Origin of the sequence: Roseovarius confluentis (genome assembly GCF_002917925.1) — a bacterium.
In the GTDB taxonomy this organism is placed as follows: Bacteria; Pseudomonadota; Alphaproteobacteria; order Rhodobacterales; family Rhodobacteraceae; genus Roseovarius; species Roseovarius confluentis.
Map to the genome: position 1 here is coordinate 169198 of NZ_PPFE01000002.1, position 56583 is coordinate 225780.

Annotated in this window: 52 protein-coding genes and 1 tRNA gene (2 of these 53 cut by a window edge); 37 read left to right on the top strand and 16 right to left on the bottom strand. The window is 63.7% G+C overall.

All coding sequences use genetic code 11. The annotated features are described in order from the left end of the window. Window positions 1-491: the 3' portion of a phosphonate metabolism protein/1,5-bisphosphokinase (PRPP-forming) PhnN gene (gene phnN / locus C2I35_RS05660; protein WP_342749717.1), read on the top strand. Its footprint begins 49 nt before the window's first position; the window shows 491 of its 540 coding nt (coding positions 50-540); its start codon lies beyond the left edge, outside the window; it ends in the stop codon at window positions 489-491. Here phnN and C2I35_RS05665 read toward each other — a convergent pair. Then, a complete protein-coding gene (locus tag C2I35_RS05665) occupies window positions 467-1150 on the bottom strand; it encodes a DUF1045 domain-containing protein (RefSeq protein WP_103762070.1) in 684 nt (227 codons plus the stop codon). The genes phnN and C2I35_RS05665 overlap by 25 nt on opposite strands. A 47-nt stretch (window positions 1151-1197) precedes the next feature. Between C2I35_RS05665 and C2I35_RS05670 the strand changes: the two genes are divergently transcribed. After that, window positions 1198-2340, top strand: coding sequence for an alpha-D-ribose 1-methylphosphonate 5-triphosphate diphosphatase (locus C2I35_RS05670; protein WP_103762071.1), 1143 nt, complete (start codon window positions 1198-1200; stop codon window positions 2338-2340). A gap of 254 nt (window positions 2341-2594) precedes the next feature. Here the strand turns inward: C2I35_RS05670 and C2I35_RS05675 are convergent, their stop codons facing one another. Beyond that, window positions 2595-4283, bottom strand: a complete 1689-nt coding sequence (locus C2I35_RS05675) for an acyl-CoA dehydrogenase family protein (protein ID WP_103762072.1) — start codon at window positions 4281-4283, stop codon at window positions 2595-2597. A 198-nt stretch (window positions 4284-4481) separates the two neighbouring features. On the opposite strand from C2I35_RS05675, the gene C2I35_RS05680 reads away from it, so the two are divergent. The 4 genes from C2I35_RS05680 to C2I35_RS05695 all read left to right on the top strand — a co-directional run bounded on the left by C2I35_RS05680 (window position 4482) and on the right by C2I35_RS05695 (window position 9397). Next, window positions 4482-5255, top strand: a complete 774-nt coding sequence (locus C2I35_RS05680; protein ID WP_103762073.1) for a sulfite exporter TauE/SafE family protein — start codon at window positions 4482-4484, stop codon at window positions 5253-5255. Between the two features lie 428 nt (window positions 5256-5683). Continuing rightward, entirely contained in the window at window positions 5684-8083 is a 2400-nt protein-coding gene (gene pheT / locus C2I35_RS05685; RefSeq protein ID WP_103762074.1) for a phenylalanine--tRNA ligase subunit beta, read from the top strand. Then, on the top strand, window positions 8064-8723 hold the full coding sequence (locus C2I35_RS05690) for a hypothetical protein (RefSeq protein WP_103762075.1): 660 nt from the start codon (window positions 8064-8066) through the stop codon (window positions 8721-8723). The genes pheT and C2I35_RS05690 overlap by 20 nt, the downstream gene beginning before the upstream one ends. Window positions 8724-8950: 227 nt before the next feature. Next, window positions 8951-9397 carry a YtoQ family protein gene (locus tag C2I35_RS05695; protein WP_103762076.1) on the top strand — a complete coding sequence of 149 codons (447 nt, stop codon included), beginning with the start codon at window positions 8951-8953 and terminating at the stop codon, window positions 9395-9397. A gap of 293 nt (window positions 9398-9690) precedes the next feature. On the opposite strand, the gene C2I35_RS05700 is transcribed toward C2I35_RS05695, so the two are convergent. Next, a complete protein-coding gene (locus C2I35_RS05700; protein WP_103762077.1) occupies window positions 9691-9885 on the bottom strand; it encodes a hypothetical protein in 195 nt (64 codons plus the stop codon). A 130-nt stretch (window positions 9886-10015) separates the two neighbouring features. Between C2I35_RS05700 and C2I35_RS05705 the strand changes: the two genes are divergently transcribed. Then, window positions 10016-10684, top strand: a complete 669-nt coding sequence (locus C2I35_RS05705; protein ID WP_103762078.1) for a MarC family protein — start codon at window positions 10016-10018, stop codon at window positions 10682-10684. 133 nt (window positions 10685-10817) lie between these two features. Here the strand turns inward: C2I35_RS05705 and C2I35_RS05710 are convergent, their stop codons facing one another. Continuing rightward, window positions 10818-12416 (bottom strand): phosphoenolpyruvate carboxykinase, encoded by a 1599-nt coding sequence (locus tag C2I35_RS05710; RefSeq protein ID WP_103762484.1) that lies wholly within the window; start codon window positions 12414-12416, stop codon window positions 10818-10820. A 377-nt stretch (window positions 12417-12793) separates the two neighbouring features. Here C2I35_RS05710 and C2I35_RS05715 point away from each other — a divergent pair, with 377 nt between their 5' ends. Genes C2I35_RS05715 through C2I35_RS05745 form a run of 7 tightly spaced genes read left to right on the top strand, consistent with a single transcriptional unit; the run spans window position 12794 to window position 18260 of the window. Then, on the top strand, window positions 12794-13495 hold the full coding sequence (locus C2I35_RS05715) for a response regulator transcription factor (protein ID WP_103762079.1): 702 nt from the start codon (window positions 12794-12796) through the stop codon (window positions 13493-13495). An 11-nt stretch (window positions 13496-13506) separates the two neighbouring features. After that, complete coding sequence (locus tag C2I35_RS05720; RefSeq protein ID WP_103762080.1) at window positions 13507-15225, top strand: sensor histidine kinase; 1719 nt, start codon at window positions 13507-13509, stop codon at window positions 15223-15225. 45 nt (window positions 15226-15270) lie between these two features. Continuing rightward, window positions 15271-15693 carry an HPr kinase/phosphorylase gene (locus C2I35_RS05725; RefSeq protein WP_103762081.1) on the top strand — a complete coding sequence of 141 codons (423 nt, stop codon included), beginning with the start codon at window positions 15271-15273 and terminating at the stop codon, window positions 15691-15693. A 24-nt stretch (window positions 15694-15717) separates the two neighbouring features. After that, window positions 15718-16653: an RNase adapter RapZ gene (gene rapZ / locus C2I35_RS05730; protein ID WP_103762082.1), complete on the top strand. Its 936-nt coding sequence runs from the start codon at window positions 15718-15720 to the stop codon at window positions 16651-16653. Beyond that, complete coding sequence (locus C2I35_RS05735; RefSeq protein ID WP_103762083.1) at window positions 16650-17033, top strand: PTS sugar transporter subunit IIA; 384 nt, start codon at window positions 16650-16652, stop codon at window positions 17031-17033. Before rapZ ends, C2I35_RS05735 begins: the two co-directional genes overlap by 4 nt. Before the next feature lie 32 nt (window positions 17034-17065). Beyond that, the gene (locus C2I35_RS05740; RefSeq protein WP_103762485.1) at window positions 17066-17344 is read left to right on the top strand and encodes an HPr family phosphocarrier protein; all 279 of its coding nucleotides are present in this window, start codon (window positions 17066-17068) and stop codon (window positions 17342-17344) included. A gap of 7 nt (window positions 17345-17351) precedes the next feature. Further along, entirely contained in the window at window positions 17352-18260 is a 909-nt protein-coding gene (locus C2I35_RS05745) for a lysophospholipid acyltransferase family protein (RefSeq protein WP_103762084.1), read from the top strand. Window positions 18261-18363: 103 nt separating this feature from the next. On the opposite strand, the gene C2I35_RS05750 is transcribed toward C2I35_RS05745, so the two are convergent. Then, window positions 18364-19239, bottom strand: a complete 876-nt coding sequence (locus C2I35_RS05750; RefSeq protein ID WP_103762085.1) for a 3-hydroxybutyryl-CoA dehydrogenase — start codon at window positions 19237-19239, stop codon at window positions 18364-18366. 157 nt (window positions 19240-19396) lie between these two features. Between C2I35_RS05750 and C2I35_RS05755 the strand changes: the two genes are divergently transcribed. Further along, on the top strand, window positions 19397-20233 hold the full coding sequence (locus C2I35_RS05755; RefSeq protein ID WP_103762086.1) for a DUF6473 family protein: 837 nt from the start codon (window positions 19397-19399) through the stop codon (window positions 20231-20233). Between the two features lie 108 nt (window positions 20234-20341). On the opposite strand, the gene C2I35_RS05760 is transcribed toward C2I35_RS05755, so the two are convergent. The 7 genes from C2I35_RS05760 to C2I35_RS05790 form a co-directional block, all read right to left on the bottom strand. Further along, complete coding sequence (locus C2I35_RS05760; RefSeq protein WP_103762087.1) at window positions 20342-21271, bottom strand: electron transfer flavoprotein subunit alpha/FixB family protein; 930 nt, start codon at window positions 21269-21271, stop codon at window positions 20342-20344. Next, entirely contained in the window at window positions 21271-22029 is a 759-nt protein-coding gene (locus tag C2I35_RS05765; protein ID WP_103762486.1) for an electron transfer flavoprotein subunit beta/FixA family protein, read from the bottom strand. The genes C2I35_RS05760 and C2I35_RS05765 overlap by 1 nt, the downstream gene beginning before the upstream one ends. Window positions 22030-22205: 176 nt before the next feature. Beyond that, window positions 22206-23009 carry a hypothetical protein gene (locus tag C2I35_RS05770; RefSeq protein WP_103762088.1) on the bottom strand — a complete coding sequence of 268 codons (804 nt, stop codon included), beginning with the start codon at window positions 23007-23009 and terminating at the stop codon, window positions 22206-22208. 89 nt (window positions 23010-23098) lie between these two features. Beyond that, window positions 23099-23671 carry a cob(I)yrinic acid a,c-diamide adenosyltransferase gene (locus tag C2I35_RS05775; protein WP_103762487.1) on the bottom strand — a complete coding sequence of 191 codons (573 nt, stop codon included), beginning with the start codon at window positions 23669-23671 and terminating at the stop codon, window positions 23099-23101. Window positions 23672-23673: 2 nt separating this feature from the next. After that, on the bottom strand, window positions 23674-23886 hold the full coding sequence (locus C2I35_RS05780) for a twin transmembrane helix small protein (protein WP_103762089.1): 213 nt from the start codon (window positions 23884-23886) through the stop codon (window positions 23674-23676). A gap of 109 nt (window positions 23887-23995) precedes the next feature. Beyond that, window positions 23996-24826, bottom strand: coding sequence for an SDR family NAD(P)-dependent oxidoreductase (locus C2I35_RS05785; RefSeq protein ID WP_103762090.1), 831 nt, complete (start codon window positions 24824-24826; stop codon window positions 23996-23998). Between the two features lie 51 nt (window positions 24827-24877). Then, the gene (locus C2I35_RS05790; protein WP_103762091.1) at window positions 24878-25579 is read right to left on the bottom strand and encodes an SH3 domain-containing protein; all 702 of its coding nucleotides are present in this window, start codon (window positions 25577-25579) and stop codon (window positions 24878-24880) included. A 145-nt stretch (window positions 25580-25724) separates the two neighbouring features. Here C2I35_RS05790 and parC point away from each other — a divergent pair, with 145 nt between their 5' ends. Both parC and C2I35_RS05800 read left to right on the top strand, forming a co-directional pair. Further along, complete coding sequence (gene parC, locus C2I35_RS05795) at window positions 25725-28043, top strand: DNA topoisomerase IV subunit A (protein WP_103762092.1); 2319 nt, start codon at window positions 25725-25727, stop codon at window positions 28041-28043. A gap of 66 nt (window positions 28044-28109) precedes the next feature. Further along, entirely contained in the window at window positions 28110-28568 is a 459-nt protein-coding gene (locus C2I35_RS05800; RefSeq protein ID WP_103762488.1) for a YHS domain-containing (seleno)protein, read from the top strand. 68 nt (window positions 28569-28636) lie between these two features. Here the strand turns inward: C2I35_RS05800 and C2I35_RS05805 are convergent, their stop codons facing one another. Further along, on the bottom strand, window positions 28637-30019 hold the full coding sequence (locus C2I35_RS05805) for a cytochrome P450 (RefSeq protein WP_103762093.1): 1383 nt from the start codon (window positions 30017-30019) through the stop codon (window positions 28637-28639). Window positions 30020-30172: 153 nt separating this feature from the next. Between C2I35_RS05805 and C2I35_RS05810 the strand changes: the two genes are divergently transcribed. From C2I35_RS05810 to rplA, 13 genes are all read left to right on the top strand, one after another. After that, window positions 30173-30841, top strand: coding sequence for a hypothetical protein (locus C2I35_RS05810; protein WP_103762094.1), 669 nt, complete (start codon window positions 30173-30175; stop codon window positions 30839-30841). Between the two features lie 148 nt (window positions 30842-30989). Beyond that, window positions 30990-32165: an elongation factor Tu gene (gene tuf, locus C2I35_RS05815; protein WP_103762095.1), complete on the top strand. Its 1176-nt coding sequence runs from the start codon at window positions 30990-30992 to the stop codon at window positions 32163-32165. Between the two features lie 105 nt (window positions 32166-32270). Further along, on the top strand, window positions 32271-32747 hold the full coding sequence (locus C2I35_RS21810) for a thermonuclease family protein (RefSeq protein WP_146049975.1): 477 nt from the start codon (window positions 32271-32273) through the stop codon (window positions 32745-32747). 120 nt (window positions 32748-32867) lie between these two features. Further along, complete coding sequence (locus C2I35_RS05825; protein ID WP_103762097.1) at window positions 32868-33524, top strand: CatB-related O-acetyltransferase; 657 nt, start codon at window positions 32868-32870, stop codon at window positions 33522-33524. 255 nt (window positions 33525-33779) lie between these two features. Continuing rightward, window positions 33780-34634 (top strand): HTD2 family dehydratase, encoded by an 855-nt coding sequence (locus tag C2I35_RS05830; protein ID WP_245890441.1) that lies wholly within the window; start codon window positions 33780-33782, stop codon window positions 34632-34634. After that, entirely contained in the window at window positions 34631-35869 is a 1239-nt protein-coding gene (locus tag C2I35_RS05835) for a CoA transferase (RefSeq protein WP_245890415.1), read from the top strand. The genes C2I35_RS05830 and C2I35_RS05835 overlap by 4 nt, the downstream gene beginning before the upstream one ends. A 91-nt stretch (window positions 35870-35960) precedes the next feature. Continuing rightward, a tRNA-Trp gene (locus tag C2I35_RS05840) sits at window positions 35961-36036 on the top strand. 181 nt (window positions 36037-36217) lie between these two features. Then, a complete protein-coding gene (locus C2I35_RS05845) occupies window positions 36218-37219 on the top strand; it encodes a response regulator (RefSeq protein WP_103762099.1) in 1002 nt (333 codons plus the stop codon). Window positions 37220-37429: 210 nt separating this feature from the next. Further along, a complete protein-coding gene (locus C2I35_RS05850) occupies window positions 37430-38287 on the top strand; it encodes a hypothetical protein (RefSeq protein ID WP_103762100.1) in 858 nt (285 codons plus the stop codon). Between the two features lie 133 nt (window positions 38288-38420). Further along, window positions 38421-38618 carry a preprotein translocase subunit SecE gene (secE, locus tag C2I35_RS05855; RefSeq protein WP_057796846.1) on the top strand — a complete coding sequence of 66 codons (198 nt, stop codon included), beginning with the start codon at window positions 38421-38423 and terminating at the stop codon, window positions 38616-38618. Between the two features lie 191 nt (window positions 38619-38809). After that, window positions 38810-39343 carry a transcription termination/antitermination protein NusG gene (gene nusG / locus C2I35_RS05860; protein WP_103762490.1) on the top strand — a complete coding sequence of 178 codons (534 nt, stop codon included), beginning with the start codon at window positions 38810-38812 and terminating at the stop codon, window positions 39341-39343. A gap of 284 nt (window positions 39344-39627) precedes the next feature. After that, a complete protein-coding gene (rplK, locus tag C2I35_RS05865) occupies window positions 39628-40053 on the top strand; it encodes a 50S ribosomal protein L11 (protein ID WP_103762101.1) in 426 nt (141 codons plus the stop codon). Between the two features lies 1 nt (window position 40054). Beyond that, on the top strand, window positions 40055-40753 hold the full coding sequence (gene rplA / locus C2I35_RS05870; protein WP_103762102.1) for a 50S ribosomal protein L1: 699 nt from the start codon (window positions 40055-40057) through the stop codon (window positions 40751-40753). 69 nt (window positions 40754-40822) lie between these two features. Here rplA and C2I35_RS05875 read toward each other — a convergent pair whose 3' ends face one another. Then, a complete protein-coding gene (locus tag C2I35_RS05875; RefSeq protein WP_170067132.1) occupies window positions 40823-41809 on the bottom strand; it encodes a response regulator transcription factor in 987 nt (328 codons plus the stop codon). Window positions 41810-42350: 541 nt separating this feature from the next. On the opposite strand from C2I35_RS05875, the gene rplJ reads away from it, so the two are divergent. The 6 genes from rplJ to C2I35_RS05905 all read left to right on the top strand — a co-directional run bounded on the left by rplJ (window position 42351) and on the right by C2I35_RS05905 (window position 54200). Continuing rightward, entirely contained in the window at window positions 42351-42869 is a 519-nt protein-coding gene (gene rplJ, locus C2I35_RS05880; RefSeq protein WP_103762104.1) for a 50S ribosomal protein L10, read from the top strand. A gap of 72 nt (window positions 42870-42941) precedes the next feature. After that, window positions 42942-43322, top strand: a complete 381-nt coding sequence (gene rplL, locus C2I35_RS05885) for a 50S ribosomal protein L7/L12 (RefSeq protein WP_103762105.1) — start codon at window positions 42942-42944, stop codon at window positions 43320-43322. Between the two features lie 324 nt (window positions 43323-43646). Further along, a complete protein-coding gene (gene rpoB / locus C2I35_RS05890) occupies window positions 43647-47813 on the top strand; it encodes a DNA-directed RNA polymerase subunit beta (RefSeq protein WP_103762106.1) in 4167 nt (1388 codons plus the stop codon). A gap of 91 nt (window positions 47814-47904) precedes the next feature. Then, window positions 47905-52146: a DNA-directed RNA polymerase subunit beta' gene (gene rpoC, locus C2I35_RS05895; RefSeq protein WP_103762107.1), complete on the top strand. Its 4242-nt coding sequence runs from the start codon at window positions 47905-47907 to the stop codon at window positions 52144-52146. Between the two features lie 126 nt (window positions 52147-52272). Next, a complete protein-coding gene (locus C2I35_RS05900; RefSeq protein WP_103762108.1) occupies window positions 52273-53706 on the top strand; it encodes an amidase in 1434 nt (477 codons plus the stop codon). After that, window positions 53703-54200 (top strand): L,D-transpeptidase family protein, encoded by a 498-nt coding sequence (locus C2I35_RS05905; RefSeq protein WP_103762109.1) that lies wholly within the window; start codon window positions 53703-53705, stop codon window positions 54198-54200. The genes C2I35_RS05900 and C2I35_RS05905 overlap by 4 nt, the downstream gene beginning before the upstream one ends. A 327-nt stretch (window positions 54201-54527) precedes the next feature. On the opposite strand, the gene C2I35_RS05910 is transcribed toward C2I35_RS05905, so the two are convergent. After that, the gene (locus C2I35_RS05910) at window positions 54528-55181 is read right to left on the bottom strand and encodes a YggS family pyridoxal phosphate-dependent enzyme (protein WP_103762491.1); all 654 of its coding nucleotides are present in this window, start codon (window positions 55179-55181) and stop codon (window positions 54528-54530) included. 173 nt (window positions 55182-55354) lie between these two features. Here C2I35_RS05910 and C2I35_RS05915 point away from each other — a divergent pair, with 173 nt between their 5' ends. After that, window positions 55355-55843 (top strand): DUF3576 domain-containing protein, encoded by a 489-nt coding sequence (locus C2I35_RS05915; RefSeq protein ID WP_103762110.1) that lies wholly within the window; start codon window positions 55355-55357, stop codon window positions 55841-55843. A 19-nt stretch (window positions 55844-55862) separates the two neighbouring features. On the opposite strand, the gene C2I35_RS05920 is transcribed toward C2I35_RS05915, so the two are convergent. Then, window positions 55863-56583, bottom strand: the 3' portion of a protein-coding gene (locus C2I35_RS05920; protein ID WP_103762111.1) for a glycosyltransferase. It continues 527 nt past the right edge of the window; 721 of the gene's 1248 nt are visible here — the last part of the coding sequence; the start codon falls outside the window, past its right edge; the stop codon is at window positions 55863-55865.

Genomic DNA, 56583 nt, shown 5'->3' on the forward strand with positions numbered 1-56583 from the left:
AGGCGCTGGCAGCGCGGCACGCGGGCGTGCGGCTGGTGCGCCGGGTGATCACGCGGGACGCGGGGGCGGGCGGTGAGAATTTCGAGGCGGTGAGCGCGGACGGGTTCGAGGCGCGGGTCCTGGCGGAGGCGTTTGCGCTGCATTGGCAGGCGCACGGGTTGCGCTATGGCGTGCCGGTGGCGGTGAATGAGGACCTGGCGGCCGGACATCTGTGCCTTGTGAACCTGTCGCGGTCGGTTCTGGCCGAGGCGCAGGCGATGTTTCCCGGCTTTGCGGTGGTGCATCTGACCGCACCGGTTGCGGTGCTGGCGGCGCGGTTGGCGGCGCGCGGGCGGGAAAGCGCCGAGGTGATCGCGGCGCGGCTGGAACGGGCCGGGTTTGCCTTGCCTGATGGGCTGGACCGCGTAATCCGGGTGGAGAATACCGGGACCGTGGCCGAGGTGGCGGAGGCCGTCTGGACGCAGCTTCAGCCGGAGAGGGTGGCGCGATGAATAAAGTGGAATCGTCCCTGGGCATCTTCACCGCAGAGGCTGAGCGTGTCGAGGGTAAAGGGGCGCGGGATCAGTGGTGCGACCACTGGCTCGAGAGTCGCGTGGAGCCGGCGCGCCTGCGCCTTGGGCAGTTTGCCCGACAGGGTGTAGTGGCAGCGGAACTGGTCCATCACGTAGGGGTAGCCCCAGTGCAGCAGCAGCGCGTCCTGTTCGGGCGTGAGGCCGGACGCGCGGCGGCGGGCGAGGTCGGCGTCGGTGAGGGCTGCGCGGAACGGGTCGAGCGTGCGGACGGTGTCGGCGGCAAGGCGGTTGAGCGGCCCGGTGTCGCCGGTGGGCACCAAGGCCAGGAAGCGGCCGAGTTGCGCCAGTTCCAGCCCGTCGAGCGTGACCGGCGCGGCAAGATCGCAATGTGTGGTGAAGGCGGTCAGGAGGTCGCTTTCCGTCCAGCCCTCGGCCAGGTGGAAGGGTGGCTTGATCGTCGCGTGAAAGCCGTATTTGCGGGGCGTGCCGGTGATGTCATCCCACGGGGCCGGAAGGCCCTCGATGTCGGGCGGCGTGGTCGGTTGGCCACTTTCCACGTCCCAGCCGAGCCAGTCGGCACCGAACCGGCCAAGGGCACCCTGCGGCGTGTGGTAGACAGCGTAGCGTTGGAAAGCCATGTGCGCGGGTTTGCCGATGTTTCAACTTCAAGACAAGTGATGGTTCCATGACAGAGACGTTTTGCCTTGCCAATGCCAGAGTGATCCTGCGGGACCGGGTCATGACCGGCCGCGTGACCGTGGAGGGTGGCGTGATCGCCGGGATCGAGGAGGGTGACCAAGTGGACCCTGGGGCGATCGACTGCGGGGCTGGCTTCGTGGCGCCGGGGCTGATCGAGCTGCATACCGACAACCTGGAGCGGCATATCCAGCCGCGGCCCAAGGTGGACTGGCCGCATAACGCCGCGATCCTGGCACATGACGCGGAACTGGCGAGTACCGGAATCACGACGGTGTTCGACGCGATGCGGGTGGGGTCTATCCCGACGGGGCGTGGGCGGTACCTGGCCTATGCGCGGGGCCTGGCAAGCGAGCTGTGGGCGCTGCGCGAGGAGGACGCGCTGAAGATCAGTCATTTCCTGCACCTGCGGGCGGAGGTGTGTTCGGAAACGCTGGAGGAGGAGATGGCGGAGTTCGGCCCGGAAGACCGGGTCGGGATCGTCAGCTTGATGGACCATACGCCGGGGCAGCGACAGTTCCGGGATGTCACCAAGCTGGCCGATTACATGAAGGGCAAGCACGCGCTGTCGGATGCGGAGTTCGAGGCGCATGTGGCGCAGTTGAAGGGGCTGCGTGACGCCAATGGCGACCGGCACGAGGCGGCGGCGGTGCGCGAGGCGGCGCGCTATGGTGCGGTGCTGGCGAGCCATGATGATACGACCGAGGCGCAGGTCGAGACCTCGAAGGGCTATGGCGTGGCGATGGCGGAGTTTCCGACCACGGTGGAGGCGGCGGAGGCCAGCCACGCGCGGGGCATCGCGGTGATCATGGGCGCGCCGAACCTTATTCGCGGCGGGTCGCATTCAGGCAACGTGGCCGCGGGGGACCTGGCCGAGGCCGGGCTGTTGGATGTCCTGTCGTCCGATTACGTGCCTTCGGCGCTGCTTCTGGCAGCGGTGAAGCTGGGGCAGGACTGGGGCTGCATGGCGCGGGGGCTGGCGACGGTGACTGCGGCTCCGGCGAAGGCCGTGGGATTGCAGGACCGGGGCGAGATTGCGCCCGGCAAGCGGGCGGACCTCATTCGCTTCGACCTGCGCGGCGGGGCGCCGGCCCTGCGCGCGGTGTGGAGCCGGGGAACCCGCGTGGCGTGAGACGGGGATGGTGGGTTTTCACCCACCCTACATGGGTGCGTGGTGACACCGGAGGTCCCCCGGATCCGGCCCGGGGCAGGCAGGGTCAAGCCCGGGACGGGCTAGCAGCGTGATGCGTGAACGTCCCACATCTTTGACGTGTGGCGGGGTGAAATCCCGCCCTACGTCTAGCCGAGCAGTCGTCTTGCAATCACCTGCGCCTGGATCTCGCGTGCCGGCGAGGCAGACCGTCCACCGGACGGTCCGCGAAAACATCAGCCGAGCAATCTTCTTGCAATCACCTGTGCCTGGATCTCGCCGGCACCCTCGAAGATGTTAAGGATGCGGGCGTCGCACAGCACGCGGCTGACCGGGTATTCCAGCGCGAAGCCGTTGCCGCCGTGAATTTGCAGCGCGTTGTCGGCGGCGGCCCAGGCCACGCGCGCGCCCAGAAGCTTGGCCATGCCGGCCTCGACGTCGCAGCGGCGACCCTCGTCCTTTTCGAAAGCGGAATAGTAGGTCAGTTGGCGGGCGATCATGATTTCCACTGCCATCATCGCCAGCTTGTTGGCGACGCGGGGGAATTCGATCAGTTCCTTGCCGAACTGCTTGCGCTCCTGCGCGTACTGCATCCCGAGGTCGAGCGCGTTCTGCGCCACGCCGATGGCGCGCGCGGCGGTCTGGATGCGGGCGGATTCGAAGGTTTCCATGAGCTGCTTGAAGCCCTTGCCCTCTTCGCCGCCCAGAAGGTTCTCGCCCTTCACTTTGAAGTCGTCGAAATTGAGCGTGTATTCCTTCATGCCGCGATAGCCCAGTACCTCGATCTCGCCGCCCGAGATGCCGGGGTCCTGCCACGGCTCCGCGTCGGTGCCGGGAGTCTTTTCGGCGAGGAACATGCTGAGGCCCTTGTAATCGTCGCTGCCCTGCACGCTGCGGGCCAGCACGGTCATCACGTGGGTACGCGCGGCGTGGGTGATCCAGGTCTTGTTGCCGTTGAGGATCCAGTCGCCGTTGTCATCCTGTTTCGCGCGGGTCTTGAGCGCGCCGAGGTCGGAGCCGGTGTTGGGCTCGGTGAAGACCGCCGTGGGCAGAATCTCGCCCGAGGCGAGGCCCGGCAGCCATTTTTCCTTCTGCGCGTCGGTGCCGCCGGCGATGATCAGCTCGGCGGCGATTTCCGAGCGGGTGCCCAATGAGCCGACGCCGATATAGCCGCGGCTGAGTTCCTCGGACACGACGCACATGGACGCCTTGCTGAGGCCGAGGCCGCCGAATTCCTCGGGGATGGTGAGGCCGAAAACGCCCATTTCCGCGAGTTCCTCGATGATCTCCATCGGGATCAACTCGTCCTTGAGGTGCCATTCATGCGCCTCGGGCAGGATCTTGTCGACGGCGTAGCGGCGGAACTGCTCGCGGATCATCTCAAGCTCTTCGTCGAGGCCGGTGGTGCCGACGGTGATTTCGGCGGCGCGTTCCTGCATCAGCGCCACAAGGCGGATGCGGGCGGCCTGGGTGTTGCCGGATTGGGTGAGCGTTTGGACCTCGGGGGTCATCAGGACGCGCATGTCGTCCTGGGACAGACCGATGTCTTGCAGGCGCAGGATCTCGCCCTGGTTCATCGGGATGCCGCCGTAGATCTGCCAGAGATATTCGCCGAACGCGATCTGATGGATGAGTTGCTCGACCTCGCCGAATTTGCCCTCGTCTTTCAGGCGCGTGGCCCAGTCCTGCATCTGGCGCAGGGATTCGACGTAGGTGGCGAGCCAGGCAAGACCGTGGCTGGCTGTCTGGTGCTGTTCCACGGCGCGGGACGACACGCGGCCCTCTACGGTGACGAGGTCGCGCAGGGCGTCCCTGGCCTTGTCGAGGATCTGTTCGGCCGGAGGCACGGCCTTGCCGGTCAGGTCCAGCAGGTCCTCCAGGAGGATCTCGGTCGAAAGGTCAACGTCCTGTCCGTCATGCGCCATGAGGTAGCTCCTTCGGTTTTCGCCGCACCGGCATAGCCATTTCGCAAGTGCAGCGCAACTATTTTGCTTGTGCGGCGTGAGAATTGGTCGAATATTGCGCTGTCGTGTCGCGGGTGCCGGATGGCCCGCGTGGATTTCAGCCTTTCGTGACGGTAATTTAGGCCGTGCGCACCCCGAGAAAAGTGGTACGAGAGGCGCATGGACGCGTTACTAGGCCCGGACTGGTTGATGGTGATGGTCTTCGCCTGGGGCGTGGCCGTGCTGGGCGGGATCGTCAAGGGCGTGGTGGGATTCGCCATGCCGATGGTGGTGATCTCGGGGCTCAGTTCGATGATGCCGCCGGAAGTGGCGCTGGCGGGGCTGATCCTGCCGACATTGGCCTCCAATGTCTGGCAGGCGTTGCGCCAAGGCGTCCGGGCGGCCTGGGGATCTTTGGCGCGGTTCCGCGTGTTCCTGCTGGCGGGAATGGTCGTGATGCTTGTCTCGGCGCAGTTCGTGCGGGTGATCCCGGAGGCGGTGATGCTGCTGCTGATCGGGGTGCCGATCATCATCTACGCGGGCTTTGCGTTGGCGGGGCGCCCGTTGCGCCTGCCGCCCAACCTGGGGCGGCGCTTGGAAGCGGGGATCGGGGCCGTGGCGGGGTTCTTCGGTGGCATCTCGGGCGTCTGGGGGCCGCCGACGGTGGCGATGCTGACGGCGCTGGACACCGAGAAGACCGAGCAGATGCGGGTGCAGGGCGTGATCTACGGCATGGGGGCGGTGCTGCTGACCGGGGCGCACACGGCCTCTGGCGTACTCAACCGCGGCACGCTGCCGTTGTCGCTGTCGTTGATCATGCCGGCGCTGATTGGCCTCTGGATCGGGTTCAGGTTGCAGGACCGGATCGACCAGAGATTGTTCCGGCGGCTGACGATGGCGGTGCTGGTCATCGCGGGGCTGAACCTGGTGCGGCGCGGCCTACTGAGTTTCTAGAGCGTTTCGCCTTTAACCTGAGGCAGCAGCGAGAGGCGAAAGGCGTGCGACAATTGAGTGTTTTGCGGCGTTTCACGGGTAAGCTGTAGTTCAGGATAATCGCGAAACGCTCTAGGAAAATCGTGCGGCTGCGCCGCGCAGGATATCTCGTCGTTGCCCTTTGGGCATCGCCTCGGTGAGGGAGGGGAACGTGACGCGTCATTCCCGCGATGTGCATTTGGCCGGCAGGCGCTTCCGGCGGGATATTTGGAGCCAGAAGAAGAGGCGACGCGTTTGGCTCTTCTTCTGGCCAGAAATATCCCAGGGGGCGTCGAAACCGAGGTTTCGACGTGGGGGACTGGTCCCCCGCTGCGGTGCCCTCTTTCAAGCGCGGGACATATCCGGTAAAGCGCCCGGGACGAGTTTGACCCCCTGATGGATGAGAGACGATGAAATTCACCCTGTCCTGGCTGAAAGACCATCTTGAAACCACCGCCAGCGTGGCGGAGATCGCCGAGGCGCTGACCGATCTTGGCCTCGAGGTGGAGGAGATTTCCAACCCGGGAGAGCGGCTGGCGGATTTTACCATCGGCAAGGTGGTGAGCGCCGAGAAGCATCCCGATGCCGACCGGCTGCGGGTGTGCCAGGTGGAGACCGACGAGGGGGTGAAACAGATCATCTGTGGCGCGCCCAATGCCCGCGAAGGCATCACCGTGGTTGTGGCGAAGCCCGGCGTCTACGTGCCGGGGATCGACACGACGATCGGGGTGGGCAAGATCCGGGGAATCGAGAGTTTCGGCATGATGGCGTCAGAGCGCGAGATGGAGCTTTCGGACGAGCACGACGGGATCATCGAGTTGCCCTCGGGCGAGGTCGGTGCGCGCTTCGTGGACTGGCTGGCCGAAAACGATCCGGCCAAGGTCGATCCGGTGATCGAGATCGCGATCACGCCGAACCGGCCCGATGCGCTGGGGGTGCGGGGGATCGCGCTGGACCTTGCGGCGCGGGGGCTTGGCACGATGAAGGATGCGCCCAAGGCACATGTTGAGGGGCAGTTTCCGTGCCCGATCACCGTCAGCATCGACGAGGATACCAAAACGGACGGGTGTTTCGTCTTTGCCGGACGGCTGATCCGGGGTGTGACCAACGGTCCGAGCCCGGAGTGGCTGCAGGACAGGCTGCGTGCCATTGGCTTGCGACCGATTTCGGCGCTGGTGGATATCACCAACTTCTTCACCTATGACCGGAACCGGCCGCTTCACGTCTTCGATGCCGACAAGGTTGCGGGGAACCTGCGGGTGCATCGCGCCAGCGGGGGCGAGACGTTCACCGGGCTGGACGAGAAGGAATACACCTTCTCGAAAGGGCAGGTGGTGATCTCGGACGACAACGGCATCGAAAGCGTCGGCGGCATCATGGGCGGGCTGGCGACGGGCTGTACCGCCGAGACCACGAACGTGTTCCTGGAAGCGGCGGTGTGGGACCATATCCAGATCGCGCACACGGGCCGGGCGCTGAAGATCAACTCCGACGCGCGGTATCGCAACGAGCGGGGGATCGACCCGGCGTTCAACATGGAGGCGCATGACCTGGCCACGCAGATGATCCTGGATCTGTGCGGCGGCGAGGCCTCCAACATCGTGGTGGCGGGCGAGGCGCCGGATGTGGCGCGCGCCTATCGTCTCGATGCCGCGAAGGTTCAGTCGCTGGTGGGCATGGAGATCCCCGAAGCCGAGCAGCGGCAGACTCTGACACGATTGGGGTTCCGGCTGGAGGGCAACACGGCGCATGTGCCGAGCTGGCGGCCCGATATCCTGGGCGAGGCCGACCTGGTGGAGGAAGTGGCGCGGGTGGCGTCGCTGACCAAGCTGGTGGGCCGCCCGATGCCGCGGATGCAGGCCGGCGTGCCGCAGCCGATCCTGAGTGCCGCGCAAAAGCGCGAGCGGGCGGCGCGGCGGACGGCGGCGGCGCTGGGGTACAACGAATGCGTGACCTACAGTTTCATCGACAAGGCGAGCGCCACGTTGTTCGGTGGCGGTGATGATGCCACGATGCTGGCCAACCCGATCAGCAGCGAGATGAGCCATATGCGGCCCGACCTGCTGCCGGGATTGTTGCAGGCCGCGGCGAAGAACCAGGCGCGGGGAGCGATGGATCTCGCCCTTTTCGAGCTGGGCCATGCGTTTCACGGCGGCGAGCCGGAGGAGCAGCATGTGCAGGTGAGCGGCATTCTGGTGGGCCGGACCGGGCCCAAGGATGTGCACAAGGCGAGCCGTCCGGTGGACCTGTACGATGCCAAGGCGGATGCCGAGGCGATCCTGGGCGCGCTGGGCGCACCGGCGAAAGTGCAGATCCTGCGTGGGGCGTCCGAATGGTGGCACCCGGGGCGGCACGGGATGATCTGCCTGGGGCCCAAGAAGGTGCTGGGCGTGTTTGGCGAGCTGCATCCCAAGATCCTGCGCGAGATGGATGTGAAGGGGCCGGTCGTGGGCTTTACGCTTTACCCCGCCGACATTCCGCAACCGCGGAACGCCGGGGCCAATCGGGGCGCGATGAAAATCAGCGACCTGCAGGCGGTGGAACGCGATTTCGCCTTCGTGGTGGATGCCGACGTGGAAGCGCTGACGCTGGTCAATGCGGCCGCCGGGGCGGACAAGGTGCTGATCGATGATGTGCGGGTCTTCGACGAGTTCATCGGCGGCAGCCTGGGCGAGGGCAAGAAGAGCCTTGCGCTGACGGTGCGGCTGCAACCCACCGACAAGACGCTGAAGGACGCGGATATCGAGGCCGTCTCGGCCAAGATCGTCGAGAAGGTCACGAAGGCGACGAGTGGCACGCTGCGCGGCTGAGGCGGTGCGGCGGCTGCTTGGCTGCCTGTTGATCTGGCTGGGCGGGGCTGCGTTCGCGGACACCGGGTGTTTGCGGGCTATTGAGGGTAGTCCGACAGATCGCGCGGCCGCTGCCCGTCTGGTATTCAATTTTCACGAGATTCCCGGCTATCCATACGCCGTCTTCGCCGGGTTTCCATTGCGCAGCATTCGGGACGGGCCGAGGCTGGTGCAGCCAGACGATGCGGTCGTGAGCGAGCAGGTCGAGAGACTGGACGTCCCGTGGAATGGCGTTTCGGCTACTGGATATGTTCTACGGCCGCTTTTTCGTATCGGGGATACGTGGATGTTATTTGACGGCACGCGGTTCGTTGCGGCGCCCGCTCTGGGGCGCGACGAAACGGGACCGTATCCGCGTTGGACGCAGTGGGGAGAGCGGCTGTTCCTGCTGGACCGGCGCGGCTGGTGGGAGGTGCGGCGTGACCTGACGCTGACACCGGGCGATTTGCCGGTGACGTACCGATCGCCGCTGGATGTGGAGTTGGAAGTGAGCGCGATATTCGGCGCCGTCTTTGCAGGGCGGCGGGGACAGGGGCTTTGGGTCAGCCGGGATGGACTGACCTTCGCGCAGGTTGACACCGGCAACGTGCCGGTAAGGTAGTACGCGACAGATCTGCCGGCCAGGGACGAGGGCGTCGTGCTGGCGGAAGACGGGCTGTACCTGATCGACGGGGCGTGTGTGGAGGGCGCGGTGCGTTAAAGGCACAGGCGCGTGGGTTTTCACCCACCCTACGGTTGGGACCTAGTCGCGTTATGCGGTGCGTTCCGCTTGTAATCCGGGCCGTGGGATGCAGATTGTGCGGCGATACTGAACAAGGAGAATATCAGATGCTGAGCGTATACCTTTCCGGCGAGATCCATACCGACTGGCGCGAGCAGATCATCGAGGGGGCCAAGGGCCTGGACGTGGAGTTTTCCGCGCCGGTGACGGATCACGGGGCCAGCGACGATTGCGGCGTGGAAATACTGGGCGCGGAAGAGAACAAGTACTGGCACGACCACAAGGGCGCCATGGTGAACGCGATCCGCACCCGCAAAGGGATCGAGGAGGCCGACGTGGTCGTTGTGCGGTTCGGCGACAAGTACAAGCAATGGAACGCGGCCTTTGACGCGGGCTATGCCAGCGCGATGGGCAAGTCGCTGATCATCCTGCAACCGCCGGAGCATGACCACGCGCTGAAAGAGGTGGATGCCGCGGCGCTCGCCGTCACGCGGGAGCCGGGGCAAGTGGTGGAGATCCTGCGGTATGTTCTGGAAGGGACGTTGCCGAAGTAAACGCGGCGTGGGGTGGCGTGGGTTTCCACCCACCCCACGGTGCCTGCCGGGATGCGCGACCGGCAGGGGCGTTGCCGACGTGGTTTCGACTCTCGAAGAGAGGTCCCCCCGGGTCAAGCCCGGGACGGGCCTTCGGTGGGACCAGCGTGGTGACCTGAGTGTCGTGGTGCGGTGACATGGCCTGGGTCGGACCACTTGGTCTCCGGTATGGGAAACATGGTGCGGGCTGCGACGATGCCGCCTTAGTTGCGCATGATCGATCGGGCATTATCGGTCAGGTTCTCGGCCACCACCTAGGCTTCGTCCTCGCCATTGGTGATGTCCATGTAATTGACGAGTGCGGCTTTCAGCGAGAACTCCGGCACAGTGACGATCGGAGAGATGACGAAGACGTCCCGGATAATGTGGATCAGGAACGGCCTGTCGAAACATCCGATGGAGGGGGTGTCGTCTTTCGACCTCCCCGTGTCCGCGAAAGCGTAGGTCAACAATGTGTCAGCCGGGCTGTCGATCGGCGCTTTGCGTGGTCTTCGAGGTTCAAACCCGGCGCGGCATAAGATAAACGGAACCGGTGGGTCCGACTGTTCGCGGATCGGCTTCAATCGGAAAGTTACCCCAATGGACTGGGCTGCCCTGGCAAGAGAACTGGTGACGCTGATCGTGGTGATCGACCCGGTCGGGTCCATCCCGGTGTTCCTGTTCGCGGTGCAGGGCGTGCCACGGGCACTGCACAGACGGTTCGCGCTGCGGGCGGTGGCGATTGCGGCGCTGGTGCTGCTGGCGTTCCTGGTGGGCGGGCAGTTCTTGCTGGAATCGCTGGGTCTGCGACTGGGGTCGTTCCAAGTCGCGGGCGGGATCATCCTGTTCTTGTTCGCGATGACAATGATCTTCGGCGAGTCGAAGCCCGCGCGCGAGATCGAGGAGGCCGAGCGCGACCACCTGGCGGGCGCGGTCTTCCCGTTGGCGATGCCGTCGATCGCGTCGCCCGGGGCGATGTTGGCCATCGTGATCCTGACCGACAACCACACCGAGTCGCTGGCCGATCAGGCGATCACGGCGGGGCTGTTGATGCTGGTGTTGCTGTTGACGCTCGGGCTTTTGCTGGCGGCGACCCATGTGCACCGGATGATCGGCAGCACAGGGGCCAGCGTGATCAGCCGGGTGATGGGGATCGTTCTGGCGACTATCGCGGTGGACGCGGTGCTGGGGGGGTTCAATGCGCTGGGTGTGATGGACGTCGCGCCGCCGCCGGTGGAGAGCCCGTTGAACAAGGCGACGCCGCGGTAGCAGGGGAGCTGCGTGGGTTGTCACCCACCCTACGGTGTCTCGGGCGCGCACGCCCGGGACGAAGGGCGGGCATGAAAAAGCCCCCGCGCCTGAAGCACGGGGGCGGTGTCAGCCCGGTCGGGGCGTTTAAGCCTTAGCCTATGGCGGCTGCTTTCACGTCCTCGTCGATATAGGGCACGTACTGCTCGAAATTGTCGGCGAACATCTTGACCAGCTTCTCGGCCTGCGCGTCGTAGGCCGCGCCGTCGTCCCAGGTGCGGCGCGGGTCCAGCAGGACCTCGGGCACGCCAGGGGCGCTGACCGGAACCTCGAAGCCGAAATTGGCGTCCTTGCGGAACTCGACCTCGTTCAGCGAGCCGTCGAGTGCGGCGGTCAGCAGGGCACGGGTGGCCTTGATCGGCATCCGCTCGCCGGTGCCGTAGGCGCCGCCGGTCCAGCCGGTGTTGACCAGCCAGCAGGTCGCGCCGTGCTTGGCGATCTTTTCGCGCAGCAGGTTGCCGTAGACCTCGGGGCGGCGCGGCATGAAGGGCGCGCCGAAGCAGGTCGAGAAGGTCGGCTCGGCCTCGGTCAGGCCGCGCTCGGTTCCGGCGACCTTGGCGGTGAAGCCGCTGAGGAAGTGGTACATCGCCTGTGCCGGCGACAGCCGCGCGATGGGAGGCAGCACGCCGAACGCGTCGCAGGTCAGCATGATGATGTTCTTGGGATGCCCGCCAAGCGCGGTTTCCGAGGCGTTGGAGATATAGCTCATCGGATAGGCGCAGCGCATGTTGGCCGTCAGTGAATCGTCGGCAAAGTCCAGTTCGAGCGTTTCCTCGTCATAGACCATGTTCTCGATCACGGTGCCGAATTTCTCGGTCGTGGCGTAGATTTCCGGCTCTGCCTCGGGGTCGAGGTTGATGGTTTTGGCATAGCAGCCGCCCTCGAAGTTGAAGGTGCCGCGATCCGACCAGCCGTGTTCGTCATCGCCGATGAGCGTGCGGTTGGGATCGGCCGAAAGGGTGGTCTTGCCGGTGCCCGAAAGGCCGAAGAAGATGGCGGTGTCGACCGGGTTGCCGTTGGCGTGGTTGGCCGAGCAGTGCATCGGCATGATGCCTTTTTCGGGCAGCAGGTAGTTCAGGACCGAGAAGACCGATTTCTTGTTCTCGCCCGCGTATTCGGAATTGCCGATGAGGATCAGTTTGCGGTCGAAGTTGATGGCAATCACGGTTTCCGAGACACAGCCGTGCTTGGCGGGGTCGGCCTTGAAGCTGGGGCAGTTGATGACGGTGAAATCGGCAGTGAAGCTGTCGAGCGTCTCGCGCTCGGGACGGCGCAGCATGTGGCGGATGAAGAGGCCGTGCCATGCCAGTTCGGTAACCATGCGCATGTTGATCGAATGCGCGGGGTCGGCGCCGCCGACGAGATCCTGCACGAAGTAGTCGCGGCCCTGCATGTGGGCGAGCATGTCGGTATAAAGCTGGTCGAATGCCTCGGGTGTCATGGGCGCATTGTTGTCCCACCAGATATGCTCGGCCACGCTGTCGGTCTTGACGACGTGCTTGTCCTTGGGCGAGCGGCCGGTGAACTGGCCGGTGGAGACGAGGAAGGTGCCGCCCTTGCCCAGGCGGCCTTCGCCCTTGCGCAGGGCCTCTTCGATGAGGGCGGGTTCGATCAGGTTGTAGTGAACTTCGCCCAGTCCGGTGATGCCTTGATCCTCGAGGGTGAAGTTGGGGTTGACCCGTCCTGCTGACATGCTTGCGCTCCTTGAGTTCTGGCCGTCCGCCCTTTTGGCGGGGCTGGCCATGCAGGTCCGCCGAAATTGGCGGTAAGAAACCGGCCCGTACCGGCTGTTTCGCGGGCCTCATAACATGACGGTTTTATGATTGAACAGGACGCAAATGCACAGTTAGCGCAACCAAATCGGACGTTAGCGCCATCATGGGCGCGCTGCCGCCATGGTTCTGCAATCGCGGACTGGAAAAGTGAGTCAATTTAGCCATTCCTAAGACATTTTCGCGTCAGATAATCCGGAAAGCCCTGCTGATTCGCAGTTTGGGATTGATTAAAAAGGCGAAAACGGCTCATAGTATCGAAAAAAAGCAGGCAACCGAGCAGTACAAGGAAATCATAATGTCAAAAATCGCCCTTGTGGACGATGACAGAAATATTCTGACATCGGTATCCATGACCCTTGAGGCGGAAGGCTTCGAGGTCGAAACTTATAACGATGGTCAACAGGCTTACGAGGCCTTCACCAAGAAGCTGCCGGACATGGCGGTGCTGGACATCAAGATGCCCCGGATGGACGGGATGGACCTGTTGCAGCGGCTACGCCAGAAATCGGCGATGCCGGTCATTTTCCTGACCTCCAAGGACGACGAGATCGACGAGGTGCTGGGCTTGCGCATGGGCGCGGACGACTACGTGAAGAAACCGTTCAGCCAGCGTTTGCTGGTCGAGCGTATCCGCGCGCTGCTGCGCCGGCAGGATGCGGTTGACGGCAACGTGGTGGCCGAGACCGAGGACACCAAGGTGATCGAGCGCGGCGAGCTGCGCATGGACCCGCTGCGCCACGCGGTGGCGTGGAAGGGTCAGGACGTATCGTTGACCGTGACCGAATTCCTGCTGCTTCAGGCGCTGGCGCAACGGCCCGGTTTCGTGAAAAGCCGCGATCAGCTGATGGACGTGGCCTATGACGACCAGGTCTATGTTGACGATCGGACCATCGACAGCCACATCAAGCGCCTGCGCAAGAAACTGCGGATGGTGGACCCGGAGTTTTCGGCCATCGAAACGCTGTACGGGATCGGGTATCGGTACAACGAGGAATGATGGCCTGAAACATGGCATTGGCGGAGGGCTTCCAGGTGCGCGATCACTCGCTGAACGACGACGACGGCGTTGTCCTTGGCGATGATTTCGTGGCGCCTGAAAATGTCGTCGAGGAGGAGGTCCGCAGGCGCCGCGCGCGGCGCGGCTACTTCTCGGGCGGCGGCGGATCCCTGACGCGCAAGATCATTACCTTCAACCTGATCGCGCTGAACGTGCTGGTCGCGGGAATCCTCTACCTCAATTCTTCGCGTGACGGGTTGGCGCAACAGCACGCCGACGGGTTGCAAAGCGACGTGGAACTGATTGCCGACGTGTTCGAGGCGCAACTGCCCGAAGGCGCGCCCGTCAGCCTCGTGGCGATGGACGGGCTGGACGTTGCGGGCACACTGGACGGGCTGGACGTGCAGCAGGGGGTCGAGGTGCTGGTCTATGACCGCGCGGCCCAGCTGGTGGGGCGGACCGAGGGCCACCTGCCGCGCCCGGGCGCGGATGTGCCGGACAAGCCCACGGTGATCACGGATGCGCTGAACCACGTGTGGAACTGGGTGTCGGCCCCGTTCTCGGCGATCCTGGTCAACGATACGGAAATCAGCGTCGAGACACTGGCACAGGGCCTTGTCGAGGACGCGCTGGAAGAGGGCACGCAGGTCGGCCGCGGCGATAATGACGGCTCGACCATATTCGCGGTGGCGACGCCGATCCTGCAGGGCGACAGGCCCGTGGGTGTTGTGGCGTTGTCCAGTGCCTCGGGCGAGATCGACAAGCTGAGCCGGATGGAGCGCGAGCGCGTCTTGCAGATGTTCCTGGTGGCGATACTGGTGTCTGTGGGCCTTTCGCTGATCCTGGCCTCGACCATCGCCAACCCGCTGGCGGAACTGGCCGCCGCCGCCGAAGTGGGCGGTGCGCGCAACCGCCATGGCGGCAACAATGGCGGCGGGCGCATCCGCATTCCCGATTTGACTGCGCGGCCCGACGAGATCGGGCGGCTTTCGGGCGCGTTGCGGGGCATGGTGACGGCGCTTTATCACCGGATCGACGGCAACGAGCAGTTCGCTGCGGACGTGGCGCACGAGATCAAGAACCCGCTGGCGTCCTTGCGCAGCGCAGTGGGCACGATGCGCGTGGCCAAGCGCGAGGATCAGCGCGAGAAACTGCTGAACGTGATCGAGCATGACGTGCGCCGCCTTGACCGGCTGGTCAGCGATATCTCGAACGCATCGCGGCTGGACAGCGAGCTGGTGCGCGAGGAGCAGGAGAGCTTTGACCTGATCCAGATGCTGGACAACCTGGCGCATTACCTGGGCGAACAGGCGCAGCAGAAGGGGGTCGAGTTCATCACCGATTTCCCGAAAGACCCGATTGTCATCATGGGGCTGGAAGCACGGCTGGCGCAGGTTTTCGTTAACCTGATTACCAATGCCATCTCGTTCTGCGAGGAAGGCGACGCCATTCGCCTGTGGGCCCGTAAACGCGATAACCGTATCGTTGTCGTGGTCGAGGATACTGGGCCGGGCATTCCCGAACAGGCGCTGACCAAGATCTTCAATCGCTTCTATTCACAACGCGACGCCAATGATTTCGGCAACAACTCGGGCCTTGGCCTGTCGATCTCGAAACAGATCGTCGAGGCGCATGAGGGCGTGATCTGGGCCGAGAACATTCGGCCCACGGATGCCGACATTACCTCGGACCCGTTGGGCGCGCGCTTTGTCGTGGGTCTGCCGGTCTGACGCGATGGGCGCGGCGCCTTCTTTGACAGCTCCCGGACCGCCGGAATGACGGGCGCGCAGATCCTTCACGCGACCACTGTTGCCATCGACGGCCGTGCCGTGCTGATCCGCGGCGCGTCGGGGAGTGGCAAGTCGGGGCTGGCGCTGCAACTTCTTGCAATGGGTGCGGAACTGGTGTCGGACGACCGCACGGTGGTGTGGGCCGACGACGAAACGCTCTGGGCCGATGCGCCGGACACGATCCGCGGCAAGATCGAAGCGCGCGGCGTGGGCATCCTGCGCAGTGCTGCGGCGGGGCGTTGCGCGGTTGCGCTCGTGGTCGACATGGACGAGGTTGAAACCGAGCGTCTTCCCGAGGCCCGAGAGACGCGGCTCATGGGCATACCCTTGCCTGTTATTAACAAATCCGAGAGCGCCCATTTTCCTGCCGCCGTGGCAGTATATCTAAGAGGCGAACGCCTGGAATGAGGCTGGAATGAGGAGTGGCCCGCGATGCCGGCAGGCCCGATAAGCAACAGACTGGTTCTGGTGACCGGCCCGTCGGGTGCCGGGCGCACCACGGCGATCCGTGCTTTGGAGGACATGGGGTTCGAGGCCATCGACAACCTGCCGCTGTCCCTCTTGCCGCGACTGATCGAGGGCAATGGGCCGGACAAGCCGCTGGTGCTGGGCGTGGACACGCGCAACCGGGATTTCTCGACCAATGCGCTGATCGAGGTGATCGACACGCTGAGCGCGGATGCGACGGTGCATTTGCAGGTGCTTTATCTCGACAGCAGCGCCGAGGTGCTGACGCGGCGATTTTCCGAGACGCGCAGGCGGCACCCGTTGGCCCCGGCGGAGACGCCGGATGCTGGGATCGCGCGGGAGTTCGACCTGCTGGGCCCGATCCGGGCGCGGGCGGATATCCTGATCGACACGTCGGAATTGTCGCCGCACGATTTACGCGCGGAATTGTCGCGCTGGTTCGCGCCGGGCGATGGCGGGCAGATGTCGGTCTCGGTTCAGTCGTTTTCCTACAAGCGCGGGCTGCCGCGTGGCCTGGACATGGTGCTGGATTGCCGGTTCCTGCGAAACCCCTATTGGGAGGCCAGCCTGCGCGGATTGACCGGGCAGGACGCGCTGGTGCGGGCCTATGTGGGCGATGACCCGATGTTCGAAGGCTTCGCCGCGCGGGTCGGTGACCTGGTGCGGCAGTTGCTGCCGGCCTACAAGGCAGAGGGCAAGGCCTATCTGGCGATCGGCTTTGGCTGTACCGGCGGGCAGCACCGCAGCGTCACGATGGCAGAAACCTTGTCCGAGTCCCTTGCAGAGGCAGGCTGGCAGGTGTCTATAAGGCATCGCGAACTGGAACGGCGCGGCTTGCTTGCGCCGTCTGGCCCCGGCGAAAAGACCGAGGCGAAGCAGAAAGGAGACATCGGGGCGTGATCGGGATCGTGATCGTGGCGCATGGCGGGCTGGCCCAGGGCTATCTGAAGGCGATAGAGCATGTCGTCGGTGGGCAGTCGGGTATTCAGGCCATCCCGATCGAGGGTGATTTCGACCGGTCCGAAAAGCAGGATGAGATCTGCCGCGCCGCCGACGAGGTGGATACCGGCGACGGCGTTCTGATCGTGGTGGACATCTTCGGCGCGTCGCCGGCGAACCTGTCGCTCAAGGCGTGCCAGCCCGAGAACCGCCGCATCCTGTACGGGGCGAACCTGCCGATGCTGCTGAAGCTGGCCAAGAGCCGCGATCTGTCGGTGCCCGAGGCCGCCCGCGCCGCCCTGGATGCAGGGCGCAAGTATATCGACAGTCACTCCCCGTAATGTGGGCCGGACAAAGAAAGACCAAGACCGAAATGACAGACACCGTCACGCGCGAGATCGAGATCGTCAACGAGAAGGGCCTGCACGCGCGTGCGGCGGCCAAGCTGGTGGAGGTGGTCGAGGGATTCGACGCGCAGGCCGAGGTCAGCCATGATGGCCAGACCACGGGCGCGGACAGCATCATGGGTCTTTTGATGTTGGCAGCGTCGCGTGGAACGACTATTGACGTGCGAGCCTGGGGGCCCGACGCCGAGGCGCTGGCGGATGCCGTGAGCGCGTTGGTGGCCGACCGGTTCGGCGAGGACATGTAGGCGCGCTATGCGCGGCGGGACGGGAACAGACCACGTGGCGGAAAAGGCGCAGGATCAAAGCGGCGACGGATCGCCCGGGTCGGTCAATTTCACGAAATATGACCGGCGCAGCCTGACCTATGCCAACTCTTTTGACAGTCCCGGCACGGCCTTCACCATACGGGCGGTCGAATGGTTCACCGGCAAGCTGACGATCATCAAGATGATCCGGGAGTTCGAGAAAAAGGGCGCCCCCACGGGACAGCCCTTCTGGCGCGCGGCGCTCGATACGATGGGCATCCCGCTGCTGACCCCGCAGGAGCAGATCGACAATATCCCCGAGACCGGCCCGGTGGTGATCGTTGCGAACCACCCGCACGGGCTGGTGGACGGAATGATCCTGGCCGACCTGATCGGGCGGCGGCGCACCGATTACAAGATCCTGACACGGGCGCTGTTGACCGGGATCGACGAGGTGGCGGCGTCCTACATGATCTCGGTGCCATTCCCGCACGAGCCGGACGCGCAGCGCAAGTCGGTGGAGATGCGGGCCAAGGCGATGGCGCATCTGAAGGAGGGCGGCGCGATCAGCGTGTTCCCGTCGGGTGTGGTGGCGTCGTCCGACAGCCTGTTCGGGCCCGTGAGGGAGCGTGAATGGAACGTCTTCACCGCGCAGATGATCCGACGGTCGGGCGCGACGGTTGTGCCGATCTATTTCCCGGGCGCCAATTCGCGCGCCTACCAGATGGCCAATTGCATTTCGCCGACCCTGCGCCAGAGTCTTTTGCTGCACGAGGTGGTGCGGGGCTGCAATCACCCGCAAAAGCCCGTGGTGGGGCCGCCGATCACGCAAGAGCAGATGGAGCTTTTGGACAAGGACCCGCGCGGGTTCATGGCGTGGTTGCGCGAGCATACCCTGAGCCTGGGCGGGGGGTGACGTTCAGGAAGGTGGGTTTCACCCACCCTACGCGACGGAGCAGCGCGTGGGTTATCACCTACCCTACGACGGCGTGCCGGAGTCGCTTGGGTCTTCAGCCTCGTCAGCGGGTCGGGACCGGTTCCTCGCCGCGATAATCGTAGAAGCCGCGGCCGGTCTTGCGGCCGAGCCAGCCGGCCTCCACATATTTCGTCAGCAGCGGGCAGGGGCGGTACTTGGTGTCCGCGAGCCCGTCATGCAGCACGTTCATGATGGCAAGGCAGGTGTCCAGCCCGATGAAATCGGCCAGTTCCAGCGGGCCCATCGGATGGTTCGTGCCGAGTTTCATCGAGGTGTCGATGGAAATGACCGAGCCGACGCCCTCGTAGAGCGTGTAGACCGCCTCGTTGATCATCGGCATGAGGATGCGGTTGACGATGAAGGCGGGGAAATCCTCGGAACTGGCGGCGGTCTTGCCGAGATTTTCGACCACGGCGAGGCAGGCGTCGTAGGTGGGTTTGTCGGTGGCGATGCCGCGGATCAATTCGACCAGTTGCATGACCGGCACCGGATTCATGAAGTGAAAGCCCATGAATTTCTCGGGGCGGTCGGTGCGGCTGGCAAGCCGTGTGATCGAGATCGACGAGGTGTTCGACGTCAGGATCGTGTCGGGGCCGAGATGCGGGACGAGATCCTCGAAGATGGCCTGTTTGACGGTCTCGCGCTCGGTGGCGGATTCGACGACGAGGTCGGTGGCGCCAAGCTCCGGCAGGTCGAGCGTGGTGGTGATGCGCGACAGCGCGGCGTCGCGGTCCTCGGCCGTCATCTTGTCGCGGCTGACCATGCGGTCCATGTTGGACTTGATCACGCCGACGCCCTTGTCCAGCGCCTCCTGATTGATGTCGTTGAGCAGGACATCATAGCCCGCGACGGCCATCACATGCGCGATTCCGTTGCCCATCTGTCCGGCGCCGACGACGCCCACCTTGCGGATGTCCATGCAGGTCCCTTTCGCTTTTGCGACACCATATGCCCCGTGCCGCGGGCGCTGCAAGGGAAAGCGGCCGTTAAAATTGTAGTCGATTTGCGCCTTTAACGGAATCGCAAGGCCTGCGGCCCAAAGCTGGCAATTGGGTGAGCTGAATGAGGTAGGCGTGATGTCCTTTCATGGCGAGGGCCGCTGGAATGCGGCGCCGGAGGCGTGCCGTTACGGGGCGTCGAAGCTGGCGTTTCGGGGGCCGAAGCGGAGCCTGAAGAGTGAGTACGTGGCGTTCATCGGCGGAACGGAGACCTATGGCAAGTTCGTCAGCCGGCCTTTCGCGCAAGCCGTCGAGGCGGCGACGGGCGTGGCATGTGTCAACCTCGGCCAGCCCAACGCTGGGATCGACGTGATGCTGGGCGACCCGGGGCTGGCACGGATCGCGTGGGGGGCGTCGGCGGTGGTGTTGCAGGTGCCGTGTGCGGCGAACCTGTCGAACCCGTTCTACAAGGTGCATTCGCGACGCAACGATCGCTTTCTGCGGGCCGAGCCGTCTTTGCAGGGCTTGTTCGCAGAGGTGGATTTCACCGAGTTCAGCTTTACGCGGCATATGCTGATGCATCTGCGGACGGTGTCGCCGGAACGGTTCGGGGTGCTGCGGCAAGGACTGGCGCAGGCCTGGGACGCGGGAATGCGGCGGCTGATCGCGGAAATCCGGACGCCGGTGGTCCTGTTGTGGTTTTCCGAGCGCGCCCCGGAGCAGGATGATGACACGGTCGAGACACGGTGCGAGCCGGTGCTGGTGGGGCGCGAGATGCTGGCGGGTTTGCAGAGCCACGTGGTGGCGGTTGTGGAGGCCGGCGACATGGCGTGGGGCGGTCAGGGCGCGGGGTGTCACCCACCCTACGCGGCGGGGCGCAAAGAGGACGTGCCTCGGACCCTGCCGGGTCAGGCGGCGCATGACGCGGTGGCGGAGGCGTTGATCCCCGTGTTGGCGGGGGTCTTGGATCCGTGAAAGTTTGAACGGGCCGGTCGCGCGAGGGTTTTCACCCACCCTACACGTGCCCAAAACGAAAAGACCCGCCACGAGGGCGGGTCAATTCGGTGTCATATGCGGTACGGTTCAGCCGAGTTTCTCGGTCAGTTCCGGCACGGCGGTGAAGAGATCGGCCACGAGGCCGTAATCGGCGACCTGAAAGATCGGCGCTTCTTCGTCCTTGTTGATGGCGACGATGACCTTGGAGTCCTTCATGCCCGCAAGGTGCTGGATCGCGCCCGAAATGCCGACGGCGATGTAGAGATCCGGCGCCACGACCTTGCCGGTCTGCCCGACCTGCCAGTCGTTGGGGGCATAGCCCGAGTCCACGGCCGCACGGGACGCGCCAACGGCGGCGCCCAGCTTGTCGGCGAGGTTCTCGATCAGGGCGAAGTTCTCTTCCGATCCGATGCCACGGCCGCCGGAGACGACGACGCCCGCCGAGGTCAGCTCGGGGCGGTCGGATTCGGCAACCTTGTCCTCGACCCATTCCGACAGGCCGGGGTTGTCGGCGGCGGAGATGGTCTCGACCGAGGCCGAGCCGCCGTCGCCGGCGGCGTCGAAGGTGGAGGTGCGGAAGGTGACGACCTTCTTGGCATCCGAGGATTTCACCGTCTGGACCGCGTTGCCGGCGTAGATCGGACGCTCGAACGTGTTGGCGTCGACCACGCCCGAGGCGTCGGAGATCACCATGACGTCCAGCAGTGCGGCCACGCGGGGCATCACGTTCTTGGCGTCGGTGGTGGCAGGCGCCACGATATGTTCGTAATCGCCCGCGAGCGACACGATCAGCGCGGCGGTGGATTCCGCCAGGCGGTGGCCCAGCGAGGCGTCCTCGGCCACGAGGACCTTGGAAACACCGTCGATCTTGGCGGCGGCGTCACCCGCGGCGGCGGCGGAGCCCCCGGCACAGAGCACGGTCACGTCGCCCAGCTTGGAGGCGGCGGTGACGGCCTTGGCGGTGGCGTCGAGCGCCAGTTCGCCGTCGTTCACTTCGGCAAGTAGAAGTACAGACATTACACGGCCCCCGCTTCTTTGAGTTTGGCGACAAGTTCATCGACCGATCCGACCATTTCGCCGGCCTTGCGGGCCTCGGGCTCTTCGGTCTTGACGATTTCGAGGCGCGGCGCGACGTCGACGCCGTAATCGGCGGCGGTTTTCTCGTCGAGCGGCTTTTTCTTGGCCTTCATGATGTTGGGCAGCGACGCATAGCGCGGCTCGTTCAGGCGCAGGTCGACGGTGACGATCGTGGGCATCTTGACCTTGATCGTCTGCAGACCGCCATCGACCTCGCGGGTGATGACGGCGTGGTCGTCCGCGACATCCAGCGACGAGGCGAAGGTGCCCTGGCTCCAGCCCAGGAGGGCAGAAAGCATCTGGCCGGTGGCATTCATGTCGTTGTCGATCGCCTGTTTGCCGGCAATCACGAGGCCGGGCTCTTCTTCCTTGACGACGGCGGCAAGGATCTTGGCGACGGCGAGCGGCTCGATGTCGGTGTGCACGTCATCGGCGGCCTCGACCAGGATGGCGCGGTCGGCGCCCATGGCCAGCGCGGTGCGCAGGGTTTCCTGCGCTTGCTTGACGCCGATGGAGACGGCGACGACCTCGTCGGCTTTGCCGGCCTCTTTCAGGCGGATGGCCTCTTCGACGGCGATCTCGTCAAAGGGGTTCATCGACATTTTGACATTGGCAAGATCGACGCCCGATCCGTCCGCCTTGACGCGGACCTTCACGTTGTAGTCGATCACGCGTTTGACAGGCACGAGCACCTTCATCGGCATGGTCTCCCTAAAAAATTGCGCAGAGCCGCTGTGATACGACCCCGCCCCTTGCTCTGGGGCGTTAGATACAGAACTGTTAGCCGGGGAAACAGGGTAAAATCGTCACGTTTCCGACTTGCGACGTCGCGTTTCCGGTGCGGTATGGGGAATCTGCGCGCAAAGCGGGGGCGTCAGGGCGTAATGCCGTGTTTCTGGGCCAGTTCGTGCAGCACCGATTCCTCGGGCGGGGTGCCGTTGAAGCGGTTCTGGAGCCGTTCGCGCACGCGGCGGCCGTAGAAATGGATGGAAACGGTGTCGTCCTTCACCTTTTTCCAGACCTTCCACGCCGCGCGGAAATAGATGCGCCGGTCTTCGAACAGCACGGGATAGAGCACGTGCGGGTCCAGCGCATGCTTGAACTCGTCGTTCTTGTGCAGGAAATGCGACAGCGCCTTGGGGCCCCACGCGCCCCACGGCATTTCGGAAACATGCATCGGGTCGCCAGCCTCGGCACGGGCGCGCATTTCTTCCTTGTGGCGCGGCATCATCCAGGGCGGAATGGCGTATTCGTCTTCGCAAAACTCGATCAGGCTTTGCAGTGAGGGGGAGGAAGCGGGCAAGGCCATCACGCCGTTGGCGACGACCTTTTCGTTCTCGCGCCCGAAGAAGAAGCCGTCCTTGGGAATGAAGGGCTTGAGGCAGTAGGCGTCGGTGTCGGACCAGATGATGCCGTCGTTCTTTGCCAAAAGGTGATAGCGGAACTTGTCGGCGTGAATGGCCGGGCTGCCGGTGCGTTCGTGTCGCACGATCGTGTCGGGGTCGGGCAGGATATCAGAGGCCGGTGCCAGTTCGACGCCTTTCGGGCAATCCTCGACGCCGTGGTAGGAGAACATCACAACCGGGTGCCCGGCATCGACAAAGGACGTAACGCAAAGCCGTTCGATGAAGCCCAGCGGCGGGCCGTCCCAGAACATGGCGATGGTGGGCAGGGACATGGACCTCTCCTTGCTGCTCGGGCCGGGCGTTGGATCGCCCGGCATTTGCGCGTCAGGATGTCACTACTGCCCGGTGTGCGCCAGTTATTTCAGCGGTTGGCGCCGGGGGTCCAGAGCACGTCGTCGCGGCCCGAATCGTTGGCCATGCGGGCGGCGACGAAGAACCAGTCGCTGAGGCGGTTGAGGTATTTGACCGCCGCGGGATTGACGTGTTCCATCGTTGCGAGTTCCACCGAAAGCCGCTCGGCGCGGCGCGAGACGGTGCGGCAGAGATGCAGATGCGCCGAGAGCGCCGAGCCGCCGGGCAGGATGAAGCTGCGCAGGGGTTCGAGCACCTTGTTCATCGTGTCGATCTCGGTCTCAAGGCGTGTAACCTGGCTGTCGACCATGCGCAGCGGCGTGAATTCGGCCTTGTCGTCGTTTTCCATGTCCGGGCGGCAGAGATCTGCGCCGAGATCGAACAGGTCGTTCTGGATGCGCGACAGGGCGGCGTCGGTTTCGCCCTCGGCGTGCAACCGGGCAAGGCCGACGGTGGCATTCACCTCGTCCACGGTGCCGTAGGCGGTGACACGCATGGAGTGCTTGGCCACGCGAGAGCCGTTGCCGAGCGCGGTTTCACCGTGATCGCCGGTCTTGGTGTAGATCTTGTTGAGAACGACCATGTTCATTCACCTCCCATTTGGCGGCGGATATAGACGAAAAGCAGGATGAGGACCACCGCGACGAACTGTGCGATGATGCGCCAGCGCATGAACTTGTTCGAGCGCTTGGCGTTGTCGATGCCTTCCTTGCCGAAGTTCGAGATGCCCAGGATGAGGACGACGGCGACGACGCCGCAGGCGAGTGCGACAAGGATGAAAAGGGGGTCGTTGAGCATGTGGGACTCTTGGTTTTTCCGGTCAGGGGCGGAGGTAGCCCGTCTGTGTCAAAAGGCGAATGGGGTATGGTGACGCGGGGCCGCTTACCCGCCGTTCCGGGCCGTCTTGCTACAGTTTTGCCTGTATCCAGTCGAGGGCGCTGGTGGGCAGGATGCGTCGCAGAATGTCCAGAAGGTAGGTCGGCGTGGTGACGAAGTAGCGCGGCCTGGGGCGTGGTGACTCCAGCGCGTGGATCAGCTTTTTCGTGACGGCGGGGGCGGGCAATTCGAACGTGTCTGGACCGCTGCTTGTGTAGAGGCGCGGTATGAGGCGTTTTTCGTAGAGCGACCGGGCGGGCGCGTTTTCCCAGTCGATCCAGCGTTCGAAATGCGGGATCGAGTTGACGCGGATCTTGGAGGTGACGGGCCCGGGTTCGATCAGGACGATATGGATGGGCGTGTCGCGCATCTCGATCCGCATGGTGCTGGTCAGTCCTTCGAGCGCGTGCTTGGTTGCATTGTAGGCGCCGCGCATCCTCAGGGTGGCGAAGCCCAGCACCGAGGAGTTCTGCACGATGCGGCCATGCCCTTGGGCCCGCATCACCGGGATCACTTGCCGCGTGAGGTCGTGCCACCCGAAGAAGTTGGCCTCGAATATATCGCGCAGGGCGTCGGTGGGCAGGTCCTCGACCATCCCGGGGCAGCCGAAGGCCCCGTTGTTGAACAGCGCATCGAGCGTGCCGCCGGTGGCCTCGAGCACCTCGGCCAGCCCGGAGGTGATCGTGTCGGGCTGTTGGTAGTCTATGAGGGGGCTGTCGAAGCCTTCGGCCCGCATCCGCGCGCAGTCCTCTTCCTGTCGGCAGGAGGCGAAAACACGCCAGCCGCGGGCCCGCATGCCGTGCGCCGCGTCGTAGCCGATGCCCGACGAACAGCCGGTAATAAGAAGAGATTTCCGCGTCATGGCCGGACCTTGGCGCGGTCCGGTGCTATATGCAATCGCTTTGAGTGGAAATCACCGAGCCGGCGCGCTGACGAGCCAGTCGGCCATCCAGCCGGTTTCGCCGGTGTCGAGAACCTCGAGTTCAAGCCAGCCGTTGGCCGCCGTGCCGAGCACGGCCACTTCGACACCTTCGGCAAGATTGCCGACGCGGGCGAAATCCGTGCCGGGACCGCCGCGCATGTTGGCGGAAGTGGCGGTCACGTAGCGGATGTCGCCGCTGGTCATGCCGGAGCGCGCCGTGCGCGCCGCGGCTTCGGCCTGCTTGCGCAGCTCGGCTTGCGAGGCTTGATGCTCAAACAGTTCAATGGCGCCGGGCCAATGTTTCTTGACCTCGTCCGCCGCAGCGCCGCCTTCGTCAAGAGCGGCAAGCACGGCGTTGTCCTCGTCGCTGCTTTCCGTCAGGAAACGGGCCTTGTCTTCCACCCGCTCGGTGCGGGCGGTTTCCTGCGCCGACCCGGCTTCGGACATGTCGCTGAGCGAGGCAAGGGTGATCTGAAAACGCTCGGGCTTGTCTTGCTCGGGCAGGTCGATGACCTCCGGCTCGACAGGTTCGGCCGGTTCGGCAGGTTGCGCGTCGGCGACGGTTGTCTCGGGCTCCGGGGCGTTCGCCTGGGCCTGGATGGAATTGTCACGCGGAGCGTAATCGGCGCCGCCGCTCATCTCCCAGAAGGCGAAGCCAAGAAATGCAAAAGTTACCAAAATGAAGCGCCACATTGCGCGAATCCCCCGGGGCAGCAAAGTCAATTTCTTGTTATAGAACACAAGTTACACGATTCGGTTCCCACCGGCATGGGAAAAGGTGCGGAATCTTCCCAACCTGTGCTTTACCTGTGCAAATGCGGGGGGTATCACAGCATCTATGAATGATTTGGTCGATGACCCCAACATAGGCCCCGAGAGCGGGGGCGATGCCGTGGCGGAGCCGCTGCGCCGGGCGATCGGCGAGCGCTATCTGACCTATGCGCTGTCGACGATCATGCACCGGGCGTTGCCGGACGCGCGCGACGGGTTGAAGCCGGTCCACCGGCGGATCCTGTTCGCCATGCGCGAGCTGCGGCTGAGCGCCAGCGGGGGCTTTCGGAAATCCGCGAAAATCAGCGGCGACGTGATGGGCAACTATCACCCCCATGGCGATGCCGCGATCTATGACGCGATGGCGCGTCTGGCGCAGGATTTCAACGTCCGCTACCCGCTGGTCGACGGGCAGGGCAACTTCGGCAATATCGACGGCGACAACCCGGCCGCCAGCCGCTACACCGAGGCACGGCTGACCATCGTGGCGGAGGCCCTGCTGGAAGGGCTGAACGAGAACGCGGTCGATTACCGGGACAATTACGACGGCACGTTGACCGAGCCTGTGGTGCTGCCGGCGCAGTTTCCGAACCTGCTGGCCAACGGGTCGAGCGGCATCGCGGTGGGCATGGCGACGAACATCCCGCCACACAACATCGCGGAGCTGGTGGATGCCTGCCTGCACCTGATCAAGACGCCGGATGCGCGGGACGACACGCTGTTGAACTACGTGCCGGGGCCGGATTTTCCCACGGGGGGCATCATCGTGGAGCCGCCTGAGGCGATCGCGCAGGCCTATCGCACGGGCAAAGGCGGGTTCCGGCTGCGGTGCCGCTACGAGGTAGAGGACCTTGGCCGGGGACAGTGGCAGATCGTGGTCACGGAAATCCCCTATCAAGTGCAGAAGTCCAAGCTGATCGAGAAGCTGGCGGAGGTTATCCAGACCAAGAAGGTGCCGATCCTGGCCGATGTGCGAGACGAGAGCGCGGACGACATCCGCGTGATCCTGGAGCCGCGGTCCAAGAACGTGGACCCAGAGGTGCTGATGCAGTCATTGTATCGCAACTCGGATCTCGAAGTGCGGTTCAGCCTGAACATGAACGTGCTGGTGGACGGGGTGACGCCCAAGGTCTGCAGCCTGAAGGAAGTGCTGCGCGCCTTCCTCGATTTCCGGCGCGAGGTTTTGATCCGGCGCAGCGAGCACCGGATGGAGAAGATCGACCACCGGCTGGAGGTGCTGGAAGGGCTGATCGTGGCCTTCCTGAACCTCGACCGGGTGATCGACATCATTCGCTATGACGACGACCCCAAGGCGGCGCTGATGCGCGAGGATTGGGGGCGGGAGTTCACTCGCGCCAAGGACGAGGCGGATTACGTGCCGCCGGCCGAGGGGGGCGAGGACGGGCTGACCGAGGTCCAGGCCGAGGCGATCCTGAACATGCGGCTGCGCAGCTTGCGGCGGCTGGAAGAGATCGAACTGGTCAAGGAGCGTGACGCGCTGATGGAAGAGCGCGCCGGGCTGGAGGACCTGCTGGACAGCGAAAGCCTGCAGTGGGACGCGATCTCGGACCAGCTGAAGGACGTGAAGAAGAAATTCGGCAAGGACTATGAGGGCGGCGCGCGCCGGACCACCTTTGCCGAGGCGGGCGAGGTCGAGGATGTGCCGTTGGAGGCGATGATCGACCGCGAGCCGATTACGGTGGTCTGTTCCAAGATGGGGTGGATCCGGGCCATGTCGGGGCATATCGACCTGGACCGCGAGCTGAAATTCAAGGACGGGGACGAAGGGCGGTTCATCTTCCATGCGGAGACCACCGACCGACTGTTGGTCTTTGGCACGAACGGGCGGTTCTACACGCTGAGTGCCGCCAACCTGCCCGGGGGGCGCGGGATGGGCGAGCCATTGCGCCTGATGGTGGACCTGCCGAACGAGTCCGACATCGTGGCAATCTTCATCCACAAACCGGGGCGTAAACTGCTGGTGGCGTCCTCGGCGGGTGACGGGTTCATCGTGCCCGAGGACGAGGTCGTGGCGCAGACACGGTCGGGCAAGCAGGTGCTGAACGTGCGCGACGGTGTGCGGGCACAGGTGTGCCAGGCGGTCACGGGCGATCACGTGGCCTGCGTGGGCGAGAACCGCAAGGTGCTGATCTTCCCGCTGGACGAGTTGCCCGAGATGGGCCGCGGCAAGGGCGTGCGGCTGCAGAAATACAAGGATGGCGGTCTGTCCGATGCGACGACCTTCACGCTGGCCGAGGGGCTGAGCTGGCTCGATCCCGCCGGGCGCACACGGACCGAGACCGCGCTGGAGGAATGGACGGCGCGGCGCGCGGGCGCGGGGCGCATGGCACCAAGAGGCTTTCCGCGTAACAACCGTTTCACCTGAGATTGATTTGTCGTGTGCGGGGGGTACCGCCTAGCTTGCTTGCGGATGCATGCGAGGAGGATGGAAATGCTTTGGACACGACGGGTATTGATCGCAAGCGGCGCTGCGGCACTGCTGGCACGGCCCGGGGTGGCCGACGAGCCGCGCTGGTACCAGAACCGGGCCTATGCTGCAGACGGCGCAGACGTCGTGGCCTATTTCGGGCTGGAACCGGGTGCGAACGGGGTGGCCGGATCGGATGAGTTCGTGACCGAGTGGAGCGGCGCGAAGTGGCGCTTTTCGTCTGCCGCGAACCAGGCGGCGTTCGAGGCGAACCCGCAGAAATACGCGCCGCAGTTTGGCGGCTATTGCTCCTGGGCAGTGTCGCAGGGCTACACCGCGCATGGCGACAAGGATGCCTGGACGGTGCATCAGGGCAGGCTTTACCTCAATTACAACAAGTCGGTGCGCCAACGATGGTCGGGGGACATCCCGGGCAACGTGTCGAAAGGCGAGGCGAACTGGTCGAAGGTCTTGGGTGGTTAGCGTGGCCGCGCGTGGGTTTTCGTCCACCAAAGGTGGGTTTTCACCCACCCTACGATGCGTGACGAAGGTCAGGCGACAGAGGCCGGTTGCGGCGCTGAGACCGGCTCGGCCTCGAGCCAGACGCCGCCTTCGGGGCGGAGGGTCAGGATCATCACCGGGTCGGGATTGCGGCCCGCGACGGGGGTGAAACGGAAGCGGTTCAGCAACGTGCCAAGGATGATCACCGCCTCTTGCAGCGCGAAGCTGGCGCCGATGCAGATGCGGGGGCCGTCTCCGAACGGAAGGTAGGCGTAGCGTTCCACGGATTTGCGATCCGCAAAGCGGTCGGGCCGAAAGGCGTCGGGATCCTCCCAGAGCATGTGATGGCGGTGAAGCGCATATATGGGCAGGATCACCGTGTCGCCCTTGCGGATCTCGCGCCCGCAGAGTGTATCATTTGCCATGGCCGTGCGGGAAACCATCCCGGCAGGCGGATAGAGGCGCAGGGCCTCTTCGATGATCTGGCGCATGAAAGGGAGCTTTTCCACATGCTCGCCGGTAACCGGGCCGTCGCCGCAGATCTCGCGCAATTCGGCGCGGGCGCGGTCCTGCACGTCCTGGTCGAAGGCGCAAAGATAGAGCGACCATCCAAGGGCGAGCGCCGTCGTCTCGTGGCCCGCGACAATGAAGGTCAGCAGGTTGTCGCGCAGCTCGGCGGTGTTCATCTGGCGCTTGGTCTTGGGGTCCTCGCCTTCCATCAGCAGGTCGAGAAGGTCCGGCACGCCATCGGGGCCACGCTGGCGGCGGGCCTCGATCGCCTCGTCGGCGATGCGGCGCATGTCGCCCACGGCGTTGCGGGAAAAGATCAGGCGGCCGGGGCGCGGTACCCAGTCGGGCGCGCCCAGCACATCGAGCAGGGAAATCTTCCCAGCTTCGGAGATATAGGCGTCGATGCCGCGATGGACCGCGTCGGCGTCGAACATGCCGTCGCCGGAAAAGGTGACGTCGGCGATGACGTCGAAGGTCGTGCGCACCATGTCGGCGGCCATGTCGATGGCGCGGGGGCCGGCCTGGGCCACGCGGTCGGCGCTGCGCTGGGCGGCGGCGGTCATGATCGGCGCAAGGTTCATCACGTTGCGGTGCGAGAACACCGGTGCGGCCGTGCGCCGCTGCCAGCGCCAATGCGCGCCCTCGGCAATGAAGAGGGAGTCGCCGATGGCCGGTTTCAGAAGGTTCTTGGTGACAAGCGACTTGGGATAGGTCTCCACCCGCTCCAGCAGCATTTCGCGGATCGCGCCGGGGTCCATCACCATGTGCCAGCGCTTGCCGGTGCGGCCTGACACCATGGGCTGGCGGGTGGCAAGCTCGGGGATGATGCTGAGCACGTTGCGCCGCGCCGCGCCGAGACTGCCGAGAATGCCCATCGGCTCGGTGACGAGGGGCACTTTGACGGGGGTGTCGGCGTGGGACATGGGGACTCCGGTTCTGTCTACGTTAAACATAGGCGCGCCAGGGGCAGGCGGCAAACCGGCGGCGGAAATCTGCGGCAATATGGGGCAGGGCGGGAATTGCCAGCGCCGGGCGGTCTTGCTATCGCTGAAAGTGGACGGATCCGGGGGGCGGGGATGCTGCGAATACTGGCTTTGGGGTTGATGATTGCCGGCGTGGCGGCCTGTACACGGGTGGATGACCTGGGCGATGCGCCGGTCTACCTGGGCAATTTTCATCTCGGGCATAACGTGGTGGCGGCGCCCAACCTGCAGAAAGGGCCGCTGTCGCGCGAGGCCAGCAAGGCGGCGTGGATCGCGGCGATGACAGAGGCGGTGGATAAACGGTTCTCGCGGCAGGAGGGCACGCGGCTATATCACCTGGGCATCACGCTGGAGGCCTATGTTCTGGCGCGCGCCGGCATCCCGGTTGTGGCGGCGCCGAAGTCGGTGCTCGTGCTGAAGGTCACGGCCTGGGACGACGCCAAACAGGCCCGGCTGAACGAGACGCCGGAACTGATTACCGTGATCGAGAGCCTGTCGGGCGATACGGTCGTGGGTTCGGGCCTGACGCGGACGGCGGAGGAGCAGATGCAGGTGTTGACGCAAAAGGCGGCCAAGCTGATCGAGAACTGGCTGGTGCGGCAGAACAATGCCGAGGGCTGGTTCGAGGATGATGGCCGGCCCGCCCGGTCCAAGGCCAAGGCTCGCGCTGCGGAAGCGCGCGCAGCGGCCTCGGAAGAGGAGCGGATGCAGGCGGCGGCCAAGGCGGCGTTGAAAAAGGCCGACGCGCAGGCGGCGCAGTAGCCCGTCTCCTGTGCCTGTGTCATCCCTGCCTGCGCGGGCGTCGGAAAGACGCATGAACCGCTTGATTTTCCCGGTTGAAGCCAATAAATCCGCGGCCAGTAGCAATTCGGGCCGCGACAGGCCCCCAATAGGATAAGGCGCCCACGAGATGGCAAAGGAAAAGTTTGACCGTTCGAAACCGCACGTGAACATCGGGACCGTTGGTCACGTTGACCACGGCAAGACGACGCTGACGGCGGCGATCACGAAGTATTTCGGTGACTTCCGCGCGTATGACCAGATCGACGGTGCGCCGGAAGAGAAAGCGCGCGGGATCACGATCTCGACCGCGCACGTTGAATACGAGACCGAGAACCGTCACTACGCGCACGTGGACTGCCCCGGCCACGCCGACTACGTGAAGAACATGATCACGGGCGCCGCCCAGATGGACGGCGCGATCCTGGTGGTGAACGCGGCCGACGGCCCGATGCCGCAGACCCGCGAGCACATCCTGCTGGCGCGTCAGGTGGGCGTGCCCGCGCTGGTGGTGTTCATGAACAAGGTCGACCAGGTCGATGACGAGGAACTGCTGGAGCTGGTCGAGATGGAAATCCGCGAGCTTCTGAGCTCGTACGACTTCCCCGGCGACGACATTCCGATCATCGCGGGCTCGGCGCTGGCGGCGATGGAAGGCAACAACCCGGAGATCGGCGAAGAGAAGATCCGCGAGCTGATGGCGGCTGTCGACGACTACATCCCGACGCCCGAGCGCGCCGTGGACCAGCCGTTCCTGATGCCGGTCGAGGACGTGTTCTCGATCTCTGGCCGCGGCACGGTTGCCACGGGCCGGATCGAGCGTGGCCTGATCAAGGTCGGCGAAGAGATGGAGATCGTGGGCCTGAACAAGAACAAGAAGACGACCTGCACCGGCGTCGAGATGTTCCGCAAGCTTCTGGACCAGGGCGAGGCCGGCGACAACGTTGGTCTGCTGCTGCGCGGTATCGAGCGTGACGGTGTGGAGCGCGGCCAGGTGCTGTGCAAGCCCGGTTCGGTTAACCCGCACACGAAGTTCGAGGCCGAGGCGTACATCCTGACGAAGGAAGAGGGTGGCCGTCACACGCCGTTCTTCGCCAACTACCGTCCGCAGTTCTACTTCCGCACGACGGACGTGACGGGCACGGTGACGCTGCCCGAGGGCACGGAGATGGTGATGCCGGGTGACAACCTGAAGTTCGAGGTCGAGCTGATCGCGCCGATCGCGATGGAAGACGGCCTGCGCTTCGCCATCCGCGAAGGCGGCCGCACCGTCGGCGCCGGCGTCGTGTCGAAGATCGTAGAGTGATCTGAGGCAAAGCTGAAAGTACAAGGCGGGGGAAATCTTTCCTCCGCCTTTTTTGCGTTTGATGTAATTATTCAAACACTTTGAAACTTCAGATGAGACTCGACTGTGTTTGAAAAACTAAAGGCCGCGGTTCTATTGCTCGCTACTACAACTTTTCCTGCGATCAGCCAGGACATCCCGTCGGCCTATTCAGAGTATTATGGCGTCGTAGAGCGCGTGATTGATGGTGATACGATAGTTGTTCGTTTGGAACTATGGCCCGGACTTGAAGCAGTTTATTCCGTTCGTGCCAAAGACATTGATGCACCTGAGCTGCGTGGTGCTGGTTGCCCAGCGGAAAAAACTTGGGCCGAGGAGGCTCGGGATAAAGCGGAACGGCTCTACGGTCCCGGTACAGAGATTAGAATTGAAAACGTGGAGCTTGATAGTTTTGGTCGCGCAGTTGCCGATATCAGAAGATATAGGTCGGATCGCTGGCTTTATTTCGCCAAGGAGATGGTGGACAGTGACATGGCTGAAGCTTGGCAAGAAGGGTGGCCGGACATCGACTGGTGTGAACTCGCGAAATCACGCGCAGAATGACCAAAGACTGAAACAACCACGCGTCATCCCGGACTTGATCCGGGATCTCTCTTACAAAGTCGAAAGGGCGTCCAGAACGGGCGCCCTTTTCTTTTTCGGGCTGGGGTGAGATCAAGGCGCATGGCATATCCGTTTCCCACCCCGGACACGCGCAATCCGTTGATCCTGCCCGATGGATCCGCCCATGCGGGGACGGTATTTCTGAAAGCGGTGATCGATCATCCGCGGTTCATCGTGGGCGATTACAGCTATGCCAGTGCCACGCATCCGCCCGACGACTGGGCGACGCATCTTGCGCCGTATCTGTTTCCGGTCTCGGACGAGAGGCTGGTGATCGGCAGGTTCTGCCAAATCGCGGATGGGGTGGTTTTCATCACCGCCTCGGCCAACCACCGGCGCGACGGGTTTTCGACGTTTCCATTCGCCGTGTTCGACCATGCCACGGCCGCGAACCGGCCCAGCCTGCCGGAGTGGTCGGGCCCGGACACGGTGCTGGGGCATGACGTTTGGTTGGGCAAGGATGTGCGGGTGCTGCCGGGGGCGCGGTTGGGCAACGGCGTGATCGTGGCGGCGGGGGCCGTGGTGCGGGGCGACGTGCCGGATTACGCGGTGGTGGCCGGCAACCCCGCGCGGGTGGTGAAGATGCGCTTCGACGCGGAGACCATCGCACGGCTGAACGCGCTGGCGTGGTGGCACTGGCCCATCGACCGTATCCTGAAGCATGAGGCGGCGATCTGCGGCGCGGACATGAATGCGCTGGAGCAGGCTGCGCCGTAACGGCGATTGTCGAACCCCATGAGGCAATCCGCCACAGAGCGGGCCGAGCCCCGGTAAGGCGGTTTCTCACGGTTCCGGGCGAAGGGGTAGGCCGAAGCAGGGTGGGAAACTGTTGTGAAATCAAGCGCTAGGCCGGGTTTCTGCAGTTGCAGCATCGGCGTGGCATACCGTAGTATTCCGTTAAGGTATTGAAATATTGACATTTTTTTAAGGCGGCGCAATTCTTCTCGGATGGAGGAGCACGCCTTGGACCAAGTGAACCTGTCGGCATGGAAAGGACGAACGGAGACGCGCGAAGGCGTGATCGCCCCGGCACAGGCCGCACAGATCCATGCGACCATCGGCGATACGGCACGTGACGCGCCGAAGATGGGCGAGGCGATGCCGCCGCTCTGGCACTGGTGCGCCTTCCCGCCCGTCTGCCCGCTGGAGAAGCTGGCAACGGACGGGCATCCGAAGCTGGGAGGGTTCCTGCCGCCGGTACCCTTGGGGCGCCGGATGTGGGCCGGAGGCAAGCTTAGTTTCGGCGCGCCGTTGCGCGTCGGGGTGCCCTTTGCCAGCCGATCGACCATCGCGGGGGTGACCGAGAAGGCCGGGAAAACCGGGCGCATGGTCTTCGTGTCGGTCGACCATCAGTTGAGCGCGGAGGGCGCGGTGGTGATCGAGGAGCGGCAGGACATCGTTTACCTGGACCTGCCGACCGAATTTCGCCCGCCTTTGAGACAGCCGATGCCGGAGGAGACGGTCGGACACTGGGCCCAGCCTGTCAACGAGGCGCTTCTGTTCCGGTTTTCGGCCATCACCTTCAACGCGCATCGCATCCACTATGACCTGCCCTATGCGCAAGAGGTCGAGCATTACCCGGGCCTTGTCGTTCACGGGCCGATGCAGGCCGCGTGGCTGATGCGGGCGGCGACGGATGTGAAGGGGCGGGCGCCTGACAGTTTTGCTTTCAGGGGCGTGCATCCGATGCTGCTGATCCCCGGGGAAAGCGGGGAGATGACGATTGCCGCCTGCGCGTCGGAGGAGGCGCGCGGGCTGACATTACATACCGGACAGGCCGGGCATCAATGCATGCAGGCCACCGCCACATGGGAGGAAACCACGTGAACAAGATCTTGAAAGACATGAGGGTGGTCGAGGGCTCCGCGTTTGTCGCGGTGCCGCTGGCGGGGATGACACTGGCGCAGATGGGCGCCGAGGTGATCCGGTTCGACCGGCTGGAAGGCGGCCTGGATTTCGGGCGCTGGCCGCTGGCGCCGGATGGGCAAAGCCTGTTCTGGGCGGGGCTGAACAAGGGAAAGAAGTCGGTCGCGGTGAACATGCGGTCGCGCGAGGGCCGCGAGTTGATCAGCCGGATCATCACTGCGCCGGGGCCGGATGCGGGGATGTTTCTGACCAACCTGCGGGTGCGGGGCTGGATGGATTACGCGACCCTGAGCAAGCGGCGCAGCGACCTGGTGATGGTCAGCCTGCTGGGAGACCGCGAGGGGCGGCCGCAGGTGGATTACACGGTGAACCCGTCCATCGGTGTGCCACACATGACGGGCCCGGAGGGACGCGAGGACCCGGTGGCCAGTGCGCTGCCGGCATGGGATCTGATTGCCGGCAACCTCGCGGTGTCGAGCCTGCTGGCGGCCGAGCGGCACAGGCTGCGCCACGGCGCGGGGCAGGAGGTTGTCCTGACCCTGAAGGACGTCGCGGCGGCCACGATGGCGCATCTGGGTATGGTCGGAGACGTGCATCTAAACAATAATGAGCGGGGCAAGTCAGGTAATGCGCTTTACGGGGCATATGGGCAGGATTTCGTCTGTGCCTGCGGCGGACGCGTGATGGTGATCGGGCTGACCCAGCGGCAATGGGAAGGGTTGGTCAATGCCACGGGCAAGAATGACCAGATGACGATGCTGGCCAAGCGGCACAAGGTGGACATGAGTGACGAGGGCGTGCGCTGGACGCTGCGCCACGAGATCACAACAATCCTTGCGCCATGGTTTGCGGAGCGGCGGATCGAGGAATTCGCCGGGGACTTCAACGCGATGGGCCTGACGTGGTCGGTGTTCCGCAGCACGCGGGAGGCCGTGCAAGAGGATCCGGATTTCGGTGAGGCGAACCCGATGTTCTCGATGACGGAGCAGCCCGGGATGGGTCGATTCCCAGTGCCGGGGCATCCGGCCGAATTCGGCAGCCATGGTCGCGTGCGGCCCGCGCCCGCGCCTGCACTGGGCGCGCACACCGAGGAGGTGCTGGGCGACGTGGCACGGATGAGCGATACGGAAATTTCGAAGCTCTTCGACGACGGGATCGTGGCGAGCCCGGACTATCGCAAGAAATCCGCCGCCTGAGGGCCGGACGCGGGGCGAAAAAATCCGTGCGGGCAGCGGGAAAGGGGACTTGATTCCGGCGCCCATGTGCCGTACCTGAGGCGTCGGCCTTAGGGGTATAGCTCAGCTGGTAGAGCGACGGTCTCCAAAACCGTAGGTCGCGGGTTCGAGCCCTGCTGCCCCTGCCATTCGCTTTCATGACATTGCAGCTGTCCGGCATCGCGCCTTTTGTTGGGCTGGCAATCCGTCAGAGATTGGCCACATGTCCAGCGCATCACGAAATTAACCCTAGCACGTCGCAAAGTTACCCCATTCACCCTGCAATTGTTTCCGAGATGGTGAAAACTTGTGAATGAGGGGACGTGACCCATGAAAATCATGGTCGTGGACGATGAAGAAATCATAGTTGCGCTGCTTGCGGAATACCTGAAGGAGATGGGATTCGAGGATGTTACCACGGCGGCATCGGGCGAAGAGGCGCTGGAGGTCATCGCCGCGCAGGACAGTCCTTTCGATTGCTTTCTGCTGGACGTCAAGATGGGCGGCATGGATGGAATCGATCTGTGTTCGAGAATCCGCGAGATGCCCGAGTACTGGATTGCGCCGATCATCATGATCACCTCGGCCGCGGCCAAGCAGCACATGCACGAGGCCTTCGATGCCGGGGCGACGGATTACATGATGAAGCCCATCGAGCATATCGACCTGCGGGTGCGCATCCAGATCGCGATGCTGCTGGTCGAGACGCTAAAGAGCGAGGCCGAGAGCCGCAGCGCGCTGAAGGCCGCGCTGCGGACTTCGCCCAAAGCCGGGCAGTTCGATCCCTCGATGCGGATCACCTATTCCGATGTTCCCAACATGCGCGACTACTTCCAGTTGGAAAACAGGCTTCTGAGACTGAGCGAGGGAACTTATGCGATGACGCTTCTGTCGATCGAGATCGACGGGATCGAGAAGCTGGGCGCGCGATTGGGTCAGGGCGATTTCCTGGATATCGTGGAGGCGGTGGCGAACATCATCGGAAAGACGCTTCCGGCCAGAGGTGCCTCGCTTTCCTACGTGGGCTTCGGCAAGTTCGTCTGCCTTGTCGTGGTGCGCAACCATATCGTGCCGAACCTTTTACAGGCGCGTATCCGGGACGCGTTCGGGGCCTTTGAGGCCGCGCACGACATACTGTCGCCCGGCGAACTGGAACTGAAAGTGGCGGCGTTGTCGAGCAAGCGGATGTTGGCGCCAGATGTCGCCATCGGCCTGATCCGGCGCTTTGTCGGCTCCCTTGGGTCGAGCGAGAACATGACGTTGCCGCCGATTTCGAAAGTGCAGGAAGGAATTTTCCGTCGGAGCAGCGGCGCCAAGAACAAGGTCGAGTGACTCTTCGGTAAACACGGCAGATCCCGCGCTGCGCATTGGCGCAGCGCGGGTGGCGCGCAACGCCGGGGTGTGTCTGCCAATTTTCTGCCCCGACAAAGTCATTTTGTGGCCACAGTTCAGCCCTAGCCCATGAATCGCAATGCGGACCCTTGGGGGAAGGACGCGATGCGGTCACCACGTGGGGGCGTGGAACCTTGAATGAGTGTTGCCATGACCACGACAGATATGCGCCGTCAGGCGCTTCAGAACGATCTTTACATCCGCAGCGAGGAACTGCCGGGGACGCCGGCGGTGGATGCAAAGGACCCGCAGGGTATCGAAAGTAACGCAGATAATCTGGTTCGGCAGCTTCTGATCGAGGAGAAGCGCCGCACAATGCCCGAGCGGCTGCCCGATATCGCGCCGCAGGAAGAGGTCCTGAGCTGTGATGCAAAAGAGCCCGAAAAACAGCTTGAATCGGCGCGGGAATCGATTGCGCAGATTCTGAAGGCCGAGCGGGCCGTCATGCCCGAAGTGACGCGGCGCCGCCGGAGATGGCTGAGGGTGCCGCGCGTGCGCCTGCCGCGGCTGACATTGCGCCGCAGTCCTGTCGCGGACAAAAGGCAAAACGCGAACGGGTCGGCGCCGGCAACCGGGATTGCGGTGCCGCTGCACGCGCGTGTGACGCGGCGCCTGCCGGAGTGGCTGCGCAATTACCGTCCGACGAAAAAGCACATCGTCTTGGCCGTGCTGGCCGGGCTTGTGATCTACTGGCCGTTGATGGTGCCGCTCGTGGCGCTGCTGCTGGTATGGCTGGTGCTGATCGCCTACCTGACGCTGGGCCCCGACCGCTGGGGCGAGATTCTCGGTGGGGCGTGGCAGCGGCTGCATGCCCGCAAGCCGGAACTGGCCGAGCGAATACGGCAGCGGGCCGACCGATTTGCCGAGAAGTTCGACCGGCTGCTGGATTGGCTGCCGGACTCCTGGGCCGAGCGGCTGGCGCTGCCGGATTTCTCGGGGGCGCAGGAGGGCGACGACGACAGGCCCGACCCGTTCGACCGGCTGGCCGCCGAGGCGCGTCAGACCTGACGATCCGCCGCAGGGCGGGAAGGCCACAGCACGTGCACGGGGATCGTCGCAGGCGGTCTCGGCTCTTGAATTCGTGCCGCGTGCGGCGTATGTCGCGCGTCACGAGGTTTCCAACGAAGAAAGTCGCGCACCGATGGCCGTTACAAATCCGCTTCAGTTCATTCAGCAGGTCCGTGCGGAAGTCGCCAAGGTCGTCTGGCCGACACGGCGCGAGGTTCTGCTGACCACGGTCATGGTGTTCATCATGGCGGCGCTGACGGCGGTTTTCTTCGCGCTGGTCGACCTGGCGATCCGCAGCGGCCTGGAAGGTCTGCTAGGCCTCTTCGGCTGAGTCGCGCGAATTTTGGCGCTTGAGCCTTGAAATGAAGGGCAAAGGGCGGTAACTGACCCGACACTTCCAGCAGCGCGCGGCGATTCGAGCCCGCGCGCTGATTTGTTTCTGGAAGGTGGTTTGGGCCGGAAAGGCCCTTCGGAATATGAACTTTCCGGGCGCGACCCGGGCAACGAGGGATGGTGCTCAGCATGGCGAAACGGTGGTATTCGGTCAGCGTTCTTTCCAATTTCGAAAAGAAGATCGCAGAGCAGATCCGGCAATCCGTGGCCGAACAGGGCCTCGAGGAAGATATCGACGAAGTTCTGGTGCCGACTGAAGAGGTCATCGAGGTGCGCCGGGGCAAGAAGGTCACCGCCGAGCGACGCTTCATGCCGGGCTATGTGCTGGTGCATATGGAAATGTCCGACCAGGGCTATCACCTGATCAACTCGATCAACCGTGTCACCGGCTTTCTTGGTCCGCAGGGGCGGCCGATGCCGATGCGCGACGCGGAGGTGAACCAGATTCTGAACCGCGTGCAGGAAGGCGAGGATGCGCCGAAACTGCTGGTCAGCTTCGAGGTGGGCGAGAAGGTCAAGGTCAACGACGGCCCGTTCGAGGATTTCGACGGCATGGTCGAGGAAGTGGACGACGACAACCAGCGCCTGAAGGTGACGGTGTCGATCTTCGGCCGCGAAACCCCGGTCGAGCTGGAATTCACGCAGGTGACCAAGCAGGCTTGACACACGCCAGTTCAAACAGACGAATTCGCGGCCGTGCAACTTGCGCGGCCGTTTTCGTTGGGGGAGACTGGACACGCGCTATCGCCGCGAAGAATAGCCCGGCAAACAAAGCGGGGGCTTGTCAAAAGTCTAGAGAGGGTGTACGCGGCGCCCTCGTACCTTTGCCCGGATCGGGCCGGGGTACTTTCCATGTGGGAGGCGCGGCGGTCGCGACCGCTCAAACCTGACCACATCAACATAGGCCAAGGGACGCGTCCCGAGGCTGTTTGAAAAGGAGAAGGCCAATGGCCAAGAAACTTGCCGGCACCATGAAGCTTCAGGTGCCTGCCGGACAAGCGAACCCGTCCCCGCCGGTTGGTCCGGCGCTGGGTCAGCGCGGCATCAACATCATGGAATTCTGCAAGGCGTTCAACGCCAAGACGCAGGAGATGGAGCCCGGTGCACCGTGCCCGACCGTGATCACCTACTATCAGGACAAGTCCTTTGAAATGGACATCAAGACGCCGCCGGCGTCGTACTACCTGAAGAAGGCTGCAAAGCTGAAATCGGGCTCCAAGACCCCGGGTCGCGAAAGCGTTGCCACGGTGAGCCCCAAGCAGCTGCGCGAGATCGCGGAAGCGAAGTGGAGAGACCTGAACGCGAACGACGTAGAATCCGCGATGAAGATCATCGCAGGGTCCGCGCGGTCCATGGGCATCGAGGTGAAGTAAGATGGCGAAACTTGGAAAACGTACCCGCGCCGCCCGCGAAGCCTTTGCGGACAAGATTAACGTGACGGTCGAAGAGGCTGTCGCCCTGGTCAAGAACCACGCCAGCGCGAAATTCGACGAGACCGTCGAGATCGCCGTGAACCTGGGTGTGAACCCGCGCCACGCCGACCAGATGGTCCGTGGCGTCGTCGGCCTGCCGAACGGCACCGGCAAGGACGTGCGTGTTGCCGTCTTCGCCCGTGGCGCGAAGGCTGACGAGGCGCAGGAAGCCGGGGCCGATATCGTCGGCGCCGAGGACCTGATGGAAACCATCCAGGGCGGCGAGATCAACTTTGACCGCTGCATCGCGACCCCGGACATGATGCCCATCGTGGGCCGTCTGGGCAAGGTGCTGGGCCCGCGCAACCTGATGCCGAACCCCAAGGTCGGCACGGTGACGATGGACGTGGCCGACGCCGTGAAAGCCGCCAAGGGCGGTGAAGTGCAGTTCAAGGTCGAGAAGGCCGGTGTGGTGCACGCAGGGATCGGCAAGGCGTCGTTCGACGAAGGCAAGCTGGTCGAGAACGTCCGCGCCTTTATCGACGCGGTGCAAAAGGCGAAACCCGCCGGCGCGAAAGGCACCTACATGAAGAAGGTGGCGCTGAGCTCGACCATGGGTCCGGGCGTCAGCATCGCGATCGAAAGCGCCGTGACCGAGTAAGCGCACACGTTTCGAGATTGAAAAGGCCCCCGAGAGTTTCGGGGGCCTTTTTCGTTGGGAGCAGGGTGGTCAGCCAGATGCACTGCCCTTGCCGGGCCAGCTTTCTTCCGGCGCGTCATGCTCATCCAGGCGTTTCCGTCGGGTGCTTTCAAGCGCCGCGACGAGCGCCTCGGTGCCGTTGCTGCCGGGCTTCCACTCGAACGGGGTCACGTCGCCGATGGCGGCCGTGACGTTCATCGGCCTGCCATCGTTGAAATGCGAATCGACGCGCTGGAGGATGGCTTGCAATCTCTGGCCGATCTGGTCGAAGCCGGATCGCCATCCGTCCTCGACCACGCAGAGGAATTCGCCATTTCCGGTATATGCGACCAAAAACTGGTGCCCGTCGAGCAGAACCGAAATCGCTTCGCTGATATCGGTTACGAGGCATTCGAATTCGTAGGCGGTGCACCGGGCGTGAAGGTCGGCGATATCGTTGATGCCGATGGCGAAGGCGGCCGAACCGAAAACCTTCTTGCGGGCCATGACGGCGACGTAATTTTGCAACGCGCGATGATCGATCACGCCGTCGATGTCTTGCGGATGGAACGGTACGTCCAGGGGCAGGGGGTCGTCGCCTCCCGCCGCAACGGTTTCGGCGTTTGGCGGAGTCGTGTCGGTCGACGGCATTTCGGACTTGGCGACAAGGTTTTCGATCTGGGCGATCCTTTGGCGCAGTTCGTCGATGTCGAAGGGCTTGGGGATAAAGTCGCTCGCGCCAGCCGCGAAGGCCTGATCGAGCGATGCCTTGTCTGACATCGCGGTCAGCATGACGATCGGTGTCAGTTGGTGGTCGGGGCGGTCCCGCAGGATGTGGCATAGATCTATGCCGTTGGTTCCGGGCATCTGGATGTCGACGAGAAAGCAGTCGATCGGCTGACCGTCCGGGTCGGCCACCACGCCGAGCGCGTCGACCACGCAGGGGGCCTTGGACAGGGTGTGCCTGCCGTCCTGCGTGATCAGAAGTTCCAGCAGGTCGAGGATGGCCGGTTCGTCATCTACTGCGAGCAGGTGCATGTCGTGCCTCATATCAAGCGTTTGCTCCCGGGCAATCGGCGCACCGGGAGCACTGGTACAATCAGAAGGAGAAAGAAGGCGCGAGCGAGGCAGGAAATCGTTAATATTTCAACGCCTGCTTTTCTCGGTACGGGTCGGAGGCCCGGGTGGCGCGGCGTTTTCGGATCGAGACTTGCGCGTCGGGCGCGGGCGTGTCAGAGTGTCGCCCACGCTGCATGAGATCGTATCCGGCCGCGCAAGTTTGCCTGTCGTGGCAGGCGATGAATTTCCCCCTTGGCATTTGCCGCCATGCGGCATAAACACCGGCCTTGCGCGTATGGCTCGATTCGTCGGGCCATTTGCTTTTCGTCCGAGACGGTGGGTGACCGGGATATGCCGGTCATAAATCCTGCCTGAGACGGGAAAGACCAGAATTCTCGAGGTTCTCCTTGGTATCAAGGCGTGCCCCGGCTGGCTCAGCCCCGTTAGCGGACCCTTTGCCGGGTCGTGAGTGGCCCGGTGGTACTGAGCCGGGGGACACCCCCAAATTTGGAGTGAAACTGTGGATAGAGCCCAGAAAGAGAAAGTGGTCGACGAACTCGGCCAGATCTTCGAAAGCTCTGGCGTCGTTGTGGTTGCCCACTACGAAGGCCTTACAGTTGCGGAGATGCAAGACCTGCGCGCCCGTGCGCGCGAGGCCGAAGCATCTGTTCGCGTTGCCAAGAACAGGCTCGCAAAGATCGCCCTTGAGGGCAAGCCGTGCGCAAGCATTGCGGATTACCTCTCGGGCATGACCGTGCTCACCTTTTCCGAAGACCCCGTGGCAGCAGCCAAGGTCGCGGAAGGTTTCGCCAAGGACAACAAGAAGTTTGAAATCCTTGGTGGCGCCATGGGTGAGACGGCCCTGGACCGGGCCGGTGTCGAAGCCACGTCGAAACTGCCGTCGCGCGAGGAGCTTATCTCCACCATCGCCGGCATGCTTGGCGCACCCGCTTCGAACATCGCCGGTGCGATCGGCGCACCTGCAAGCAACATCGCGAGCATCCTTTCGACCATCGAAGAGAAGGCGGAAGCAGCGTAAGCAACTGCAAGTCCTGCGTACGGGTTGCAATACCGACGTTGGAACACATCTTAGAACGGAAAGAGCTGAAAAATGGCTGATCTGAAAAAACTTGCTGAAGAGATCGTTGGTCTGACGCTTCTCGAAGCACAAGAACTGAAAACCATCCTGAAAGACGAGTACGGCATCGAGCCCGCTTCCGGCGGCGCTGTCATGATGGCGGGCCCGGCGGATGCAGGCGGCGGCGACGCGGCCGAAGAGCAAACCGAATTCGACGTCATCCTGAAGTCGGCCGGCGCCTCCAAGATCAACGTGATCAAGGAAGTCCGCGCCATCACCGGCCTGGGCCTCAAGGAAGCGAAAGACCTGGTCGAAGCCGGCGGCAAAGCCGTCAAGGAAGGCGTCGACAAGGCCGAAGCAGACGACATCAAGGGCAAGCTGGAAGCAGCTGGCGCCGAAGTCGAACTCAAGTGATCCCGGCGTCGGCGGGATTATCCCGGACCTGATCCGGGATCTCTCGCCGATGTGACGACGTCCCGGATCAAATCCGCGGCGGGATCGTATGAAAACAGGCTGGACCGGGCAAAATCCCGGTCCAGCCGAACCTGTCTCAGAGAGGGCCTTGCGCCGCGCCACGACATGTTCGGGCGAGACCCTCTCTCAGGCGAGGTTCAACGATCGGGTGGCCCCTTGTGGGATTGGGGCCAAGAATGGATCGTTCCCGCCTCTCTCGGGTGGCTCTGCCGCTGTGGCCCGACAGCGTGCAGGACCGGTGAGAAATGAAAGGTGACTTGTCACATGGCGCAAAGCTTCCTTGGCCAGAAACGTCTTCGTAAATATTATGGCAAAATCCGTGAAGTTCTGGAGATGCCGAACCTCATCGAGGTGCAGAAATCCTCGTATGATCTTTTCCTGAAATCCGGCGACCAGCCCGAGCCCATGGACGGCGAAGGCATCAAGGGCGTCTTTCAGTCGGTGTTCCCGATCAAGGATTTCAACGAGACCGCGGTTCTCGAATTTGTCGATTACGAGCTGGAAAAGCCGAAATACGACGTCGAGGAGTGCATGCAGCGCGACATGACGTATAGCGCCCCGTTGAAGGTGACGCTGCGGCTGATCGTGTTCGACGTGGACGAGGACACCGGCGCCAAGTCCGTGAAGGACATCAAGGAACAGGACGTCTTCATGGGCGACATGCCCCTGATGACGCCCAACGGTACCTTCGTGGTCAACGGAACCGAGCGCGTGATCGTTTCCCAGATGCACCGTTCGCCCGGTGTGTTCTTCGACCATGACAAGGGCAAGACGCACTCGTCCGGCAAACTGCTGTTCGCCTGCCGCATCATTCCCTACCGCGGCAGCTGGCTGGACTTCGAGTTCGACGCCAAGGACATCGTGTTCGCCCGGATCGACCGCCGCCGCAAACTGCCTGTGACCACGCTCCTCTATGCGCTGGGGCTGGACCAGGAAGACATCATGACGGCCTATTACGATACGGTCGATTACAAGCTGAAGAAGAAAAAGGGCTGGGCCACCAAGTTCTTCCCCGAGCGCGTGCGCGGCACGCGTCCGACCTATGACCTTGTCGACGCCAAGTCCGGAGAAGTGATTGCCGAGGCGGGCAAGAAGGTCACGCCGCGCGCGGTCAAGAAGCTGATCGACGAAGGCGAAGTCACCGAACTGCTGGTGCCTTACGAGCAGATCGCGGGCAAGTTCGTGGCGCGCGACATCCTCAACGAGGAAACCGGCGCGATCTATGTCGAAGCCGGGGACGAGCTGACGATCGAGCGCGACAAGGATGGCGAGATCATCGGCGGCACCGTGCAGGAGCTGATCGAGGCGGGCATCACCGATATCCCGGTGCTGGACATCGACAACATCAATGTTGGTCCGTACATGCGCAATACCATGGCGCAGGACAAGAACATGAACCGCGAAACCGCGCTCATGGATATCTACCGCGTCATGCGCCCGGGCGAGCCGCCCACCGAGGAAGCCGCAAGCGCGCTCTTCGACACGCTGTTCTTCGATTCCGAGCGCTATGACCTGAGCGCCGTGGGCCGGGTGAAGATGAACATGCGGCTGAACCTCGACAAGCCGGACACGCAGCGCACGCTGGACCGGTCGGACATCGTGGCCTGCGTCAAGGCGCTGGTGGAACTGCGCGACGGCAAGGGTGACATCGACGATATCGACCACCTTGGCAACCGCCGGGTCCGCTCGGTCGGTGAGCTGATGGAAAACCAGTATCGCGTCGGCCTTCTGCGGATGGAACGCGCGATCAAGGAACGCATGTCGTCGGTCGAGATCGACACGGTGATGCCGCAGGACCTGATCAACGCGAAGCCTGCTGCCGCTGCCGTGCGCGAGTTCTTCGGCTCGTCGCAGCTCAGCCAGTTCATGGACCAGACCAACCCGCTGTCGGAAGTGACGCACAAACGCCGCCTGTCGGCGCTTGGACCGGGCGGCTTGACCCGCGAGCGCGCGGGCTTCGAGGTGCGCGACGTGCACCCGACCCACTATGGCCGGATGTGCCCGATCGAGACGCCGGAAGGCCCGAACATCGGTCTCATCAACAGCCTTGCCACGTTTGCGCGGGTCAACAAGTACGGTTTCATCGAAACGCCTTACCGCAAGGTCGAAGGCGGGCAGGTGACCGACGACGTGACCTACATGTCGGCGACCGAGGAAATGCGGCACACCGTGGCGCAGGCCAACGCGACGCTGGATGACAGCGGCAAGTTCGTCAACGAGATGGTCAACACGCGGCAATCCGGCGAATACATGCTGGCCCCGGTGGATCACGTGGACCTGATCGACGTCAGCCCGAAACAGCTGGTGTCGGTCGCGGCCTCGCTGATCCCGTTCCTGGAAAACGACGACGCCAACCGCGCCCTGATGGGGTCGAACATGCAACGGCAGGCGGTTCCCACGCTACGCTCTGAGGCGCCGCTGGTCGGCACCGGGATCGAGGGTGTCGTGGCCCGCGACTCGGGCGCGTCGGTTCTGGCGCGTCGTGCCGGTGTGATCGACCAGGTGGACGCAAGCCGGATCGTGATCCGGGCCACCGAGGATCTGGAGATCGGCGACCCGGGCGTGGACATTTACCGGATGCGGAAGTTCCAGCGCTCGAACCAGAACACCTGTATCAACCAGCAGCCGCTGGTGAAGGTGGGCGACACGGTGCAGAAGGGCGAAGTTGTCGCCGACGGGCCGTCGACCGACCTGGGTGAACTGGCGCTGGGCAAGAACGTGCTGGTCGCGTTCATGCCGTGGAACGGCTACAACTTCGAAGACTCGATCCTGATCTCCGAGCGGATCGCACGGGATGACGTGTTCACCTCGATCCATATCGAGGAATTCGAAGTGGCCGCCCGCGACACCAAGCTGGGACCGGAAGAGATCACCCGCGACATCCCGAACGTCGGCGAGGAAGCCCTGCGCAACCTCGACGAGGCGGGCATCGTCTATATCGGCGCCGACGTGGAGCCAGGCGATATCCTTGTGGGTAAGATCACGCCGAAGGGTGAAAGCCCGATGACGCCGGAGGAAAAACTGCTCCGCGCCATCTTTGGTGAGAAGGCGTCTGACGTGCGCGACACCTCGCTGCGCGTGAAGCCGGGCGACTACGGCACGGTCGTGGAAGTGCGCGTCTTCAACCGTCACGGCGTCGAAAAAGACGAGCGTGCGCTGCAGATCGAGCGTGAAGAGGTCGAGCGCCTGGCGCGCGACCGCGACGACGAGCTGGCGATCCTGGATCGCAACATCTATGCCCGTCTGAAATCGCTGATCCTCGGCAAGACCGCCGTGAAAGGCCCCAAGGGCGTCAAGGCGAACTCGGAAATCACCGAGGAATTGCTGGAAACGCTGAGCCGTGGCCAATGGTGGCAGCTTGCGCTGAAGGACGAGAAGGACGCGCAGATCGTCGAGGCCCTGAACGAGCAGTACGAGGCGCAGAAACGCACTCTCGATGCCCGTTTCGAGGACAAGGTCGAGAAGGTGCGCCGGGGCGACGACCTGCCGCCGGGCGTGATGAAGATGGTCAAGGTCTTCATCGCCGTGAAGCGCAAGCTTCAGCCGGGCGACAAGATGGCCGGCCGTCACGGCAACAAGGGCGTGATCTCCAAGGTCGTACCGATGGAAGACATGCCGTTCCTGTCGGACGGCACGCCGGTCGATTTCTGCCTCAACCCGTTGGGTGTGCCGTCGCGGATGAACGTCGGTCAGATTCTTGAGACCCATATGGGCTGGGCCGCGCGCGGCCTTGGCATCAAGATCGACGAGGCGCTGCAGGACTATCGCCGCACCGGTGACCTGACGCCTGTGCGCGAAGCGATGCACCACGCCTATGGTGACGATGTCTATGACGAGGGCATCGCCAACATGGACGAGGCGGCGCTGATCGAGGCGGCGGGCAACGTGACGCGCGGTGTTCCGATCGCGACGCCGGTCTTCGACGGCGCGAAGGAGCCTGACGTCAACGACGCGCTGAAGCGGGCCGGTTTCGACGAAAGCGGTCAGTCGGTCCTGTTCGACGGGCGCACGGGCGAGCAGTTTGCACGTCCCGTGACCGTGGGCGTCAAGTACCTGCTGAAGCTGCACCACCTGGTGGACGACAAGATCCACGCGCGCTCGACCGGGCCGTACAGCCTGGTGACCCAGCAACCGCTGGGCGGCAAGGCGCAGTTCGGTGGCCAGCGTTTCGGGGAAATGGAGGTCTGGGCGCTGGAAGCGTACGGCGCCGCCTACACCCTGCAGGAGATGCTGACCGTCAAGTCGGACGACGTGGCAGGCCGGACCAAGGTCTACGAGTCGATCGTCAAGGGCGAGGACAACTTCGAGGCCGGCGTGCCGGAGAGCTTCAACGTTCTCGTGAAGGAAGTCCGTGGCCTGGGCCTGAATATGGAGCTGTTGGACGCGGAGGATGACGAGGAAGACCCGTCTTCCGACATCGCGGCGGAATAACGTGGGTTGTCACCCACCCTACGGGCCAATCGTAGGGTGGGTGAAACCCTCGCGTCGTCCCTCCTACGCTCCTCTTTTTTAGGAATTCGAAATGAACCAAGAACTGACAAACAACCCGTTCAACCCCGCCGCACCGGCGAAGGTGTTCGACGAAATCAAGGTGTCGCTGGCCAGCCCGGAACGCATCCTGTCTTGGTCGTATGGCGAGATCAAGAAGCCGGAAACCATCAACTACCGCACGTTCAAGCCCGAGCGTGACGGCCTGTTCTGTGCGCGTATCTTCGGCCCGATCAAGGACTACGAGTGCCTGTGCGGCAAATACAAGCGCATGAAGTATCGCGGCGTCGTCTGCGAAAAATGCGGCGTGGAAGTCACGCTGCAGAAGGTCCGCCGCGAGCGGATGGGTCATATCGAACTGGCGGCTCCTTGCGCGCATATCTGGTTCCTGAAGTCGCTGCCCAGCCGCATCGGCCTGATGCTGGATATGACGCTGCGCGATCTGGAACGCGTGCTCTACTTCGAGAACTACGTGGTGATCGAGCCGGGCCTGACGGACCTGACCTATGGCCAGATGCTGACGGAAGAGGAATTCATGGATGCGCAGGACGCGTATGGCATGGATGCCTTCACAGCCAATATCGGCGCCGAGGCGATCCGCGACATGCTGGCGAATATCGACCTTGAATCCGAGGCCGAGAACCTGCGCGCCGACCTGGCCGAGGCCACGGGCGAGCTGAAGCCGAAGAAGATCATCAAGCGTCTGAAAGTCGTCGAGAGCTTCATCGAGTCCGGCAACCGTCCGGAATGGATGGTTATGACGGTCATTCCGGTCATTCCGCCGGAACTGCGCCCGCTGGTGCCGCTGGACGGTGGCCGGTTCGCGACGTCGGACCTGAACGACCTGTATCGCCGGGTGATCAACCGGAACAACCGCCTGAAGCGGCTGATCGAGCTTCGTGCGCCCGATATCATCGTGCGTAACGAAAAGCGGATGCTTCAGGAATCCGTCGATGCTCTGTTTGACAATGGCCGTCGTGGCCGTGTGATCACCGGCGCCAACAAGCGTCCGCTGAAATCTTTGTCGGACATGCTGAAAGGCAAGCAGGGCCGCTTCCGCCAGAACCTTCTGGGCAAGCGCGTCGACTTCTCGGGCCGGTCGGTCATCGTGACCGGGCCGGAACTGAAGCTGCACCAGTGCGGCCTGCCCAAGAAGATGGCGCTCGAGCTGTTCAAGCCGTTCATCTATTCGCGTCTGGAGGCCAAGGGCCTGTCGAGCACCGTGAAGCAGGCCAAGAAGCTGGTGGAAAAAGAGCGCCCCGAAGTCTGGGACATCCTGGACGAGGTGATCCGCGAGCACCCGGTCATGCTGAACCGTGCGCCGACGCTGCACCGCCTGGGCATCCAGGCGTTCGAGCCCACGCTGATCGAAGGCAAGGCGATCCAGCTTCACCCGCTGGTCTGCTCGGCCTTCAACGCCGACTTCGACGGTGACCAGATGGCCGTGCACGTGCCGCTGAGCCTTGAGGCACAGCTGGAAGCGCGGGTTCTGATGATGTCGACGAACAACGTTCTGTCGCCCGCCAACGGCGCGCCGATCATCGTGCCGTCGCAGGACATGGTCCTGGGGCTCTACTATACCTCGATCATGCGCGAAGGCATGAAGGGCGAAGGCATGAGCTTTGCCTCGGTCGACGAGGTGCAGCACGCGCTGGATTCCGGCGAGGTGCACCTGCACGCCAAGATCAACGCACGTCTGCCCCAGATCGATGAGACCGGGCAGGAGGTGATCCAACGCTTCGAGACCACGCCGGGCCGGGTACGTATCGGGGGCTTGCTGCCGATGAACGCCAAGGCGCCGTTCGAGCTGGTCAACAAGCTGCTGCGCAAGAAAGAGGTGCAGCAGGTCATCGACACCGTCTATCGCTATTGCGGTCAGAAAGAGTCGGTCATCTTCTGTGACCAGATCATGAGCATGGGCTTCAAGGAAGCGTTCCGCGCCGGCATCTCGTTCGGCAAGGACGACATGGTGATCCCTGACGGCAAGTGGGGCATCGTGGAAGAAACCCGTGAGCAGGTCAAAGGCTTTGAACAGCAGTACATGGACGGTCTGATCACCCAGGGCGAGAAGTACAACAAGGTGGTCGACGCCTGGTCGAAATGTAACGACCAGGTCACCGAGGCGATGATGGGCTCCATCTCGGCCGAGGTGAAGGACGAAAGTGGCGCCGTCGCGGAACCCAACAGCGTCTACATGATGGCGCACTCGGGTGCTCGTGGCTCGGTCACGCAGATGAAACAGCTGGGCGGCATGCGCGGCCTGATGGCCAAGCCGAACGGCGACATCATCGAGACGCCGATCATCTCGAACTTCAAGGAAGGTCTGACCGTTCTTGAATACTTCAACTCGACTCACGGCGCGCGGAAAGGTCTGTCTGACACCGCGTTGAAGACGGCGAACTCGGGTTACCTGACCCGGCGTCTGGTGGACGTGGCGCAGGATTGCATCGTGCGCGAGCATGATTGCGGTACCGACCGCGCGATCACTGCGGAACCTGCCGTCAACGACGGTGAGATCGTGGCGTCGCTGGCAGAACGTGTGCTGGGCCGTGTCGCGGCCGAGGACATCGTGAACCCGGTGTCGGGCGAAGTGATCGTGGCCGAAGGCCAGCTGATTGACGAACGTCTGTCGGACGCTGTCGACCAGGCCGCCGTGCAGACCGCACGTATCCGCAGCCCGCTGACCTGCGAGGCCGAAGATGGCGTCTGTGCGATGTGCTATGGTCGTGACCTGGCGCGCGGTACGATGGTGAACACCGGCGAGGCCGTGGGCATCATCGCGGCGCAGTCGATCGGTGAGCCGGGCACGCAGCTGACGATGCGGACCTTCCACATCGGCGGCGTCGCTCAGGGTGGTCAGCAATCCTTCCTGGAGGCCAGCCAAGGCGGCAAGATCGCGTTCGAGAACGCCCAGACACTGGAAAACTCCAGCGGCGAGACGCTGGTCATGGGCCGCAACATGAAAGTGTTGATCAAGGGCGAGAAGGATGTCGAACTGGCCAGCCACAAGGTTGGCTATGGCACCAAGCTGTTCGTCAAGGACGGCGACAGCGTGGCACGTGGCGACAAGCTGTTCGAGTGGGATCCCTATACCCTGCCGATCCTGGCCGAGAAGAGCGGTACGGCGAAGTTCGTCGACCTGACCGTGGGTGTGTCGGTGCGTGACGTGACCGATGATGCCACCGGCATGACGCAGAAGATCGTGTCCGACTGGCGTGCAGCGCCCAAGGGCAACGAGCTGAAGCCCGAGATCCTGATCGCCGACAAGGATGGCGAGCCGGTCCGCAATGACGCGGGTAACCCGGTGACCTATCCGATGTCGGTGGATGCGATCCTGTCCATCGAAGAAGGTCAGGAAGTGCATGCGGGTGACGTGGTTGCGCGTATTCCGCGGGAAGGCGCCAAGACCAAGGACATCACCGGTGGTCTGCCGCGTGTGGCCGAGCTTTTCGAGGCGCGCCGCCCCAAGGACCACGCCATCATCGCCGAAATCGACGGCTACGTTCGCTATGGGCGCGACTACAAGAACAAGCGCCGTATCAGCATCGAGCCTGCCGACGAGTCGATGGAGCCGGTCGAGTACATGGTGCCCAAGGGCAAGCACATTCCGGTTCAGGAAGGTGACTATGTCCAGAAGGGTGACTACATCATGGACGGCAACCCGGCGCCGCATGACATCCTGTCAATCATGGGTGTCGAGGCGCTCGCCGATTACATGATCGACGAGGTTCAGGACGTCTATCGCCTGCAGGGTGTGAAGATCAACGACAAGCACATCGAGGTTGTCGTGCGCCAGATGCTGCAGAAGTGGGAGATCCAGGATTCAGGTGAAACCACGCTTCTGAAGGGCGAGCATGTCGACAAGGCAGAGTTCGACGCGGCCAACGAGAAGGCGCTTGCCCGTGGCAAGCGCCCGGCGCAGGGTGAGCCGATCCTTCTGGGGATCACCAAGGCGTCGCTGCAGACCCGCAGCTTCATCTCGGCGGCCTCGTTCCAGGAGACGACGCGGGTTCTGACCGAAGCCTCGGTTCAGGGCAAGCGCGACAAGCTGGTGGGCCTGAAGGAAAACGTCATCGTGGGTCGTCTGATCCCGGCCGGTACCGGCGGTGCGACGCTGAACATGCGCCAGATCGCGCAGCAGCGTGACAACGTGGTGATCGAGGCGCGTCGCGAGGAGGCCGAAGCGGCCGCCGCGCTGGCCGCCCCGGTGGACGACGTGGTCGGTGGCGACGAGTTCGACACGCTGGTCGAAACGCCGGAGAGCCGCGAGGACTGATCCGCGCAACAGAATTGAGAAAGGCCCCGTCACTGGCGGGGCCTTTTTCGTTTCAGGGATGCCGGTTGCTTCGTCGGGCTTTCAACCGTCATCGGTTTTCGACATGGTGACCGTGTGGGAGTCGCCATGACCGAAAATGATCTTTGCTATCTTTCCGCGAGGGATGTCCTGGCCCGGTTCAAGGCGCGCGACCTGTCGCCAGTTGCGTATCTGGAGGCGCTGATTGTCCGGACTGAGGCCGTAAATCCCGACCTGAACGCCTATACCGAAGCCTTTTTCGACGACGCGCTGGACGCGGCGCGCGGTGCCGAAACTGCTTATGCGAACGGCAAGGCCCGCGCACTAGAAGGCCTACCAGTAGCGGTCAAGGATGCGCAGCGAGTGCAGGGACAACGCACCACGCAAGGGTCTTGGTCGATGGGGCACGAGGTCGAAACGCAGTCGGATCCGATGATCGAGCGCTTGTTGGCGGCGGGAGCGATCATCCCGGCCCGCACCACCACGCCGGAATTCTGCCTGTCGGGCGTCTGCCGGTCCGAGAGGTTCGGGGTGACACGCAACCCTTTCAACCTTGATTACAGCCCGGGCGGGTCTTCGGGCGGGTCGGCGGCGGCGCTGGCGGCGGGGATGGTACCGCTGGCCATGGGCACCGATATCGGCGGGTCGATCCGGATCCCGGCCAGCGCCTGCGGATTGGTGGGGTACAAGCCGCCGCACGGGCGCAATCCGGACGGGCCGCCGGCGAATTTCGACCGCTACAATCATTGCGGTTTCCTGAGCCGGAGCGTGACGGATTGCGCATTGGGGCAGAACATCGTTTCGGGCCCGCATCCACGGGATCACGACAGCCTGAGGGACCGCGTGGTGCTGCCGCTGGAAGGGCGCGGGCGACCGATGAAAATCGCATATTCGATGGATCTTGGATATGTCCCGATCGACGGCGACGTGCGGGACAACACGCTGGCGGCATTGGATGTTTTCCGGCAGGCGGGCTGTGACGTGACGCCGGTGGAGTTGGGTTGGGATCAACGCGTCGACCGCGCCGCGATGCAGTGGTACCTGGCAATGCATTTCGGGCGTGCACCACTTTGGGCGCTGGAGGAATACGGCGACCGGATGACGGATTACGCCATCGCCACCGCAGAGGCGGCGGCGCGGCTGGGGCCGGATGATGTGGCGCGATCCTGGGAGGCGCAGCATGAGATGTACCAGCGAATGGGTGCGATCCTCGACGCGGCGGACGTGTTCATCTGCCCGACCTTATCGGTGGGCTGCGTGCGGGCGGATCATGATCCGATAGGCCCCGGTTTCGAGGTCGCCGGGCAGGAGGTTGACCCGGAATACGGCTGGGTCCTGACGCATCAGTTCAACATGCTGCACAATTGCCCTGTCATGTCGGTGCCCACCGGGCAGGACCGGCACGGGGTGCCGACGGGGATGCAGATCGTGGGGCCCACCTTTGACGATGCGCGGGTTTTCGAGGCGGCTTATCTGTATGAAAAAATGGTGCCGGACCTGTTCCTGACCGGTGTCAAACGTCCCGGAGGGGTTGCGCAATGACGCCCGAGGATCTGGTTCTGACACCGAAGGGTGTGCGCTTCATGGGGCGCCGCTTTCCCTGCACGATCGGGCGTGGCGGGCTGTCCCGCGACAAGCGCGAGGGGGACGGCGCGACACCAGTGGGCACGCACCGGATCGTCGGGATGCTCTATCGTCCCGACCGGATGGCAAGGCCCGCGGACTGGGCGGTGCCGATCCGGCCCGGTGATTTGTGGTCGGATGATCCCGGGCACGAGGATTACAACCTCATGGTTTCAAGACCTTACCCACATTCGCACGAGGTGTTGCGGCGGTGCGATCCGCTTTATGACATGGTGATCGTCACCGACTGGAACTGGCCGCGGGCAGAGCGCGGCAAGGGGTCTTGCATCTTTCTGCATCGCTGGCGTCGGCCGGGGTTTCCGACGGCGGGATGCGTGGCGTTCCGGCCGGATCACCTGCGCTGGATCGCGGGAAGGATTACCTTGGGGACGCGGCTGGTCGTGCCGGGGTGACGCCGCGAAACGCATGTCGGTATCGCGTCGGTATCCGGGTGGCAACGCGTCGGTGCCATCGGCGCGGCAATTTCCTTTGAAAGGAAATTGTCAAAAGTCTTTGAAAGACTTTTGGTCCCGGCGTTACTCCGGGTATTCGCGGCGTGCCTTGGCGGTGCCGTGCGGGAGGGCGCCCCAGTCGAAGCTGAAGGTGAACTCGGCTCTGTCCATTCTGGTCTAAATCGCGACGGCGGTAGAAACGGACCCGAATAGGCCCACGAAACTGTCTTGGGTCCAGGTGACGGATTGCAGCAAAGGTCAGGTCAGGACAGGGGTCGTAACCTGCGTTTAGTCGTAGTCGCGTTCGCCAAAAATTGCGCTGCCGACGCGGACATGCGTGGCGCCAAGCGCGATGGCGCGCTCGAAATCGCCGCTCATGCCCATCGACAGACCCGAAAGCCCGTTGCGTTCGGCGATCTTGGCCAAGAGGCTGAAATGCAGGCTGGGTTCCTCGTCGACGGGGGGAATGCACATGAGCCCTTCGAGCGGCAGATTGAGCACACGACAGTCGGCGATGAATGCGTCCGCATCGGCGGGCAGGATACCGGCCTTCTGGTCCTCTTCGCCGGTGTTGACCTGGATGAAGAGGCCGGGGCAGTGGCCTTCCTCCTGCGCCAGGCGCGCGATGGTCTTGGCCAGCTTGGGCCGGTCTACGGAATGGATCGTGTCGAACAGATCGAACGCCTGCCGTGCCTTGTTGGTCTGAAGCGGGCCGATGAGGTGTAGCTCGACACCTTCATACCGTTCCTTGAAATCCGGCCATTTCCCGGCCGCTTCCTGAACGCGGTTTTCGCCGAAAATGCGGTGGCCTTCGTCCAGCACGGCAGTGATCCGTTCGTTCGGCTGGACCTTGGAAACGGCGATCAGTTCAACCGATCCGGGGTTGCGCCCGGCGTCTTTTTCTGCGGTCGCGATGCGGGCTTGGATGTCATGCAGACTCATCATGGGATTCCGGGTGATTTCGGCTGCCCGCTTAGTGCCACAGGTGCGGCGCTTGCGCAAATCCGCACGCCCGTGGACCACAGTTGCGATCCATTCGGTCACTGGACCGGGAAACAACCTTGCCGATGTTGGTATGGTTGGATAATGAAGGGAAAACTGGAACGGGTGGTGGAATGTTCAAATCCCCTTTGAAAAGCGCGGTTGTGCTGTTGGCGAGTGTGGGGCTTCTGGCCTCTTGCAGTGCGTTCAGGAATGGCAAGCTGGATCCCGAGGCCTACCGCGTAGAAGGCGGGCCGAACCAGACACCGACGTCCGCGACCGGGGGCACCAGCCTGTTCGATGCGTTCAAGAGCGACGGCTCTGCCGGTATTCGGGTGAACCGTTTCCTGTGGACCGCTTCGCTGGAGGTTCTGGACTTCCTTCCGGTGCAAAGCGCGGACCCGTTCACCGGCGTGATTTCGACCGGCTACGGCAGACCGCCGGGCGGCGGGCGCGCCTATCGCGCGACCGTCCTGATCAGCGATCCGGCGCTGGATGCGCGCGCGCTGAACGTGGCGTTGCAATCGCAGAGCGGCCCGGTTGCGGCGGGCACGCAGCGCGCCATCGAGGACGCGATCCTGACCCGCGCGCGGCAATTGCGGACGCAGGCAGGCCGGTTCTGATCCGGCATCTGCGCGCCCGTCAGACGGGCGCGTTATCCATGACAGCCGAAATCCAGCGGAGCTGACGCGGCAGGCAGATCGTGTGCAGATCGTACTTGTCGCGCATCAGGTGCCGCGCGGCTGCACCCAGTCTGCCACGCGCGGTTTCGTCGTCGAGCAGGGCGCAGACCTCGTCCACCAGAGCTTCGCCGTCGAAGAAATCCACCAGTCGGCCGGTCTCGTCGTGGCGAATCACCTCGCGCACCGGCGCGGTGCCGCTGGCGATGATGGCCGCGCCGCAGGACATCGCCTCCAGCAGCGACCAGCTGAGCACGAATGGGTAGGTGAGGTAGACATGCACGCGGCTGACCTGCAAAAGGCGCAGGAACTGGTCGTAAGGAATGCGCCCGAGGAAGTGAACGCGGGCGAAATCGGCGTCCGGGATCTGGCCGCGTACCTCGTCGAGGAAGATCTGCTTCCACGTCTGGCCCTTGGGCGGCGCGGCGCCGTAGCTGACCTCGTCTCCGCCGACGATCAGCACCTTTGCATTGGGACGTTCGCGCAGGATGCGCGGCAGGGCGCGCATGAAGATGTGGTAGCCGCGATAGGGCTCCAGGTTGCGGTTGACGAAAGTGATGACCTCGTCGGCGCGCGTGACGTCGACCTGGCCGTCGATGACAAGGCGCACATCCGGCATGGGGCAGGCATTGAGCGTGTCGATGCCGTCATGCGACACGGTGATCTTGTCGCGAAACTCTGCC

Excerpts from the sequence above, each read along its gene's own strand:
- C2I35_RS05765 (WP_103762486.1), bottom strand. The coding sequence starts at position 22,029 with ATGAAGGTGCTCGTGCCTGTCAAACGCGTGATCGACTACAACGTGAAG.
- C2I35_RS05800 (WP_103762488.1), top strand. The coding sequence starts at position 28,110 with ATGCTTTGGACACGACGGGTATTGATCGCAAGCGGCGCTGCGGCACTG.
- C2I35_RS05910 (WP_103762491.1), bottom strand. The coding sequence starts at position 55,181 with ATGAGTCTGCATGACATCCAAGCCCGCATCGCGACCGCAGAAAAAGAC.
- C2I35_RS05790 (WP_103762091.1), bottom strand. The coding sequence starts at position 25,579 with ATGTGGCGCTTCATTTTGGTAACTTTTGCATTTCTTGGCTTCGCCTTC.
- rpoC (WP_103762107.1), top strand. The coding sequence starts at position 47,905 with ATGAACCAAGAACTGACAAACAACCCGTTCAACCCCGCCGCACCGGCG.
- C2I35_RS05915 (WP_103762110.1), top strand. The coding sequence starts at position 55,355 with ATGTTCAAATCCCCTTTGAAAAGCGCGGTTGTGCTGTTGGCGAGTGTG.
- C2I35_RS05710 (WP_103762484.1), bottom strand. The coding sequence starts at position 12,416 with ATGTCAGCAGGACGGGTCAACCCCAACTTCACCCTCGAGGATCAAGGC.
- C2I35_RS05745 (WP_103762084.1), top strand. The coding sequence starts at position 17,352 with ATGCGCGGCGGGACGGGAACAGACCACGTGGCGGAAAAGGCGCAGGAT.
- C2I35_RS05805 (WP_103762093.1), bottom strand. The coding sequence starts at position 30,019 with ATGTCCCACGCCGACACCCCCGTCAAAGTGCCCCTCGTCACCGAGCCG.
- C2I35_RS05670 (WP_103762071.1), top strand. The coding sequence starts at position 1,198 with ATGACAGAGACGTTTTGCCTTGCCAATGCCAGAGTGATCCTGCGGGAC.
- C2I35_RS05905 (WP_103762109.1), top strand. The coding sequence starts at position 53,703 with ATGACGCCCGAGGATCTGGTTCTGACACCGAAGGGTGTGCGCTTCATG.
- rpoB (WP_103762106.1), top strand. The coding sequence starts at position 43,647 with ATGGCGCAAAGCTTCCTTGGCCAGAAACGTCTTCGTAAATATTATGGC.
- C2I35_RS05900 (WP_103762108.1), top strand. The coding sequence starts at position 52,273 with ATGACCGAAAATGATCTTTGCTATCTTTCCGCGAGGGATGTCCTGGCC.
- pheT (WP_103762074.1), top strand. The coding sequence starts at position 5,684 with ATGAAATTCACCCTGTCCTGGCTGAAAGACCATCTTGAAACCACCGCC.
- C2I35_RS05770 (WP_103762088.1), bottom strand. The coding sequence starts at position 23,009 with ATGTCCCTGCCCACCATCGCCATGTTCTGGGACGGCCCGCCGCTGGGC.
- C2I35_RS05760 (WP_103762087.1), bottom strand. The coding sequence starts at position 21,271 with ATGTCTGTACTTCTACTTGCCGAAGTGAACGACGGCGAACTGGCGCTC.
- C2I35_RS05740 (WP_103762485.1), top strand. The coding sequence starts at position 17,066 with ATGACAGACACCGTCACGCGCGAGATCGAGATCGTCAACGAGAAGGGC.
- C2I35_RS05665 (WP_103762070.1), bottom strand. The coding sequence starts at position 1,150 with ATGGCTTTCCAACGCTACGCTGTCTACCACACGCCGCAGGGTGCCCTT.
- C2I35_RS05780 (WP_103762089.1), bottom strand. The coding sequence starts at position 23,886 with ATGCTCAACGACCCCCTTTTCATCCTTGTCGCACTCGCCTGCGGCGTC.
- C2I35_RS05750 (WP_103762085.1), bottom strand. The coding sequence starts at position 19,239 with ATGGACATCCGCAAGGTGGGCGTCGTCGGCGCCGGACAGATGGGCAAC.
- C2I35_RS05715 (WP_103762079.1), top strand. The coding sequence starts at position 12,794 with ATGTCAAAAATCGCCCTTGTGGACGATGACAGAAATATTCTGACATCG.
- C2I35_RS05705 (WP_103762078.1), top strand. The coding sequence starts at position 10,016 with ATGGACTGGGCTGCCCTGGCAAGAGAACTGGTGACGCTGATCGTGGTG.
- C2I35_RS05675 (WP_103762072.1), bottom strand. The coding sequence starts at position 4,283 with ATGGCGCATGACGGACAGGACGTTGACCTTTCGACCGAGATCCTCCTG.
- rplA (WP_103762102.1), top strand. The coding sequence starts at position 40,055 with ATGGCGAAACTTGGAAAACGTACCCGCGCCGCCCGCGAAGCCTTTGCG.
- parC (WP_103762092.1), top strand. The coding sequence starts at position 25,725 with ATGAATGATTTGGTCGATGACCCCAACATAGGCCCCGAGAGCGGGGGC.
- secE (WP_057796846.1), top strand. The coding sequence starts at position 38,421 with ATGGCCGTTACAAATCCGCTTCAGTTCATTCAGCAGGTCCGTGCGGAA.
- C2I35_RS05875 (WP_170067132.1), bottom strand. The coding sequence starts at position 41,809 with ATGCACCTGCTCGCAGTAGATGACGAACCGGCCATCCTCGACCTGCTG.
- C2I35_RS05845 (WP_103762099.1), top strand. The coding sequence starts at position 36,218 with ATGAAAATCATGGTCGTGGACGATGAAGAAATCATAGTTGCGCTGCTT.
- rplK (WP_103762101.1), top strand. The coding sequence starts at position 39,628 with ATGGCCAAGAAACTTGCCGGCACCATGAAGCTTCAGGTGCCTGCCGGA.
- tuf (WP_103762095.1), top strand. The coding sequence starts at position 30,990 with ATGGCAAAGGAAAAGTTTGACCGTTCGAAACCGCACGTGAACATCGGG.
- C2I35_RS05810 (WP_103762094.1), top strand. The coding sequence starts at position 30,173 with ATGCTGCGAATACTGGCTTTGGGGTTGATGATTGCCGGCGTGGCGGCC.
- rplL (WP_103762105.1), top strand. The coding sequence starts at position 42,942 with ATGGCTGATCTGAAAAAACTTGCTGAAGAGATCGTTGGTCTGACGCTT.
- rapZ (WP_103762082.1), top strand. The coding sequence starts at position 15,718 with ATGCCGGCAGGCCCGATAAGCAACAGACTGGTTCTGGTGACCGGCCCG.
- C2I35_RS05680 (WP_103762073.1), top strand. The coding sequence starts at position 4,482 with ATGGACGCGTTACTAGGCCCGGACTGGTTGATGGTGATGGTCTTCGCC.
- C2I35_RS05775 (WP_103762487.1), bottom strand. The coding sequence starts at position 23,671 with ATGGTCGTTCTCAACAAGATCTACACCAAGACCGGCGATCACGGTGAA.
- C2I35_RS05720 (WP_103762080.1), top strand. The coding sequence starts at position 13,507 with ATGGCATTGGCGGAGGGCTTCCAGGTGCGCGATCACTCGCTGAACGAC.
- C2I35_RS05695 (WP_103762076.1), top strand. The coding sequence starts at position 8,951 with ATGCTGAGCGTATACCTTTCCGGCGAGATCCATACCGACTGGCGCGAG.
- C2I35_RS05850 (WP_103762100.1), top strand. The coding sequence starts at position 37,430 with ATGACCACGACAGATATGCGCCGTCAGGCGCTTCAGAACGATCTTTAC.
- C2I35_RS05785 (WP_103762090.1), bottom strand. The coding sequence starts at position 24,826 with ATGACGCGGAAATCTCTTCTTATTACCGGCTGTTCGTCGGGCATCGGC.
- C2I35_RS05755 (WP_103762086.1), top strand. The coding sequence starts at position 19,397 with ATGTCCTTTCATGGCGAGGGCCGCTGGAATGCGGCGCCGGAGGCGTGC.
- C2I35_RS05825 (WP_103762097.1), top strand. The coding sequence starts at position 32,868 with ATGGCATATCCGTTTCCCACCCCGGACACGCGCAATCCGTTGATCCTG.
- C2I35_RS05725 (WP_103762081.1), top strand. The coding sequence starts at position 15,271 with ATGACGGGCGCGCAGATCCTTCACGCGACCACTGTTGCCATCGACGGC.
- nusG (WP_103762490.1), top strand. The coding sequence starts at position 38,810 with ATGGCGAAACGGTGGTATTCGGTCAGCGTTCTTTCCAATTTCGAAAAG.